Here is a 57,671-nt window from a genome sequence, read left to right as displayed (position 1 = left end):
AATGGCAGCCCAGCACCAGCAAAGACGTGGCATCCTACAACCTGGAGCGCGCGGCAGATACGGCATGGCTGACGCTGCAAAGTTTTAGCGTGAAGGAAACGGTCCGTCAATATGCGGATACCGCGGCGAGGCCCGGCGTGAGCTACCGTTACAGGATCGTAGCGGTGGACGAAAGCGGCCTGCGCGGGCAGAGCCAGGAAGTGACCGCCAGTGCGATCAATATGAGCGGTAATGTGGCGAAGCCGGTGGTGAAAGCTTCCATAGACCGTGACAACAAAACTATCGTGCTGAAATGGGGCGCCGGCAGGGAAGTGGCTAAAAGCTGGCTGTACCGCGCGGAAGAAGGCAAACCTTACCGCCTGTACAAAACCCTGCCTGGCAACACGGCGGCGTTTACGGACGATGAACTGCTGATCAATACCCAATACCGTTACAAGCTGAAAATATTCGATCAGAACAATAACAATGCGATGAGTGAAGAAGTGCGCGTGAATTATTAATACGTGTTTTATCCTATTCCTATGAAGAAGTTTTACTTAACCCTTCTTTTGAGTTGTTTGGGCCTGTTGGGCTGGCAGAGCCTTTCTGCACAGCAGTATATATTCCGGTACGAAGCATACGCGGGTATGTTCCCGTACTGGTACATGACGGATGAGAACGGTAACCAGTATATTGAAAACGGCACCAATTATCCCATTAATTCCTATGGCCTTCTTAGTTATACTTTCAGGGTGGACTTCATGGACGGCACCTCCCAGAATATAACCTTAACGCCCAATACTACAAGCGAATCGAAAGATAATCAGCAGACGTGGCGGAATGAACACATCTTCAACAAGATGCCCAAACAAGTGGTGTGGAAGGCGCAGGTGAAATATAACAACAACCCTACGCCTATTCCTACGGATTTTAACGAAGTGGTGTATACTTTCGGAACGGACAGTAAATGTTACCTGGTCTGCCACACATTCGGATCTTCCCGGAATACCAGCCAGGGATGGCTGAAAGGGTATGCCATGCAGTACATTATGATGTCATCCGCCGCGGATGATAAACCGGTAAATCAGTCCGGTACGGGTACTGTTTGTGGAAACGAAACGGTTACGTTACAGGCGCCGTGTTTTTTTTATGAATCATGGCAGCAAACCACGCAATGGGAAGTGAGTGAAGATGGCGGCGCTTCGTGGTGGCCTATCGCAAAAACGGCTTCCACGCTGATAGTGGATGAGAACGACTTTCACGATCCCGCAAAAAAATACGGAACGCCAAGGTATTACAGGGCAAAAAAAACCTGGTATGCCAGCCAGATCTCCGATCCCATTACTTTCAGGGTGCCTCCCGCAACGCCGCAGGTGATCGACCGGCAGCACCCGGGATGTTTTGGCACAAACGGCCGCATCGTGATATCCGATCTGCGATACCCGGACGGTTCGCCATATACCGGCGCGGAGACGATGAACTACAGCATCAGGCCGGTGAGCGGAGTGCCCGGGCCTAATACGCCTACCAATGCGGGTTCTTTTGCTTTTGAAAATCTCGCGCCCGGCGACTACGAGATAGCGATCACTTCCGCTTCCGGATGTTCGAAGATTGTGAACGCAACGATCAATCCGCCGCCCGCACAGCTGACGTCGAACGTTACCAACTCATGCAGCGGGGGATTACCGGCCATCACCATCAACGCAGGCGGAGGCACGGCTCCATACCAGTACTCTATTGACAACGGCGGCAGTTATGGCGGCGGCAACCTGTTCTCCGGTCTTCCCACCGGCACTACTTACAACATTTCTGTAAAAGACGATAAAGGCTGTACGGTGAACTACACCGCGGCTACACCCACGGCGGTAATCACGGGTCTGGCTGGTAAAGCCGACCCGACCGGCGCGGGCCTCAGCAATGGCAGCATCACGGTTGCGGGCTCGAATGGGGCCGGTGCGCCCTATGAATACAGTATAGACGGCGGCGGCAACTGGCAGGCCGGCGATGTATTCACTTCCCTTGCCGCGGGAACCTATAATATTATTCCCCGTGATAAGAACGGCTGCGTGGGTGCTACGCCGCTCACCGTTACATTGATACAGCCCACTCCGCTGGCGGCTACACCCACTTCTTTACCTGCTTCCTGTTTTAACAGCACCGATGGTAGCATCACCGGTGCCGGCACTGGTGGTGTGGGGCCTTATACTTATTCGCTCAACGGCGGCGCTTACCAGGGGGGCACTACCTTCATCGGGCTGGCACCGGGAGATTATTCCCTGTATATCAAAGATGCGAATGGCAATACGGACAATAAGGTAGTGAATGTAGGCCGCCCTGCAGATATCAGTATTTCCCTTGCAAGGCACATCGATGCGCCCTGTAAAGACCAGCCCGGTGGTGTGATAGAGATCACGGCAACAGGTGGTACACCTGGTTATACCTATTCCATCAACGGGTCAACTTTCCAGCCCTCGCCGGTATTTTCGGTGGGTGCGGGCACCTATCCCGTTTGGGTAAAAGACAGCAAAGGCTGCGACAAATCCTTTGGCAACGTTTCCATTTCCGAACCGGCCACTATCGTAACAGTCGCCGCAACGCCCGTTGGCACTGGCTGCAACGGCAGCACAAACGGGCAGATCACGCTCTCAGGCAGCAATGGCACGCCGCCTTATGAATACAATCTCAATAATGGAACCTGGCAGGGAAACGCGTTATTCACGGGCCTGGCGGCTGGTACCTATACCGGGTATATCAAAGATGGCAATGGTTGTGTAGTATCATTACCCAATATCGTAGTGACCACACCGCCCGTGATAACGCCCGCACTGGACGGCCAGACCGATGTTTCGTGTTTCGGCGGCAGCAACGGCACGGCCAGTGTATCCGCAACAGGGGGTACAGGCACCATCCGTTATTTCATCAATACGGCGCCAACTATCCCTAATGCTACCGGTACATTCACCAACCTGCCTGCAGGCAACTACGTGATCACTGCGCAGGACGACAATGGTTGTGCCGCTCCTGTGAATGTCACCATCCACCAGCCTTCGCAGTTAGCCGCAACTACCGGCGCAACAGATGTGCTTTGTTTTGGCGGCAACACCGGTACAATCACACTCACCGCCAATGGCGGCGTACCGCCTTATACCTATTCCCGCGATAATATTGGCTACGGTGCATCAAATACTTTTAGCGGTTACACCGCGGGCACTTACACCGTATACGTAAAAGATGCGAACGGTTGCGTAACGGGTGCAACACAAACCACCGGCCAGCCGGCTCAGCTGGACTTCACCGCTGTGGTGCAGGACGCGCTTTGTAATGGTGCATCAACAGGTTCCATTACGGTCACTGCTTCCGGCGGGCTGAATGGTTACCAGTATAGCCTTGATGGCGGAGCGTTCCAGGCGCAGCCATTGCTAACCGGGGTATCAGCCGGCAATCATCTTGTAAGCGTACAGGATGGAAACGGTTGCACGCTCAATAAAAACTTCACGGTAGGAGAGCCTGCTGTAGTACAGCTGTCGTTGGTGAATAAAACGGCGGTGAGCTGTAATACAGGCAACGATGGCTCGCTCGCCGTAGCGGCCACCGGCGGCACAGCGCCTTATACTTATTCTGTCAATGGGGGCGTTTTCCAGGCACAGCCTGTGTTTGCGTCACTGGTGGCTGGTAATTATACACTGACCGTACGGGACAGCAAAGGCTGTACTGCCGTCATTAATGAACAGATTACCGAGCCAGCGCCTATATCTATAACGGTAATGGCTAAACAGGATATTGTCTGCTCCGGTGATTCTAACGGTAGCCTTACATTACAGGCCGGGGGCGGTACCGCAGGCTACTGGTATAGTTTTAATGGCGGAGGGTTCCAAACGGTAGGCACTTTCACCAGCCTGCCAGCGGGCAATTATCCCGTCATCGTCCGTGACGCCAATAATTGTACAGCCAGCTTTAATGTACCGATCGTGGAGCTGCATTCACCTTTAACCGCCACGCTCACCGCCGTACATCCAGCTACCTGTGAAGACAGGGGCAGCATCACGGTAAGCGCGGTGAATGGCGGCCTGGCACCTTATCAATACAGCCTGGACAATACCAGCTTCACCGCCAATAATACATTCGGCAACCTGCTGAATGGTAATTATGCTGTGTACATCAAAGATGCGGAAGGCTGCGGTATTACCCGCGCCATCTCGCCATACGGCCCGGTGAGCTTACAGGCGGGCGTACAGGCGCGGGCTGCTACCTGTTTCGGTGCCAGCAACGGCGGCATTACCGTGCTGAATGTATCGGGAGGAAACAATAATTACGAATACTCCGTGAACGGCACCACCTGGCAGCCGTCCAATATCTTTAATAATCTCCCCGCCGGCGCTTACCAGGTGCAGGTAAGGGATGTGCCATACAGTTGCCAGGTAGTGGTAAGCACAACCATCACACAGCCGCCGCTGCTTACCATTGCGTTGGCGAGCAAAACGGATGTGAGTTGTTTTGGTAACAGCAACGGTGCAATCAGGGTGACGGCCGCGGGCGGCACAGGTGCATACCGTTTCTCGCTGAATAGTGGCACGCCCGCTACGGCGGCCCAGTTCACAGGCTTACCCGCCGGTACGCAGCAGGTAACTGTAACTGATGGAAACGGTTGCAGTGCAAACCTGCAGGTTGTCATCACACAGCCCGCATTGCTCACACTGGCCGTTGCCAGCGCCAGCGATGTGACCTGTAATGGTCTTGCCAATGGCATCATCAACCTGGCGGCAACAGGAGGCACCGCACCGTATACGTATTCTTCCAACGGCACGGATTACCGCAGCAATCCGCAGTTCACAGCATTACAGCCCGGTACTTATACTTTGTATGTGAAAGACCAGCAGGGCTGTACCGCGCAGCAAACCGCCGTGATCGCACAGCCGACACCGTTGCAATTACAACTCGCGAATAAAACGGATATTCTCTGCAATGGGAACTCCACCGGCATTATCAACCTGACCGCCAGCGGCGGAAACGGCAACTACGCTTTTGTGATGAACAGCCTGCCGCCCGCCACCACCAGCAGCTTCAGCAACCTTCCCGCAGGCGAATACGCCTTCAGGGTAACAGATGCCAAAGCCTGCGCCGCAAACCTTTCCGTACAGCTTACACAGCCGGCTGCATTGCAGATGAGCAAGCAAGTGTACCAGCCGGTTTGCCACTATGATCCCAGCGGGAAGATCACGCTCAGCGTGACCGGTGGCGCGGCGCCTTACACTTACAGCTGGAACGGCGCGGCATTCGGCGCTTCCAATGAAATAGCCACCACATCCACCAGCATATACACCGTGACTGTAAAAGACGCGAATGGCTGCACCATCCGGGACCAGACCAGTATGGTAAGCCCGGCGGTGCTCAGCGTACATGTGGGCTTTGAAGATACTGTGCTCTGCGTGGGCCAGGGAGTGCCAGTCACCGCAGGGAATCCGGGCTGTACCTACCGCTGGGAAGCGATCGGTTTCAGCAGCACGGAACAATCGGTATTGCTGGACCAGGGCGGCATTTACACTGTCACGGTTACAAATCCGGCAGGTTGCGTGGCGAAAGATACTTTCAGTGTGGTAACGTCGCTGACGGCGCTGAAAGCGGACTTCCTGATGTCCACCTACGGGACGGTAGGAGATACCACGGTGATCGTGGACGTATCCAAACCCAGGCCGGCCAACTTCACCTGGACCCTCCCCGCAGGCGCACGCGATGCGGGCACTTCAGCCGAAGGCACTGTACGCCAGCTCATCTTTGATCAAACGGGTACTTATACGATCCGCCTTACTACGGGCCTTGGCAGGTGCACGGACGTGATTGAAAAAACGATCACGATACGGGAAAAAGAAGTCCGCAGCGGTACGGATAGCCTGTTAGGCTACCGCCCGCCGCTGATCGTGAGCCTCACCGCCACGCCAAACCCCACCAGCGGGGCATTCAACGCGGCTATCAAACTCTCCCGCCAGTCCGATATCGAATTGCAGCTGATCAGTTTTACGAAAGGCGAGATACTATCCGTGAAAAAAGCGAACGGCGGCACCGATTACGAAATTCCGTTCAATGAATACGACCTGCCGCAGGGCATGTACCTCATTGCACTGAAAGCCGGCAGCGATTACAAGATGATCAGGATATTAAAACTCTAAAAGGTAATAGGGATACAAATACAGTAAGCCGTGGAGGCCGTCTCATGTTGGGGCGGCCTCCCTTTTTGATGTAAACAGGAATGGAATGATTTGTCAGGAATATATTTACGGGTGTTTACTAAAATGTCAATACAAGGGTGATACGAGGGAAATACAATGGTAGTCGAAGGATCGGTATAGGATAAACGGAGATGAGGCGGAGTTGAGTGGACTTGATCCGGATACAAAAACGTGCATTTTTCCATACCGGCCAAAAAAAGCCCGGACAATCGCCCGGGCTTACTCAAACATATCTCTAAAGTGGACTGATTATCTGAAGTGATAACGCACAAATGCTTCCATGGCTGCGTATTTCTGCAGGCCGAGACGGTCGAACAGTTCCGCCGTGTTTGCATTTCTTTCTTCGGCACGTTGCCAGAATTCGCGTGCGTCGGTGCCCTGGAAGGGAACCACGTCTTTCTGGCTCTGGTGGATGAAGATGCCGAGGCGTTTCTGCATTACCTGATCGGGGCTCATGGGCACGGCCATTTCGATCTCGTGGATGTCCCATTCCTGCCATGCACCTTTGTAGAGCCATACCCAGCAGTCTTTGGCCCACTCTTCGTCCTTCACGATGTCCAGTGCGGCAAAGATTACGTCCAGGCATACTTTGTGGGTGCCATGCGGGTCTGCGAGGTCGCCCGCGCAGTAGATCTGCTGGGGCTTCAGCTGGCGCAGCAGGTCCACGGTGAGCTGAACGTCTTCGGGGCCCATCGGTTTCTTTTCCACCAGGCCTGTTTCGTAGAAAGGCAGGTTCTGGAAGTGCGCGTTTTCATCACCAATACCTACGTAACGGCAGGTTGCCTTGGCTTCACAACGGCGGATGAGGCCTTTGATAGCGCGTATCTCGGGAGTATCTTTCTGGCTGGGCTTTTTGATCTGGATAAAAGCTTTCGCGTCTTCCAGGATCTGGGAGCTTTTGCTTCTGTCGATGTCGAACATTCCTTCAAAACCAACGGCGAAGTCGATGAAACGCAGCAGGAACTCATCCGTTACGGCGATGTTGCCGGAGGTCTGGTAAGCTACGTGTACGTCGTGGCCCTGCTCGTGCAGGCGGATGAAGGTGCCGCCCATGGAGATGATATCATCGTCCGGGTGGGGGGAGAAGATCAGCGCCCTTTTTTGTTCAGGTTGTGAACGTTCGGGGTGATTGGGGAGCTGTGTGCCGGGTTTGCCGCCGGGCCAGCCGGTAATGGTATCGCGGATGGCGTTGAATTCCTTGATGTTCAGCTCATATGCTGAGCCGTATTGTACGATCAGGTCGTTCAGGCCGTTGTTATTATAATCTTTGTCCGTAAGCATGAGGATGGGCTTGCCCAGCTTCAGCGCGAGATGGGTCACGGCTTTACGGGTGAGCTTGGGCGTCCATTCGCAATCACCGGTGAGCCATGGCTCTTTGTTGCGGGTAAGTTCGGCTGCGGCCTGCTCGTCTATCACGAATTTGCAGTTAGGATGCTGCTGGAGCAGGGAAGCGGGCACCTGGTCGGTGCTGTGGCCTTCTACTGAGCGGCATACGATCTTGGCTTTGTGGGAGCCCCAGGCCAGCAGGATCACTTTTTTGGCTTTCATGATGGTGCCGATGCCCATGGTAACAGCGAGGCGGGGCACCTGGCTCATGTTGGAGAACTCGTATGCATTGGCCAGGCGGGTGCTGTTGTCCAGCGTTACGAGGCGGGTGTGGGAGTTCACATTGGCGCCGGGCTCGTTGAAGCCGATGTGGCCGTTGTTGCCAATGCCGAGTATCTGGATATCGATACCGCCGGCTTCCTCGATCTTACGTTCATAAGCGGCCGCATACGCCTTGATCTGTTCTTTGGGTATGGTGCCGTCCGGCACGTGGTAATTACTTTCGGGGATGTCGATGTGGTTAAAAAGGTGTTCTTTCATGAAGCGGTTGTAGCTCTGTAAAGCATCCGGTTCAATAGGATAATACTCGTCAAGGTTAAATGTAACTACGTTTTTAAAGCTTAAACCCTCTTCCTTGTGCAGGCGTACCAGTTCTGCGTAGAGGTATTTTGGAGTGGAGCCGGTAGCGAGGCCCAGTACGGCAGGTTCTTTGGCAGCCTGCTTTTCGCGGATCAGAGTAGCAATTTCCTGTGCCACGGCTTTGGAGCCGTCTTTGGCTGTAGGGTGGATGTCCACGGAAATCTGTTCGAAACTGTCTATCAGCTCAATTTCCTGGTGATTGATGGTCATTGTTCAAGTTTTTTAAATGCGATCTTAAAAACGAGCCCGAAAATTAAATAAAATACAGGGATTGTTGCGAAAAATTTATGGTTTTACAATTTAAAGGGCCTTTGGACGCTTGTATGCTATTAAATTGTAATAATTTTCGGAGAAGCATTGAAAATCCAAATACCTGTACCAACCGTATCTATATGCATCTGTTACACAAAAACATCCGGATGAAAAAACTGTTACTGACTGTTTCGGCCGCCTGCCTTCTGCTGGCTGCCGGGATAAAAACCACTGTCGCCGAACCCTTTACCAGGCCCCAGCAACGCAACCAGGAACTGAACTGGGTGAAATCAAGGACAGGGGTATGGCTGGCGCTGGTAGACAATAAGATCAACTGGTTCAAGCTCGACAAAAACGCCAGGCTATGGGCCAGCGCGGACGGGAAAGAGTGGCTGGAGATCACGGACGGGATGTGGCTGGATAAAGATGGCCGGCAGCTGAAGATAGGAGAGGGGAAGCTGTGGTCCACCAGCGACGAGGGGAAAAATTTCATGGAAGTGCCTGAATGGAAATGGAAAGGCCCCAAAGGAGAATGGTACAAGTTTGACGCAAAGTGGACGCTTTGGGTCGTAAAATAACTCCCCCCTTGAAGCGGGGACGTAAGTATGAGTCACGAATAGTCCAAAGTTTAACTGCACCGGTGCTTTCGCGCACCGGTTTTTGCATAAAGAAAAAGCCGGATCATTGACCCGGCTTTTTTATTTCTGACAATATGTTTTACTGCACAATGATCTCGTCCACAAACAGCCAGGCAGGGCTGCCTTCTCCGGGTGCTCCTTCAGGAATCTTGTTCACCGCCTGCGCCACCACTTTCACATACCGTGCTTTCACCATTTCTTTCAGGCGCTCGCGCACCCTGATGATGCCTTTGCCGTCTATCTCTTTCTGCTGGCCTGCTTCAGTGAAGTGTTTGCCATCTTTGGAGAGGTAGAACGTAACCTGTTTGGGCGGATAGATCCACTGGTCTTTATTGCCCAGCGTATTCAGCCCCAGCACATTGATCTCCGTGGAATCGCCGAGGTCTATCAGCGCCTCCATGGTGCCGCCGCTGTAGCCGGTCCATTGGTTGTCGTTAAATTCTTTGACGCCTTCAATGCCATTCACGAGGGCAAACGGGCTGCCCGGATTATAGTTCTGATGCGGCGGTTTGGCCAGGGTAACGATTTTACCTACTGCTTTATGAAACACAAATGCCTGCTGGAAACCGTTGCCATACTGCTGGTCTCCCTGGAATACAGCCGCTCTTACCACGCCGGTCTGTGTAACCGGGATGGGAGTAGTATAGGCCGGGGATTGGGCCGTGGGAGCGCTGCTGTCCGTAGTATAGGTGATCTTCCCGCCGTCCAGTTTGCTGTCCAGCTTTACCTGCACGCCGCCTTTGTTGTCGTTTTGTATTTCGCCGCGTACTTCAAACACGTGTTTGGCGTAGTTCACGCCTTTCTTTTCCAGGCGCGGGAGGTCTGTTTTCAGTCTTTCCAGGAAGCCGTCGTAGTTCTTTTTTTCTTTCGGCGTCCACAGTACTTCCGCCAGCGCGATGGCGCGGGGATATACCATGTATTCCACGTGCTCTGAGTTTTTCATGTATTCCGTCCAGACGTTGCCCTGCGCGCCTTTGATGTAACGGGCTTCTTCGGCGCTCAGTCCTTCGGGCACCGGCTCATAGGAATATACTTTGCTCACGGGGGTAAACCCGCCGATAGCGATCGGTTCGTTTTTGCCCTGGCTCTGGTAGTGATCCAGGTATACATAACCGCCCGGTGTCATGATCACGTCGTGGTGCTGTTTGGCGGCCGCAATACCGCCTTCTATGCCGCGCCAGCTCATCACGGTGGCATTCGGGGCGAGGCCGCCTTCCAGTATCTCATCCCAGCCGATGATCTGGCGGTCTTTGCTGTTGAGGTATTTTTCGATGCGCTGGATGAACCAGCTTTGTAAGGCGTGTTCGTCTTTGAGGCCTTCCGTTTTCATACGGGCCTGGCATTTGGGGCATTTCTCCCAACGTACTTTCGGGCTTTCATCTCCGCCGATGTGAATGTATTTGCTTGGGAAAAGTATCATCACTTCATCCAGCACATCCTGTAAAAAAGTGAACACGGAATCATTGCCCGCGCAATACACGTCATCGTACACGCCCCATTTGGTGCCTACCTGGTAAGGGCCGCCGGTGCAGCCCAGGTGAGGATACGCAGTGAGCGCGGCCAATGAGTGGCCCGGCAGTTCTATCTCTGGTATCACGGTTACGTGGTGGGCCGTTGCATAAGCGACCACATCCTTGATCTGCTCCTGTGTATAAAAACCGCCGTAGGGTTTGCCGTCAAATTTCTGATCGTTGTAATGTCCTTCCATGGTCTCTTTCCTGCGGGAAGCCACTTCCTGGAGGCGCGGGTATTTTTTGATTTCGATACGCCAGCCCTGGTCTTCCGTAAGATGCCAGTGGAAAGTATTCATTTTATGCATCGCCATCAGGTCGATGTATTTTTTGATAAAATCCACGGGGAAGAAGTGACGGCCCACGTCCAGGTGAAGGCCGCGGTAGGAAAAGCGCGGCTGGTCAAATATATCGACGCCCGCAATCCAGTAGCTGGAAGCCTTTTGCAGGGGCAGCAGTTGGATGAGGGTTTGCATACCATAAAAAGTGCCGGCCGCATCATCGCCCTGGATGGTTACCTGGTCTTTGTCTACTTTGAGGCGGTAAGTTTCTGGCAAGCCTTTGTCCGCGGCAGACATGCTGGCAAACACGATCATGTTGTGCGCGGCGCTGTCCTGTACTTTCAGTTCAAACCCGCTGACGCTTTTAAAATATTCGTTGAAAAGTGCCGCCGTCTGTTTGTCTGCCTCGGAAGCTGCCACCAGCACAGTTTGTTTGTCAAGCAAAAAAGAATCCGGTGTTTCCGTGAGGCGCGCGGGCAGGGGAATGAGGCTCACGCTGGCCTTGGGCGCCGTGGAGGAAGAGCCGCCATCGGAGCAGGAGGCAAAGCTGAGGATGGCGCAGCCCGCCGCAAGTTGGAATAGTTTTTTGATGGTCATGTCTGATGTGTTAGCTACCGGAAAATACTATTCTATAATGATTTCATCCGCAAAAATGTGACAGGGCTCGCCTTTGCCGGGATGCCAGTCCGGGATAATGCCGTGGTTGGCGGCCACTACTTTCACAAAACGCGCTTTCAGGTCCACGGGCAGGCTCAGCACTTGTGTGAAGCTGCCGTACTCGCGGTCTGAGAAGGTATTTTTTACCACTCCTGCGGAGGTAAAGGTTTTGCCGTCGTTGGAGGTAAGGAACTCCACCTGGGTGGGGTACCAGATCCAGACGCCGAGATCCTGCAGCACGCTAAGGCCCAGCTTGTGCAGGGCGCGCGGGGCTTTCAAATCCACGATGGCTTTCAGGTTACCGGGGTAATGGCTTTGCCATGCGCCCAGCCTGAAATCTTCCTGCCCGCGGATACCGTCTATCAGCGCATCCGGCCCGCCCGCGTCAAACTGCGGGTGGATCTTAGACAATACCCTGATGGTTTTGTCCGTGGGGATCAGGAAAAACGGTGTGGATACAATGTGGCTGTATTGCCCGTTTTTGAAACCTACTGCTTTTAATGTAGACGTTTTGCTGATATTAAAAGGTGCGGTGTATCGGGTGGATCTTGTAGTAGGGTCTGAGCCATCCAGCGTATAATAGATCACGGTGCCGGGCTCCACTGCTTTCAGGGATACCTGGGTGGAATGTTTGAACCTGTCCGAAGGCGCTACCACGTAAGGAACCGCCACGATCAGGTCTTCTTTGATCTCGTTTACCGGCGAACCATCAGCAGATGCCCAGGTTTGTGTAGGAGCATTGGTCATATCAAATTCCATTACGCCGCCGTTCATGATCAGCTCATGCGGAACGGAAGAGGAGGGCAGGTTCATGGAAACAGATGTGGTCTGGCTGGTGTGATCCGTGGCAGTAAATTTTGTGTGGGACACGCTTACGTTTTTCACGTAAAAGTTTTTGCTGCTCAGGTTCTTCGCGCGGATCACGAAAGTATTGCCATTCTCCAGGTGGATCGTCACTTCGTCAAATGTAGGCGTGCCGATAGCATAACGGCCATCGCCGGGCCTTACGGGGTAAATGCCCATGGCGCTCATCACATACCATGCGCTCATCTGTCCGCAGTCTTCGTTGCCGCTGAGGCCGTCCGGCGCGTTGTGGTACATAGTGTTCATCACCTGGTGTATGAGCTGCTGCGTTTTCCAGGGCTGGCCAACGTAGTTGAACAGGTAGGCGATGTGATGGCTGGGCTCGTTGCCGTGCGCATACTGGCCAATGAGGCCTGTAATGTCGGACTGGTGGCGGCCGCTCAGTTTATCTTCGGTAGTGAATAACCTGTTCAGTTTCTGTGTGAATTTTTCCTTACCGCCGTTCAGTTTTATCAGGCCGCTTACGTCCTGCGGAACGTAGAAGCTGTACTGCCAGCTATTAGCTTCTGTGAAGTAGTTGTTCACTTCCGTGGGGTCGAAGGGGCTCATCCAGCGGCCGCCTATTTTGCCGCGCATAAAGCCGGTGGAGGCGTCGTAAAGGTTTTTGTAAGACTGTGCGCGTTTCATATAACGATTGTACACCGCGGTGTCACCGAGCATTTTGCCCATCTGGGCAATACACCAGTCGTCATAAGAATATTCCAGCGTGCGGGATACGGATTCCGGCTGCGTGTCCATGCTCAGGTAACCCTGGCGGATGTAATGCTGCATGCCGAAACGTTCGCCTTCCGCATAGCTGCGCATAGCTTCCAGCGCGTATTTGGCATCGTAGCCACGGATGCCTTTCTGGTAGGCGTCCACGATCACGGGCACGGAATGGTAACCGATCATACAAAAAGTTTCATTACCGCTCAGTTCCCATACAGGCAGCATGCCACCGTATTTGTATTGTGCCAGGAAGGTGTTGATCCAGTCGTTTGTTTTCTGCTGGTTGATGATGGTCATCAGCGGGTGCAGGGCGCGGTGTGTGTCCCAGAGGGAAAACACGCTGTAATTTTCAAACCCTTCCGCTTTATGGATCTTCAGGTCTGTGCCGCGGTATTGCCCGTCCACGTCCATGTAGAGGTTGGGGTTCAGGCAGGCGTGGTACAGCGCGCTGTAGAACATTACCTGCTGATCGTTGGTGCCGCCTTTTACTTCAATTTTGCCCAGCTCTTTATTCCAGGCTGCTTTGGCATTGGCAAGCGCGCCATCAAAGTCGAAGCCCGGCATTTCCGCATCCAGGTTCTTTAACGCACCTTCTTCGCTGACACCGGAGATGGCTACTTTTACATACAGCGGTTGCTCCACATCAAAAGTGAAGTATGCTTTGATGTTTCGGCCTTCCGCGTTTGCCAACGCGCCTTTGGAAGTATCGCCCAGCGCTACGTTATGCGATTTTGCGGGGCGGGAGAATTTCATGGCGAAGAACAGTATCTGTTCTTTGGCCCATGAGGTGGAGCGGCGCATACCCGTCACGGTGCTGTCGTTCACGATTTTGAGACTGGAATTGATCACGATATCGCGGTGATAAAGGTCAAGCAGTACATGGCCTTCGGTGGCGTTCTTCGGGAATTCGTACTTATGAAGCCCTACCCTTTTGGTAGCCGTGAGGGAAGCGAGGATGTCGTATTTGTCAAGTTTTACACTGTAAAAACCGGCGGATGCTTTTTCATTTTTGTGGGAAAAAGGAGAGGCGTATTCATCATTTTTCCAGGAGGGTTTGCCTGTAACCGGCATCAGCAGCACATCGCAATAATCTTCGATGCCGGTGCCGCTGAGGTGGGTGTGAGAAAAACCATACATGATGGAATCTGTGTAATGATAGCCGGAGCAGCCGTCCCAGCCTTTGAGGCGTGTGTCAGGACTGAGCTGTACCATTCCGAAAGGCATGCTGGGCCCGGGATAAGTATGACCGTGACCGCCGGTACCGATAAAGGGATTTACTTTAGATGCATAATCCGTTTGCTGCGCACTAGCAGCAGACGCCAGCCCGAGGGCCAGCACAACCAACCAATTTTTCATTCACTGTTTTTTAAGTTCCTGCCCGGATGGCCGCAGGGGATAGGAGCTGCGGCTGCCGGAAAGAGCTAAAATAAGGAAAATGATTCGCTAAAACGTTTTAGTGAGGAGGAAATTTGATAAATAGAGGAGGAAGAAAAGATATTTATCCTTGTAAATCGAACATTTAATGTTATAATTGCAAGGATGATTAAACGCGATGCCGAAAGATATGTTGTACAATTACTGGAAGAGTTTCCGGCAGTCGGTGTATTGGGTCCCCGGCAGGTGGGAAAGACAACGTTAGCGGAAGAGATTGCCGCCGGCTTCAAACCTGACCCGATATACCTTGACCTCGAAAGCCCTACCGACCTTTCAAAGTTGGCCGAGCCGGAACAATATTTTGAACTGCATAAAGGAAAATTGATCATTCTTGATGAGATCCAGCGGGTTCCGGAATTGTTTCAAATACTGCGGGGTGTTATCGATAGGCATAGAAGACAGGGATTCAGAACCGGCCAGTTCCTCATATTGGGTTCGGCCTCCCTGGATTTACTGCAACAATCCTCCGAGTCGCTGGCAGGCCGGATTGCATACAGGGAATTGTCTGGCCTGACTGTAAATGAAATAAACAAGGGAAAGAAAACTAACCAGGAACAGTTATGGCTGAGAGGTGGCTTTCCCGACAGTTATCTTGCCAAGAATGATGCGGCAAGTATGAGATGGCGGATGAATTTTATCAGTACTTATCTGGAAAGAGATGTGCCGCAGTTTGGGCCCAGAATGGCGGCATCTTCCTTGCGGCTGTTGTGGACCATGCTTGCGCATAACCAGGGAGGACAGCTGAATATCGCTCAGTTAGGGGCTAATCTTGGCGTTGCACCTCCCACTGCGAAAAGATATATCGACTTACTGGAGGACCTGTTGCTGATCCGTTCGCTGCGGCCCTGGTCCGGCAATGTTGGCAAACGTCTGGTCAAGGCCCCCAAGGTGTATATACGCGATAGTGGGCTGACGCATGCGTTATTGAGTATCAATACGCTCGACGATCTTCTGGGGCATCCCGTAGTAGGTGCAAGCTGGGAAGGTTTTGTAATTGAAAACCTGTTGTCTTGTCTTCCGGTAGGCGCTACCCCCTGGTTTTACCGTACCTCCGCCGGTGCTGAAATTGATCTTGTAATAGAGCTGGGCAGGCAGGAGCGTTATGCAATAGAGATCAAACGTTCAATGTCACCGGCTGTCACTAAAGGGTTTCATCTTGGCTGTGAGGATATTAAGGCTACCCGGCGTTTTATTGTTTATCCCGGTAATGAACGTTTTCCCGCCTCCGGCGATGCTTCGGTGATCCCGCTTATCGATCTGATGAAAGAGCTAGGAAACCTTTCTTCGGAATAAACTGCCCTGTATCATTCATATACTGCACACCCCACAGCTGCCCGGATAACAGAGGGTGGAATCATAGATAAAACAGGATAATTGTAACGATACTAATACAGGCAAAAAAAAGACTGCCCGTAAAGAGCAATCTTCAGAATGTTTTATCCTTATTTCATTTCAGTAACACTTCTGCGATCACCGGCCGGTGATCCGAAGCCACGGTTTCTTCCACTACCTGCGCGCTCATGACGTGCCATTGTGTTTTATTATAAAGGAACACATAATCGAGCTTATGGGACGGTTTGTCTGAAGGCCAGGTAGGGCCCAGCTTTTCGGTGGCGTCCGCGAATGTTTGTTTAAACAGGCCGATCTCTTTTGATGCGGGCAGGGCGTTCATATCCCCGGCTATGATCAGCGGCAGCGAGGGCTGAGCCATCACATGCTGCATGAGGATGTTTACCTGGCTGAGGCGGTCTGCCGGATCGTCCAGGTGGTCCAGGTGGGTGCTGATGAAACGGAGAAGGCTGTCGCCCGGGAGTTTCACCGTTACCATAGCGGCGTTGCGAGGTTCACTGCCGGCGCCTTTGGCGGGAAGGGCGATGCTCTGGCTTTTTTCGATCGGGTAGCGGCTGAGAATGCCGTTGCCAAAGCCGCCGCCTTCGTAGTCCATTGCTTTACCAAAATAAATATACATGCCTGTTACAGCTGCCAGCTCTTTCAGCAGGTCCTGTTTATTGACGCGGGAAGTGGCGCTGTCCACTTCCTGGAGGGCTACCAGGTCCGGGTTGGTGGCGAGTATGACAGTCGCAATCCCCTGGATGTCCAGCTTGCCCTGCGTATTCTCACCGTGATGAATATTGTAGCTGAGCACCTTGATCACCTGCCCCTGCACCTGTGCGGGTGCCGGATAAGAAGCAGAGAGGGTTAGCACAAAAAGAAAAACGATTCGGTACATAATTATTCAGATTAAGAATTTCCGGATGATATCGAGCCATGTTTTCATTCTTCCCGGCAGGTACAACTATCATGCCCGCATATCCATCCGGAAATCAAAACTATTTGCCGAAGATGTCCTTCACCGGTCTTCCTACCCATTCCTGGGGCGTTTTCAGCCCAAAGATCCAGGCAATGGTGGCCGCCGTATCGTATGTCATCACACTTTCCTTCACCTCATGGTCTTTTTTGATCCCTTTGCCGGTAAATACCCAGGGTATCTGCATCTCCACCATGGTTTTGCCGCCATGGCCCTTATTGATGCCCCCGTGGTCCGAACTGAGGATCAGTACGCTGTTTTCCCATATGCCGGCGTCTTTCACCGCCTGCACGATCCTGCCTAATAAAACATCATTCTTATGCACTTGTTCATAGTATTCGGGAATGTTGTGCCCGATGCCATGGCCCACCCCGTCCGGCTGATCGAAATGTATAAAGAGGAAGTCAGGTTTTTTTTCTTTGATATAGGCAACAGCCGCATCCGTAGTGGCTGTATCGTTCGGGCAGGGCTGATCTTTGTTCACTGCTTTTTTGGGGAACAGGTAACCGATGCCTCCCCAGCTATAGATCACCCCCATTTCCGCGTTTGGTTTTTCATTGCGCAACAGGGTAAATACGGAGGGGAAAAGGCCGTACTGGTCGACTGTACGCGGCTCCACCTCGGGCGTTTTGCTGCCCCATTCGGTGAACCCGTGCAGTTCCGGCCCCGCGCCCATGATCATGCTCGCCCAGTTTACCGCGCTGGAAGAAGGGAGCACGCTGCGCGCCTTCAACGTCCAGCTGCCGTCTTTCATCATTTGTTTCATCACCGGGTTGTCCGCCTTTTCCATCGCGTAGGCGCCAAGCCCGTCCATACCGATGAGGATAACGTGTTTTACACCTTTTACCTGTGCCTGTACGGCCAATCCGCAACACAATACTAAAGCTAAGAAACCTGCTTTTTTCATGTCTAGACTAATTTAAAATTTATTTAATATAACAACAATAAAGAAGTATGCACATTCAATGGATGTGGATAAAAGTAGTAAATGTATACTATACTTTGTTTAGTATTGATAAATATAATAAAGAAATAACCCGGAAGGAGGATAACAAAAACGGGCCTGTGGAATGGCAAGACCAGGGACGATCATGAAGCCTGCATTACAAATTATTCAGCGCCTTTTCCGCCTCTTCGCGGATACGCCGTACAACAGCTGCCCTGGTAACGGCAATCCCATATTCAGGCACCCCGGGAATGCCGCCCATACTTACATTGGGGTTGCGGTATATCATGCGGCTGTCTTCATATTCTTTGGCGGTAGTATGGAATTCCCTGGCCTGCGTAGCGGATGCCAGCGCTGCCGCATTATGATCGCGAAGCCCGGAGCCTGCCATGATGCGGATGCGGCCGGCGGCTTTACCGGCCAGTGTTGCGATCAGCTCCGCGCCTTCCAGCGCGGTGTTCCGCTGGCCGGAAGTGAGGATACGTTCGCAGCCCGTGCTAATGATATCTTCCAGCGCCTGCAAGGGATCTTCGGTCATGTCAAATGCGCGGTGGAAAGTAACACCCATGGGTTTTGCCAGTTCCACCAGTTCACCGGTGCGCGTTTTGTCCACTTTGCCCTCCGCCGTCAGCAGCCCGATCACTACGCCATCGCAACCCAGTTCCTTGCACACCCTGATATCTTCTTTCATGATGGCGAACTCCTCTTCGTCGTACAGGAAATCTCCCCCCCGGGGACGGATGATAGGGTAGAGGGCGATGCTCACGGTTTCGCGCGCCAGTTTGATCATAGCGTAACTGGGTGTGGTGCCGCCTTCCAGCAGGTTGTCACAAAGTTCTATCCGGTCCGCGCCGCCTTCCTGCGCCGCTTTGCAGGATGCCAGAGAAGTGGCGCATATTTCGAGGGTGATCTTTTCCATGTTTGCAAAAATAAGGATCGGCTGCCAGTATGTCCGGCAGCCGATCAAAAATGATAAGTGCGATTAAGATCAGAAATAGTGTTTGCCCTTGATCAGCTCTTCTTTATCGTCGCCGGTGGTGACGGCGTAGCTGAAACCTTCATGCAGGCAATAAGCCCCGTGCTCGCCTTTTTTGTTGAGCGCCAGGAAACCGATCTGGATACCTTTTGCGCGGTCAGGGTTCTTTTTCACGATGCGCATCACGGCTTCCTTGCAGGCCGCTTCGGGAGAATATCCCTGGCGCATCAGCTCCACTACGAGGAAGCTGCCCACCACGCGGATCACTTCTTCGCCCACGCCGGTGGCGGTGGCTGCGCCCACTTCATTGTCCACGTACAAACCCGCGCCAATGATCGGTGAATCGCCCACGCGGCCGCGCAGCTTAAATGCCATGCCGCTCGTGGTGCAGGCGCCGGAAAGGTTACTCTGTGCGTCCAGCGCCACCATACCGATCGTATCGTGATTGTATACGTTGCCCGGTAGTTTCAGCGGGCTGAACGCGGTGGTATTTTCGTCTTCGGCGCCCTGGTTAAAAGCACTGGTGCCTTTACCCTGGTAGCGCTGGTTTTCGATATTCATCACCGGCTTGTACTCCGATTTTTTCAGCCATTCTTTCCAGGCTTTTTCGGATTCAGGCGTGAGGAGATTTTCTTTTTTGAAACCGTTTTCCAGCGCGAACTGTAAAGCGCCTTCCCCTACGAGCATCACGTGCGGTGTTTTTTCCATCACCTTGCGCGCCACTGAAATAGGATGCACGATATGTTCCAGCGCGGCTACGGAACCGCAATTGCCCAGTTCATCCATGATGCAGGCATCCAGCGTTACGTGGCCGTCCCTGTCCGGGAAGCCGCCGTAGCCTACGGTGTGATTGTCAGGGTCGGATTCCGGCACATGCACGCCGGCTTCTACAGCGTCCAGCGCACGGCCGCCCGATTTGAGCACCTGCCATGCGGCTTTGTTCGCCGCGATACCGAAGTCCCAGGTGGATACCACGATGGGTTTTGGCGCTTTGGTTTTACCCTTGCGGGATTGCGCCGCGGCAGGCAGGCCGTCTATGGAGAGGGCTGCCGCGCCTAATGCCGCTGTTTTGAAAAAATTCCTTCTGCTGTTCATACCGCACAATGTTAAGAAAATTAATCTTTCATTTCCCAGGCCATCGCACTTGCGCCAAGGATGGCGGCGTCGCTTTCTTTCAGTTCTGAGAACAGGAGTTTTACTTTGTCCTGGAAGATCGGCAGCAGGTTCTTTTCCATGTGCTCGCGCACGGGGCGCATGATGAGGTCGCCGGCCTGTGTGAGGCCGCCGAACAGCACGATGGCTTCAGGGCTGGAGAACATCACGAAGTTCGCGAGTGCTTCACCCAATACCTTGCCGGTGTATTCATAGATCTCGATAGCCAGCTTATCGCCTTTGATAGCGGCTTCGTAGATCATTTTTGAATCGATCTCTTCCGCGGTGTGGTTGCGCAGCACGCTTTCCTGGTCCGGCCTTGATGCCAGCAGTTCCAGTGCCGTGTTGGTAACGCCGGTGGCGGATGCATAAGATTCCAGGGAACCGTGTGCGCCGGTGCCCGGGTGCAGGCGTCCGCCGGGGATCACGATCACGTGGCCCAGTTCTCCCGCGAACCCGTCATGACCGTAAATAAGCTGGCCATTGGCCACGATGCCGCTTCCTACGCCGGTGCCCAGCGTGATGGTGATAAAGTCCTTCATGCCACGCGCTGTGCCGTAGGTCATTTCACCGAGCGCCGCCGCATTGGCGTCGTTCGTGAGTACCGTGGGCAAACCGAATAATTCTTCGAGCATCTGCGCTAAAGGCACAATGCCTTTCCAGCGCAGGTTAGGAGCATATTCAATATTTCCTGTGTAATAATTACCATTCGGCGCACCTACGCCGATGCCTTTGATGTTTTCAATACCGCCAACCTGCTCTATCAGCTTTGTTAAGCGCTGATGCAGTTCGGCCAGGAACATGGTAACTTCTTCGTGAGCTTTGGTTGACATACGATCCTGGCACAAAATGTTGCCACGACGGTCTACTATTCCAAACTTTGTATTAGTACCTCCAATATCAATGCCCACCGCTAGTTGCTGACTCATAGTCTATACCTTGGGATTTTAAAATTGTTTTAACACGGAATGCGAAAAATGCGAGATAAGCGAAGCAGATCACCGGTACAATATACGACATATGAATGCCGATTGCCGGGATATCTGAAAACCCACCCTGTAAAGGCGGAACGAGCGCGCCGCCCAGGATCATCATGATCAGGAAGGAGGAGCCCTGGCCTGTATATTTCCCGAGACCAGCAATGGACAGGGAGAAAATGCACGGCCACATTACGGAGCAGAACAAGCCGCCGCTAATGAAAGCGAACAGTGCTACGGGCCCGGTAGTGAACAGGCCGATCACCATAGCCACAACGCCCATGATACCAAAGGTAAGCAGTGTTTTAGCCGGTTTATCCTGGCCATAAAAGAAACCTATGATCTGGATCACGATGCAGATCGCGAAAGGATACAGCTTGGTGATGTCGTTGCCTTTTAATGCGTTCACGCCAAGGATGACGCCGTATGCTACAAAAGGTACTATCACGGATAATATCTGGCGGGTGGTTTTAGTTACGTTAAATACGCTGATAGCGCCTGTCCAGCGGCCGATCATCAGGCCTCCCCAGAAAATGGCGATATAAGGACTGATCTCGGATTCATGCAAGCCTTCCGGCGTGAGGAATCCGGGCTTTTTCAGCAGTTCGCCGAGGTTGGAAGAAGTGCTTACTTCCACGCCAACGTATACGAAAATGGCGATCATACCCATGATCAGCTGCGGGTATTTCATTGCGCCCCATCCTTCCCCATTGCCGCGGGAGGTGAACTGGGCGTAGAACAGGATAAAAAGTATGCCGATGATGCCCGCGATAAAATAAGGCAGCGGTTTCGTGGTTACAACGATGCCGATGGCAATGACGATGAACATTGCCGTGATGCCGAGCAGGGTACGGGTAGCTTTGGGAGAGGACTCAAAATGATCGTCTTCCGTGCCCTTGGGCATTTTGGTAGCGGCAAAAATGCCGGCCGCCACCAGGAACAACGCCACGAGGGTAATATATAATACGTTGATCTTACTGATGTCTGTATCACCGGATGTACCCGCTACTTTGGCGGAGCCAAACAGCAGGATGCTCACAACGAGGGGCCCGATGGTGGTGCCAAAGGAGTTCACGCCGCCCGCAAAGTTGAGACGGTGGGATCCTTTTGCCGGGTCGCCAAGAAGGATGGCGAAGGGATTGGCGGCGGTCTGCTGCAGGGAGAAGCCGAGCGCCACTATGAAATAAGCTCCGAGGATGAGATAAAAAGCGGTGGTCTTGTTCTCCATGCCAAGGCCCAGGTTCACCGCGCCGATGGTGGCGGCGGCGCCCACGCCGGAGATGATCAGGCCATATATAATGCCTTTTTTGAACCCGATCCGGTTAAGGATGTCCACACCTTTCATTGCAGACAGCAGGTAAAGGACGAGCGAACCGACAAAATAGGCGCCATAGAAGGCGAAGTCGACCAGCTGGGATTGGATCTGCGTCAGATTAAAATGGGCTTTGCAGAACGGGATAAGAATACTGTTAGATGCCGCAACAAACCCCCAGAAGAAAAATACCAGAATGAGTACGAAAAACGAGGGATGCGTACCTTGTTTATTTTGCGTGGACATATACCTGATTATATTTTGGTAAAATATGGCTCTAAATGTATAATTATTTTTTTGAGAAAAGACCAAAATACGGCATAAAACCCGTAATTTTTTTAATTGCTCAAACGTTTTAGCTAATATATTTATGAAATATGGGAATTGTTAGGTATGTTCGTAAATTCTTGAACAATCAACCTTAGCTACTCATGAGTGATAAAACCGCTACAGTGGCCGCTCCTCGCGGTAATTACAAACAAGCAATGTTTATCATTGCAACACTGTTCTTTATTTTCGGCTTCGTTACCTGGCTGAACTCCGTACTGATCCCTTTTTTGAAACAGGCATGTGAACTGACAGACGTAGTAGCCTACCTGGTTGCCTTCGCATTTTATGTTTCTTATGTGGTGATGGCTATTCCTTCTTCCATGATCCTGAAGAAGATAGGCTTTCCCAAAGGTATGTCCCTCGGCCTCTTCATTATCGCCGTGGGCTCTGTGATCTTCATTCCCGCCGCGCAGATGAGGTCTTATCCCTTGTTCCTGCTGGGCCTTTTTACCCAGGGTACCGGTCTTGCCCTGTTGCAAACCGCTTCCAATCCTTACGTTACCATTCTCGGCCCCATCGAAAGCGCTGCCAAACGCATCAGTATCATGGGGATATGTAATAAACTGGCCGGCATCATCGGCATCTTCGTACTTGCTAAACTTTTATTCAGCGATACAGAAGCCGTTTCCGCCAAGATCGACACCCTCACCGGCGCAGCCCGCGAAGCGGAGCTGGACCTCCTGGCTTCCCGCCTCATCATGCCTTACGCCATCATGGCCGTAGTACTGGTGCTGCTCGCGGTATTTGTGCGTAAAGCACACCTGCCGGAAATAGACCAGGAAGATGAAACTCCCGTACAGGCCGCCGCCACCGGCGCTGACCAATATGGCCGCACTTCTGTGTTCGGTATTCCTTACCTCATGCTGGGCGTACTGAGCCTGTTCCTCTACGTAGGCGTGGAAGTACTGGCCATCGATACACTCGCATTGTATGGTGAATATACCGGGCTTGCTAAAAACGTGGCGGCAAACCTGGCTATCTACTGCCTTTTTGCTTTCGGCGTAGGATACCTGCTGGGCGTGGCCCTCGTGCCTAAAGTGCTCAACCAGAAAACCGCGCTGATGATCTGTGCTATCCTGGGCCTCGTGTTCACCGCAGGCGCACTGCTCACCTCCGGCAATATCTCCATCGCGTTTATCATCCTGCTGAGTTTTGCCCATTCCCTGATGTGGCCCGGCATCTGGCCGCTGGCTATCAACAAACTGGGCAAATTCACCAAAACCGGCTCCGCCCTGCTTATCATGGGCATCGGCGGCGGCGCCATCCTGCCACTGATCTATGGTGCGTTTGTGGATGCTATCGGTGGAAACCGCCAGCTGCCTTATGTCATCATGATCCCCTGTTACCTGGTGATCTTCTATTTCGCCTGGAAAGGCCATAAGAAAGGTCTGCCGGCTTAACCTAGTAAACAACAATACCCGAAAAATGCTTCTGCCCGCCTGGCTAAAACCGGTCCCGCAGAAGCATTTTTCTTTTCTGCTGGGAAAGACGGGGCTTTTTTATATTTTTAGGTGTCAAAAGTACCCTTCTAAATGATATCGCAAGCAATAGAACAGTTTAAAAAACAATTCCACAAAGAACCACTCATCGTTTCTTCTCCCGGCCGTATTAATCTCATCGGCGAGCATACGGATTATAACGAAGGTTTTGTGTTGCCCGCAGCCATCGATAAAAAGATCATCTATGCCATCGCGCTCAACGATACGGATACCTGCAACGCCTATGCTCTTTTCAACGGCGAAAAGGCCTCCTTTTCACTGAAAGACATCAAACCCGGCGGCGGCTGGATCAATTACCTGAAAGGCGTCGTATACCAGCTGCAGCAACGAGGTCTGGAGGTAAAAGGTTTCGATTGCGTGATCACCGGCGATATTCCCATCGGCGCGGGCATGAGCAGCTCCGCCGCCGTGGAAGGAGGGCTGAACGTTGCGCTGAATCACCTGTTGGACTTCAAACTAGGCCGTATGGATATGGCTAAGGTAGGTCAGCTGGCGGAGCACACTTTCCCCGGGGTGAAATGCGGCATCATGGACCAGTTCGCCAACCTGCACGGCCAGAAAGACCGCGTGATGCTGCTGGACTGCCGCAGCCTTGAATTCACTTATTTCCCTTTCGAATTTTCCAAAGAATATAAAATCGTGCTGGTGAACTCCATGGTCCACCATTCCCTTGCTTCTTCAGAATACAACGTACGCCGCGCGCAATGCGAAGAAGGCGTAAAGATCCTCCGGGAGTTTTTCCCGGACATCAGCAGCCTGCGGAACCTCACTTCCGCGCAGGTGGAGCAGTACAAAGACAAACTGCCGCCCAAGGTATACGACCGCTGCCGCTACGTGACCCAGGAAAACGAACGGGTTGAAAAAGCCTGCGCGCATCTGCAACGCAACGAACTGAAAGAATTCGGAGAACTGATGTACGCCTCTCATGAAGGCCTCAGCAAACTTTATGAAGTATCGTGCCCCGAGCTGGACTTCCTCGCGGACCTCGCAAAGACCCGCTCCGAAGTAGCCGGCGCAAGGATGATGGGCGGAGGTTTTGGCGGATGTACGATCAATCTCGTTCAAACGGAGAGAGTGGAAGAATTCACCGCATTTATGCAGGAACAATTCCAGCAGCATTTCGGTATAATCCCCGAGGTGTATGTAACCTCCATCCAGGAAGGTGCAAACGTATTGCAACCCACTGTGGCCATTGCCTGATATAATTACCGATATAAAAAAAGCGGCCGGTTCAATATAGGACCGGCCGTTTTTTATAGGCAACCAGGAGGTGTTACTTCAAAGTTTGTCTTAAATGGAACCCTTACTGTCAGGGCTTGTGATAGCATATTAACCGCGCTAACTCCGGATCAAGTCCGCCTCATCTCCACCTCAAGTCCGCTTTGCCTATATCTCTCGTATATCTACCATGGCTCTTCCCGGGTTATCTCACACAGATGGCCCGCTTGTTCCAGAGGGGTAGGTAAAATACTATCAGATGGTGGGCTATAGTGCGTCTGGTTGGGCCTTTCCGGCAATCGACTATATGGAAAAACAGCTCAAAACAAGGTACAAATGGCGGATAATGTTTGATGCTGAATAGAAGAAGGCTGCACCTGGCAGCCTTCTGTTTTTACTATTGGTGAAAAGAGGTATTACATTCCTTCTTCCGCCTGGGGAAGCGGTAACTGGGTCCATACGTCATCATTAGCCCGGTCGATGGGCAGCGTGCCAAGACGGTTGTAGCGGCGCAGGTCTATCCAGCGATGGCCTTCGCCCCAGAGGGAGAAACGGCGCTGTACCAGCAGCTCGTCAATCACTTCATCCTTCGTGTCAAGCGCTGCGGCTGGTTTGGCGGCAAGCCCGTGACGGGTACGGATCAGGTTGAGCGCTCCGGCAGCCAGGGGGAAATTGTTTAGTTGCGCCTGCGCCTCCGCATAGATCAGGATCAGTTCCTCGTTGCGGAGGATAGGCATGGGCGTGGTCAGTGTGGGATAAATGGCAAAATCGCGGTTGCTGGCGGGCAGGCCGTCCACACTCCGGGCTGTGGCACGCGCGGTGGATTTGTTGATCCGGTCGTCTCCCGCTTCTATGTCTCTCATATAGGACGGGTGGGCAAGCCGGGTGTTGGCGCCGGACAATGGTACGTTCACCGGGTTTTCCCGGTCGCCCGAAGCGGATGTGAAAACGTGTTGGGGCCCCGCATCCAGGTCGGCGGCCGGGGCCTGGTCCAGGTAAGTGTCTCCCAGGAGGTCCAGCGTTTCTGCCCATCGTTCCTGGTAAAGCGCCACACGAGCGGCTACCGCGCGGTTGAACTTTGCAAAATCCTCAGGCGTGCTGAAATCTTCAAAGCCGGAGGATAACTGGAAAATGAATTCAATATCACCTCCCAGCATAACATAAGCATCGTCCAGTAATTTTGCAATGCCTTCCAGCGCCTGCGCCCTGGTCACGATAGGGCCGGGGTGGTTTGGGTCGGTCACTTCCAGGCGGATGCCGTTGTCGTATGTAACATTCAGCGCCAGCAGCATCTGGTGCGCCATAATGGTCTTTGCAAAAGCAATGTACCCGTTCTTTTGCCCGGCATTTTCAACGAATTTGGAATTGTTGGTTCCTTCTATCAGCAGGTTGCAGGTTTTTACGCAGTTGTATTTGCCCAGCCAGATATTGCTGATGTAAAAAGCATTGCCGCTGAGCTGTTCGGTGCCTTTGCCGAGCAACTGCGTGGTATAGCGCGGTTCGGAACTGTTATGACGGAAAAACTCCCGGCCTATTACGCCGGTAACGTCTACATAAAATCCCATGCCCGCACGCATCGAACCTTCCACACCGGTAGCCAGGTTGTTCAATTCCCCTACGGTCGGGTTCTTGATGATTTCTTCCATCGTAGGGGCGTTCGGGTTAGTGATCGGCTCATTTTTACAAGCCGCCAGCCACACCAGGCTGGCGATAAGGATCGGAGCATATATTTTTTTCTGGATCATCATATCATCTTTAATTGTTTAGAAATTGAGGGACAGGTGAAACTGCAGCCTTTTGGAGGCAGGGTATGGGTTTACGTCCACACCTGTGCCGAAGGTGGAGCCGAAGTTGGACACTTCGGGATCGTAACCGTCATAGTTGGTGGAGATGAAATAATTGTTTGCGGAAACGCCCACCTGTATGTTTTCGATGGTTTTGGATTTGATGGGGAGGCGGTAGAACAATGCTACTTCACGCAGGCGGAGATAGCTGGCATCCTGGATCAGTGTGCGGTGGTCATCCGCGCGGCTCACGCCGGTGCGTTCACCTTTATCGTCCCGGTTGTCCCAGTCGCGTGAAACGCCGCCCCAGTCCCTGAGCAGCTGGGTCAGGTTAATATTGTCGCCGCCTTTTTTATAATGCAGCAGCGCGCGGAAAGTGAAGTCGCGGAACAGGGTCACTTCGTTGAACCAGTTCAGCTGGAAGTCCGGTTCAGAATTGCCTATAGGCATCAGCACGCCGGGCTCATGTTCTATGAGTATCTGCGTGGCCGATCTGCCCTGTTCGATATAAAAAGCGCCGTAGGAGGAGCCGAAGCCATCGCCCATGTCAAACATCGGCACGTCCAGCGTGAGCACTTTGGAGCGGTTCAGCCAGAAATTGACATTGGAGTTCCAGCGGATATTGCGGTTGTTCACCGGTACGGTACGCAGGGAGAGCTCCAGGCCGCGGTTACGCAGGGAGCCGCCGTTGATCCATTTGGAAGAAAAACCGGTGGAGATAGGCCAGTCCGCGGCTACCAGCAGATCTTTGATCACTTTGTTATACACGGTGGCTTCCAGGCTTAAGCGGCCGTTGAAGAAAGAAATGTCCACACCGCCTTCCAGTTCTGTCTGGCGTTCGGGCCCGATGTCCGGGTTGCCAAGTGTGATGCCGGTACCGGTGCCAGGTATGCCTTCCACGTTTTCACTGGGCATGGTGGTGAAGCGGCTGCTGAAAGTGGGGAAGCCGCTGCTCTCGCCATAGGCAACGCGTAGTTTCAGGTCACCCAGGATGCTGCTGTTCCAGTCGGCCATCCTCGTGATGTTCCAGGATGCGTTCACTTTGGGGTAGATGTTATATTTTTTGTAATCGCCGTTGTTGGTGGATTTGTCAAAACGCACGCCCGCGGTCAGGTTCAGGAATTCATTGTAGGCAAATTCTTCCTGGAAAAAGATGCCGTCGTTCCTGAAAGATTGGCGGCTTTGCTGGGCGCGCAGGCTGCTGGCCTGCCCCTGGCTGGTCTGTGAACCTACGAGGTTCTGCGCAATGGTCATCAGCTGGTCGAAGGAACCGAATTCATGCGTGAGGCCCAGCGTGGTGGTAAATGAACTGCGGCCGGCCCCGGGCGTGAGTGTGTTCACGAGAAATGCCGCCCAGCTGGTATTGAGGTCGTAAGTGCTCCCCTGGTTGTTGCGGCCGTTTGTACCTGCCGCCTGTTCAAAATGAAGCCGTCCGGGAAAGAGGGCCTGTGTTTTACCATGATAGAAGTCCACGCCCGCGCGGCCGGAGAAACGCGTAACGGATACGTTTGACTGCTGCAGGATGGCTTCCATATTAGCCCCGGTGATCACGCGGTTGATCTTTTCGCTGTTGGTCATCAATGCAATAGTCTCCAGTACGTTGTTGCCCCCCAGCGGATCGGGGTACACACCGTCTGCATTCGGATGGAGGTCGTAGAACGGGCGGAGGGCGGTGAGTGCGCCGGTTACGGATACGCCGGTGTTGTCGTTGTTGAAGATGCCACGGTCCGCGGCAGTATTCATATAGGCGGTGGACAGGCCGAACTTCAGCCGGTCGGAAGCCCTGTGATTGAGGTTCAGGCGGATGTTGTGGTTCTCATAACCTGTATTCCTGACAATGCCTTCTTCTTTTTTGGTACCGGCGGAAATATGAAAAGTGGTCTTTTCATTCCCGCCGCTGACGCTGAGGTTCGTGTTGCGGATAAAACCCTTGTTGCCGAACATTTCTTTTTCATAATCGTACAGTTTTCCTGCTCTCCTTGCATTTTCATACTCCAGTGAATCCGCGGATGACCAGCCGCGCGCGTCTATATCGTCACCCGTCAGTTCCAGTTTGGTGCCCATCAGCCGCGATACGGAAGCAAAGCCGGCATCCTGGTTGAATTGAAAACGCGTTTTACCGGCGCGCCCTTTTTTGGTAGTGATGATCACCACGCCGGCGGATGCCTGTGAACCGTAGATGGCGGATGCGGAAGCGCCTTTCAGGATCTCCACATTTTCGATATCAGCGGGGTTGATGTCCGCAATACGGGATGCGGAGTTGTCCTGCGCGGAAGTGGCGCTGCCGCCGCTGCTGGCTTCCGTGAAGGTATTGAGGCCGGTAGAAACAGAACGGTTGCTTACGATCACTCCATCTATCACAAACAGCGGCTGGATGGTACCGTAAATAGACGATACCCCGCGCAATTTAAACGAAAGACCGCCGCCCGGCGCGCCTGAGCTGGCGGTGATATTGGCGCCGGTCACCTTGCCGCTCAGTGCGGCGTCCAGCGTTTGCGCGGGCGCGGTGCCGGACAGTTCTTTCGCGGAAACGGTGGCCACCGAGTTGGCGGCATTCCTTCTTTTTACGGAGGTGGCGAGGCCGGTGACAATGATCTCATCCAGCTTCGCAATGTCTTCCTCCAGCACTACCTGCAGCGGGGCCGCGGGATCGGCTGTGAGGGTCCGGGACCTGTACCCGGTGAAGTTGATGGTGAGTTTTGTGCCGGATGGAACGGACAGTTCAAAAAAACCTTCCGCATTGGTCACAGTGCCCTGGCGGCCTTTTTGCACCACTACGCTGGCGCCGGGCAGAGGCTGGCCGGCCACGTCCGTGACCTTTCCCCTGACGGTTTGATTTTGTGCCTGGATGACAAGCGGAAGTAGCAGGCATATACATGACAGGATGCCTTTCAGAAATTTTCTCATTTGTTTGATTTTAGATTGAAGCGATGAATCGTCGTGCATGATCCGTTGATCGCGTGTCTTATATAGGGAGCACGGTTTATTACTTTGGCTGATATTTATCTTCAGGGCACATTATTGGTTGTAAAAGTAAAGGCATCCCCGCCTACGGCGGTTCTCACAGGTATTGATGTGTACGAAGAACCGGCTGAAGCGGCTGATTTGATAGCTGAATGGCTGGAGCGTGTTCCCGGTTTTGCCGGGCGTATCGCAGAAGAAGGCGGGGCGATGGAAAGAAAGGTAATTGAGTATCGCCGGGGTACGGAAGTGGGGTCGGAATGAGGCATAAAAAAAAGCCCCGGCACATGGCCGGAGCTGTAGTATAATATACCGGAGGGACTAGTATTCCCCGTCCAGTGCGAAGTTTGGTTTGCGGTTCATCCAGCGGCCTCTTGAAAAGTCCGGGATGTATTGAACGGAGCCGCCTTCGAGGATGGATTGTTCGCTCAGCGGCGTGATGGCGTACCAGGTAGCCAGGTCGTAAACGTCCATTTGGTAGTCGGTGCCGCGTTTGATGCTCTCAACAAATGAATTGAGCACGAACCAGTCCATACCGCCATGGCCTGCGCCTGATGCGTCGGCAGCGTATTTTTTCCAGAGCGGGTGATCGTATTTGCCCATGTAACTTTCAGCGTCCTTCGGGTCACCGGTTTTATCCCAGGCATGCGGTTTGGTTTTGCCTTCGATGTGAATACTGTCGAAGTCGTCCATCCACAAGCCATTCGTACCCTGCACGCGGAAGTTCAGCGAGTAGGGGCGGGGCAGGTTGGTGTCGTGGCTCAGCATGATGGTCTCGCCGTTGTTGGTTTTGATCAGTGTGCTCACGATATCGCCCAGTTTAAATTCCACTTTGGCATTCGGGTGGTTCGGGCCGCCTTTCGGATGCTCTACGATGTATTTATGCAGGCCGCGGGATTTGGTAGCCACTGAGGTGAGTGACACTAAACGATTGCCGCGGTTGATGTTGATCATATTGTTAATGGGGCCGAGGCCGTGCGAAGGATAAAGGTCCGCGTTGCGGTGAACGGAATGGTTCGTACGCCATTTGGCTTCGGAGATCGCTTTTTCGCCAAACTCAACGCCGCCGCCATAGATCTGCTTGCCGTCGTTAAATTTCACTTCGCGGAGATCGTGCTGATAGCCGCCCTGCAGGTGCAGCAGCTCTCCAAAGAGGCCCTGGCGTACCATGTTCAGGATAGCCAGTACGTCGCGGCGGTAGTTCACATTCTCCATACCAAATACGGGGATGCCGGTGTTTTCTGAAGTATTTACCAACTCCCAGCATTCCTGGATGTCTGCCGCGCCGCAAACTTCCACTGCGGGGGTAACGCCTGCGCGCATAGCGTCTATCGCCATGATAGAATGCCATTCCCAGGGAGTGGCGATCAGTACCGCGTCTATATCGCCGCGTTTGAGGAGATTTTTGTAATCCTGCGGGCCTTTGGTGTATTCCGCTACTTTCCGTTTAGCGCCATAGTGCTCGCTGATCATCTTGCGTGCCTTGGGTACGGTGAACTCCGTGTCCGGATCGGCGAAAGCCACCAAATCCACATCACTGCGTCGGAGGCAGAGGTCCAGGTGGCTCAGGCCGCGCGCTCCCACGCCAATCAACCCTATTCTTACTTTTTCTTTCTTTTCAGCGGCGAAGATCCGTGCTGGCGAATTCAGGAGGGAAAGCCCTACGCCTGCCGCCACGCTGTTCCTGATGAACTTTCTGCGATGCAAGTGCTTATTCATAAACTTATAAAATGTGTTGTATTAACAAGAGTAACATGTCCGTTTAACAGCTTTAAATGTATAGCTTTAACATTATCATGTGCAATGCCTGTTTATGAATTGTGACATTCCTGTGATAGATGGCAAATCTGCGGTTTTTCCGGCTAATTTCCTCATTACCAGCCACAGTGTGGGATGCAAACGGTTGTTAGCGTACTATTTTAACTTTCTCTGTCAGGATATTACCAAACTTCCCGAAATGAACCCTGGGATATTATTTTTATGAAACACACGTCAGCAATTACAGTACTATGAGAAAAGCGGTCTTCTTTATTTTATTGATCCTGTCCGGCAAAGCCTGGGCGCAACCTGAGATCAAACCTTACGGCGCCCTGCCTTCCAACGCACAGGTGAAATGGCAGCAGCTGGAATATTACATGTTCATTCACTTTGGTCCGAATACTTTTACGGACAAGGAATGGGGACATGGGGACGAAGATCCGAAAGTGTTCAACCCCACCGAACTGGATGCCCGCCAATGGGCCCGCACAGCGAAGCTGGCCGGCATGAAAGGCATCATTATCACCGCCAAACACCACGACGGCTTCTGCCTCTGGCCCAGCGAATACAGCAAACACACCGTTCGTGAGAGCGCCTGGAAAAACGGCAAAGGCGATGTGCTCGCCGAGCTGTCCGCGGCCTGCAAGGAATACGGTCTGCTCTTCGGGGTATATCTTTCCCCCTGGGACCGCAACCACCCGGCCTACGGCACCCCTGAATACAACCAGGTATTCGCCAACCAGCTGCGCGAAGTACATACCAAATACGGCCACGTGTTCGAACAGTGGTTCGACGGCGCGAATGGCGAAGGCCCGAACGGTAAAAAACAGGTGTACGACTGGGACCTGTTTGAAGGTACCGTAAAAAAATACCACCCGGAAGTGATCTTCTTCAGCGATGCGGGCCCCGGCTGCCGCTGGATCGGTAATGAGAATGGCTTTGCGGGCACTACGAACTGGAGCACGATCAACCGCAAAGAATTTGCGCCGGGCATGCACGGCATCCAGGATAAACTGAACACGGGCCAGGAAGGCGCCACGGACTGGGTTCCGGGCGAAGCGGACGTATCCATTCGTCCGGGATGGTTCTTCAGCCCCGCTACAAACGACAAGGTAAAAACGCTTCCCTGGCTGCTGGATATCTACTACGGCTCCGTTGGCCGCAATGCCAACCTGCTGCTGAATGTACCGGTAGACCGCCGCGGCCGCATTCATGAAAATGATTCTATCCGCCTGATGGAGCTGAAAAAGACGCTGGACGCCGATTTTAAATCCAACCTGGCTGCGCGCGCAAGGACCACGGTGACGAACAACCGCCCCGGAAGCCCGCTCACCAGCGCCATCCATCTCACAGACAATAACTACAACACCTACTGGGCTACCGAAGATGGCAAGCTCACGGCGGACATTAATCTCTCTTTCGAAAAAGAGATCACTTTCAACAGGCTCGCCATCCAGGAGTATATCCCGCTGGGGCAGCGTGTGAAAGCCTTTACGGTAAGCGTGCTGGAAGGGAAACAATACCGCGAGATCGCGCGGGAGACCACCATCGGCTACAAACGCATCCTGCGCCTGCCGAATACCACCACCAAAAGCGTGAAGATCACCCTGCTGGACGCACTGGCAAGCCCGGTGATCAGCGAAGTGAAACTTTACAAAGCGCCCGAACTGCTGGCGGACCCGGTGATCAAACGCAGCAAATCCGGAGAAGTGACCATCGCCATCCAGTCGGCGGACCCGGTGGTGTATTATACCACAAACGGCAGCGAACCTACGACGGCCTCCGCGAAATACAGCAGCGGCTTCTCCTTCAAGGGCAGCGGCACCATCAAGGCCAAAGCATTCATTAACAACGGTAAAACGCCCGGCGCCACAGTGACCCAAACCTTCGACCTGGCGCCTGAAAGCTGGAACGCCGTGACGGCAGGCGCTAAAAACGCCGTAGACGGCAACCCCGGCACTACCTTCCGCAACGCCCAGATGAAATATCCCGCCGAACTGGTCGTGGACATGGGCATTCCCACCACGGTAAACGGCTTTACGTACACGCCCGACATGCGCGGTGGCATCGTGTACCAGTATGCCTTTTATGTGAGCAACGACGGGAAGGAGTGGGGAGAGCCGGTGGCGAAAGGCAGCTTTGCCAATATCCTGAACAGCCCGGTAAAACAAAGTATAAAACTCTCAAAACCAGTACAATGCCGCTATTTTAAGATGGTGGCGCTGGCACCGGCGGACGAGAAGGACCAGGTACCCGCATTTGCTGAAACAGGCGTATTCTAGCAGCTAAGGCAAGTTCGCTGCTACTTCCGGGGGCGTGCCGGGAACCCGGCACGCGCCACCCCGAAAAGCCCTCATTCAGCCCCCCGCCGGACATACCGGCAAAAAGAACGGAAACGCAGGCAGGGCCACGTTTCCGTTCTTGCTTATTTTAACAAAAAAAATCGGTTGCATATTTAAATATGTTATAACTTTGCGGATACTTTAATAACTAAAGACGAATTTTTATAACAATTTAATGTCGAACTGAAGTTGGAATACATCTCAACCCATACCAACATCTCTGCTTACCACCCTTCTTTCGAAGGGGGTGTCTACGCTATTGGGTTTCCTGTCTTTAGATATCTCTCCCGACGACCTCGTATTTGATAGCGCCGTTAACCACACCCGCTATCGCACCATGATCCCCCTCATGGGTTTCTCCGGAAACGGAACATTCACATCAATTTATTGAATCACAATTTTCAATTTTAACAAGTTGGAAAATAAAGATATCATCGTTCGGGCAGCTTCTGCCGACGATAAGCATTATGCCAAAACCGTCACCGACGAGATGGAGGCTTCTGCTAAAGCCCGTGGAACCGGCATCGCCAAACGTTCTCCTGAATACGTGCAGTTGAAAATGGACGAAGGCAAGGCAGTTATCGCGCTTACCGCCGCCGGCGAATGGGTAGGCTTTTGTTATATCGAAGCATGGGGTCATGAGAAGTTTGTGGCCAACTCCGGCCTGATCGTCAACCCGGCCTTCAGGGGCCATGGCGTTGCCAAAGCCATCAAGGAGAAGATCTTCGAGCTGAGCAGGAAAAAATACCCCGAAGCCAAGATATTCGGTCTTACCACCGGCCTCGCTGTGATGAAAATTAACTCAGATCTTGGTTATGAGCCCGTAACTTACAGCGAGCTTACCGACGATGAGGAATTCTGGAAGGGCTGCCGCAGCTGTGTGAATTTTGATGTACTGACGGCCAAGAACAGGAAAAACTGTCTTTGCACCGCCATGCTGTACGATCCTGTAGAAAAAGCGAAGGAAGCGGAAGAAAAGGCTGCGGCCGAAAAGAACAAACTCGTGATCACCACCGAGGGTAATATGCAGGAGGAAAGGAAGAAGCGGAAATTCAAAGGCAATTTCTCCCTTTTTGAAAGGTGGGTGCGGTACAAAAAATACGTACTGCTGAAAGCAGCCAGGAAAGGCGGCGGCAGCGGAGCGGCGGGTTCCAGCAAGAAGAGGTTTTTCTTTGGCTGGCTTTAATGGGATAACTGAGGTTTAAAGATAAAAGACAAATAAGAACTGATGAAACGGGCATTACGCCTGTTCCATTTGGCCGATAAAAAGACAAATAAGATCAGATGAAACCAGCACGAGCTGGTTCCATCAGGCAATTAAAAAGACAAATAAGAACAAATGAAACCGGCGCCAGCCGGTTACATCTGGCAACTAAAAAGACAAATAATAGCAGATGAAAAAAGTTGTACTGGGATTCAGCGGAGGACTTGATACATCGTACTGTGTAAAATACCTGTCCGAAGAAAAAGGTTATGAAGTGCACTCCGTAATCGTGAATACGGGCGGTTTTACTGCGGAAGAATTGCAGGAGATCGAGAAACGCGCCTACAGTCTGGGTGTGAAAAGTCACAAGACAGTAGATGCGGTTCGCTCTTATTACGATAAAGTGATCCGGTACCTGGTATTTGGCAACGTACTGAAAAATAATACCTATCCCCTGAGCGTAAGCGCGGAACGTATGAGCCAGGCCCTCGCCATCGCTGAATACGTGAAAGAAGTAGGCGCGGACGCTGTAGCGCACGGCTCCACCGGCGCAGGCAACGACCAGGTGCGGTTCGACATGATCTTTCACATCATGATCCCCGGCGTGGAGATCATCACTCCCATCCGCGACCTCAAACTGAGCCGCGAAGAAGAGATCGCATACCTCCAGAAAAAAGGCGTGCAGGTGAACTTCGAAAAAGCCATGTACTCCATCAACAAAGGCATCTGGGGCACCTCTGTAGGCGGTAAGGAAACCCTCACCTCCAACGGTATGCTGCCCGAGCAGGCATGGCCCACCCAACTGACAAAAAATGAACCCGAGCAGGTAGAGCTTACTTTCGAGAAAGGCGAACTGCTGGGCGTAAACGATAAAAAATTCACGCATCCCACCGAGGCGATCATTTACCTGCAGAGCATTGCAGGTGCGTTCGCTATCGGCCGCGACATTCACGTAGGGGACACCATCATCGGTATCAAAGGCCGTGTGGGCTTCGAGGCAGCCGCTCCCATGGTGATCCTGAAAGCACACCACGCACTGGAAAAACACGTGCTCACCAAATGGCAGCTGAGCTGGAAAGACCAGCTGGCACAGTTCTACGGCAACTGGATGCACGAAGGCCAGATCCTCGACCCGGTTATGCGCGACATCGAAGCTTTCCTGCAACACAGCCAGGAAAACGTAAGCGGCAAAGTATCCGTAACCCTGATGCCTTACCGCTTCCAGGTGACCGGTATCACTTCCTCCTACGATCTTATGAGCAGCAAATTCGGCAAATACGGGGAAATGAACTCCGGCTGGAGCGGCGAAGACGTCAGAGGTTTCAGCAAGATATTTGGCAACCAGACCATGATCTGGCACCAGGTGAATGAAGACAACAAAAAGTAAAAGACAATGGCAAAAAGAGCAGGCATTATTGGCGGGGCGGGTTATACGGGCGGCGAAGCCATCAGGCTTCTGCTGAACCATCCTGATGTGGAACTGGCGTTTGTACACAGCCGCAGCAACGCGGGCAATCCGCTGCACGCGGTGCACGCCGATCTGCTGGGTGATACGGACCTCCTGTTCACCAGTGAGATAGACAACAGCGTGGATGTGATCTTCCTCTGCCTGGGTCATGGCGAAGCTAAAAAGTTCCTCGAAACCACCGATATAGCGGACAGCGTGCATATCATCGACCTCAGCCAGGATTTCAGGCTGGGCGAGAGCGTGAAAGGCCGCGAGTTTGTATACGGCCTGCCTGAAGCAAACCGGGACGCTATCAAAAAGGCGCACAACGTGGCTAACCCCGGTTGTTTTGCGACTGCCATCCAGCTGGGCCTGCTGCCACTGGCAAAAGCCGGCCTGCTCAATGAAGTACATACCACCGGCGTAACCGGCTCCACCGGTGCGGGGCAGAGCCTTTCGGCTACATCCCACTTCACCTGGAGAGCAAATAATATTTCAACTTATAAAGTGCTCACGCACCAGCATCTGAAAGAGATACGACGAACCTTGCAGGGCCTCCAGCCTGCGTACTCAGGAGCGCTCAACTTCGTGCCCGTACGCGGTGATTTTCCGCGCGGCATCTGGATCACTTCGTATCTCAACTGTGACTTATCACTCGAAGAAGCATATGAATTGTACACGTCGTTTTACGAAGGCCATCCCTTCACGCACGTGAGCAAAAAACAGATCGATCTCAAACAGGTCGTGAATACCAACAAGGTCCTGATCCAGCTGGAAAAGGTGGAAGGCAAACTGGTGATTCACTCCATAGAAGACAATCTGGTAAAAGGCGCATCCGGACAAGCCGTGCAGAATATGAACCTGGTACTGGGGCTGGAGGAAACAGCGGGGTTGAAGCTCAAGTCCATCGTGTTTTAATTATTTCCTTCAGAAACGGCCGGTACTTCCGGTCACAAAACAATAGCAATGATCTTATTCGACGTATATCCGGTAAACGACATCACCATTACAAAGGCCGAAGGCTCTACCGTCTGGGACGATAAAGGACAGGAATATCTTGACCTCTACGGCGGCCATGCCGTGATCTCTATCGGTCACACGCATCCGCATTACGTACAGCGGCTCACGGACCAGCTGGGCAAGGTTGGTTTTTATTCCAACTCGATCCACATCCCGCTGCAGCAGCAGCTGGCGGAGAAGCTGGGCAAAATATCCGGTAAGGAAGATTACCAGCTGTTCCTTTGCAACTCCGGCGCGGAAGCGAACGAAAACGCACTCAAACTCGCCTCTTTTCATAACGGCAAAAAGAAGATCGTCGCTTTCAAAAAAGCGTTCCATGGCCGTACTTCACTGGCGGTAGCCGCTACAGACAACCCGAAGATCGTGGCCCCTGTGAACGAAACGGACAACGTGGTATTCCTGCCCTGGGAAGACCAGGCAGCACTGGAAGCCGCTTTTAAACAACATGAAGTATCCTCCGTGATTATCGAAGGCATCCAGGGCGTGGGCGGTATCAATGTGGCTTCTCCTGCTTTCCTGCAAAAGATCAGGACGCTTTGCGACGAGCACAACGCCGCTTTTATCGCGGATTCCGTACAGTGCGGTTACGGCAGGAGCGGTAAGTTCTTCAGCCACGACCATGCCGGTGTGAATGCGGACATCTACTCCATGGCAAAAGGCATGGGCAACGGTTTCCCTATCGGCGGCATCATCATTTCCCCGAAGTTCAAACCCGTATACGGTATGCTGGGCACCACCTTTGGCGGTAATCACCTGGCTTGCGCGGCTGCCCTGGCGGTACTGGAAGTGATCGAAAAAGAATCGCTGATAGAAAACGCCGGCGTGGTGGGCAGCTACCTCATGGAAGAACTGCGGAAGATCCCGCAGGTGAAAGAAGTAAGAGGCCGGGGCCTGATGATCGGCATCGAGCTGCCCGAAGAGCTGGCGCATGTAAGAAAAGAATTGTTATTCAAACATAAGATCTTCACCGGTGAAGCAAAACCGAATGTGATCCGCTTGCTGCCCTCGCTGGCATTGACCAAAGCGCAGGCAGACCACTTTTTAACCGCATTTAAAGCAGAATTAAACTAATGGTGCTCCTCCTTCGGAGGAACCAAATGTAAAACAACGATGAAACAATTTATTTCCGTGGACGACGTACCCGGTGTGCCGCAAATAGCGGCTACAGCACTGGATTACAAAAAGAACCCTTTTAAGGACAAAGGGCTGGGTGAGAACAAAACTCTGGGGATGATATTCCTGAACCCGAGTTTGCGTACACGCCTGAGCACACAGGTTGCCGCCCGTAACCTGGGCATGGAGGTAGTGGTGTTCAACATTGATAAAGAAGGATGGGCCCTCGAAATGAACGACGGCGTTGTGATGAACGGGAACACTACCGAACATGTGAAGGAAGCCGCCGCGGTGATGGGCCAGTACTTCGATATACTGTCCATCCGCACCTTTCCCGGTCTGAAAAATAAAGAGGAAGACTACACGGAAAAATATATGAACCAGTTCATCAAATACGCCGGCAAACCAGTGGTAAGCCTGGAAAGCGCTACCCTGCACCCTTTGCAGAGCCTTACAGACGTGATCACGATCAGGGAACGCTGGACACAGCCGCGCAAACCGAAGGTCGTAATGACCTGGGCGCCGCATGTGAAAGCGCTGCCGCAGGCCGTGCCGAACTCCTTCGCGCAGTGGATGAACGCATGGGATGAAGTGGACTTCGTGATCACGCATCCCGAAGGTTACGAGCTGGACCCAAAGTTCGCGGGCAAAGCGCCGGTGATCCACAACCAGCACGAAGCGCTGGAAGGAGCGGATTTTGTGTATGTGAAGAACTGGTCCAGTTACAAAGATTACGGCAAGATCACCTGCACGGACGAAAGTTGGATGGTGACGAATGAGACACTGAAGAACACCAATGACGCGAAAGTGATGCATTGCCTGCCCGTAAGAAGGAACGTGGTGATAGCGGACGAAGTGCTGGACGGCCCCAGCTCCATCGTGATCCCCGAAGCCGGCAACCGTGTATGGGCGGCGCAGGCGGTATTAAGTGAAATTTTAAAGAACAGATAATGTCATCTCCCGGTACGGTATATATCATCAAAGTGGGCGGTAATGTGATAGACAATCCCGGTTTCCTGGACAGCTTCCTGGCAGATTTTGCGGCAGTGCCCGCACTGAAGGTGCTGATCCACGGCGGTGGCAAAATAGCCACCCGCATCGGGGACAAGCTGGGCATTGCAGCCAATTACGTGAACGGCCGCCGCATCACCGATGCGGAGACCATAGACGTAGTGACGATGGTATACGGTGGGCTGGTGAATAAACAGGTAGTGGCTAAGTTGCAGGCACACGGCTGCAATGCCATCGGCCTTACCGGCGCGGATGCAAACATCATTCCCGCAGTGAAGCGCCCTGTAAAAGAAATTGACTACGGTTTTGTAGGAGATATTCCCACCGGCGCTGTGCGGACGGCGCCGGTGAAACTGTTGCTGGACGCCGGTCTTACCCCCGTATTTTCCCCGCTCACACACGACGGCAAAGGACAGATACTGAACACCAACGCGGATACCATTGCATCTTCCCTTGCGGTGGCCCTTTCCGAACATTACACGGTGCGCCTGGTATATTGTTTTGAGAAAAAAGGTGTGTTGCGGAACGCGGCGGACGACGATTCGGTGATCAACCTGATCAACCGCGAAGTTTATCAGCAGCTGCTTGCTGAAGGCGTATTGTCCGACGGCATCCTGCCGAAACTGGACAACGCATTTGCTGCTATCGAAAGCGGTGTGAAAGAAGTGCTCATCGGCCACGCCGGTGACCTGAAAAGGAACACGACCGGTTCGGTAGCGGGTACCTTAATTTGCTAACTATGTGGAACCAACAACGCTACGAAGATGCAGTGGGGCTTTTAAAAGAACTGATCGCCACACCGTCCTTCAGCAGGGAAGAAGACGCTACCGCCGCTATATTGGTACGTTTTCTTGAAGAACACGGCGTGAAACCCAACCGCCACCTGAACAACGTGTGGGCGGTGAACAGGCACTTCGATCCCGCCAAACCCAGCATTCTGCTCAATTCCCATCACGATACCGTAAAGCCTAACCCGCAATACACCCGCGATCCCTTTGCGCCGGTTGTGGAAGACGGCAAACTCTTCGGCCTCGGCAGCAACGACGCCGGCGGCTGCCTCGTAAGCCTTATCGCCACCTTCCTGCACTTTTATGAAGTGGAAGGCCTGCCCTACAATATCGTATTTGCAGCCTCTGCCGAAGAAGAGATCAGCGGGGTGAACGGTATTGAAGCCATCCTTTCCCAACTGCCCGCCATAGATTTTGCCATCGTAGGCGAGCCTACCAAAACAGACCTCGCTGTAGCCGAAAAAGGCCTGATGGTGCTGGATTGCGTGGCGCATGGCAAAGCCGGTCACGCCGCGCGCGACGAAGGCGAAAATGCGCTCTACAAAGCCATGGACGATATCAGCTGGTTCCGCAACTACCGGTTCCCGAAAGTGTCCGACACACTGGGGCCGGTAAAGATGAGCGTGACCGTTATACAGACATCCAATAAAGCCCACAACGTAGTGCCCGCGGAATGTTCTTTCGTGGTGGACGTGCGGGCTACTGACCAATATACCCTCGAGGAAATGCTGGAGATCATCCGCGCAAACGTACAGTGCGACGTAACGCCGCGCAGCATGCGGATGAGGCCGTCCTTTATTCCCGAGAGCCACGCGCTGGTACAGGCCGGCCTGGGCCTGGGCAAACAGCTTTACGGCTCGCCCACCACATCGGACCAGGCGCTGATACCCGCCACCTCCGTAAAGATCGGCCCCGGCGATTCAGCCAGGAGCCACACCGCCGACGAATTTATTTACCTCGACGAGATACGCCAGGGCATCGATACATATATCCGGCTGCTGTCCGTCGTGAATGGCGTAAATTAGCAGGATATGGAACAGCCGGTACTTGAAAACAAACGCGTATTGCTCCGCCCCCTGCAACCTTCAGATGCGGATGCACTGATGGAAGTGGCGCTGGAGCCTTCCCTCTGGGAAGTGGGCCTTACCCGCGTCAGCAACCGTGAGGAGCTGGAGCGGTATATGCAGATCGCTTTTACGGACAGGGAACAGGGAACATCCCTGCCTTACCTGATCATAGACAAGGCCACCGGCAAAGTAGCCGGCAGCACCCGTTTTTGCGGCATCGTGCTGCAACATAAAAGAACGGAGATAGGTTATACCTGGATACACCCGGACTTTCAGCGCTCCGGCCTCAACCGCGCGATGAAATTTGCCATGCTGCAATATGCATTTGAAGTATGGGGCATGAACCGCGTGGAACTGAAAACAGACGAACGTAACGAAAAATCACGCAATGCCATGCTGGGCATCGGCTGCAAACAGGAAGGCATCCTGCGCCACCACATGATCACCTGGACGGGGCACCTGCGCAACAGCGTGTTTTTTTCAATACTGAAAGAAGAATGGCCGGAGATCAAAGAGAGGATCTTCGGGAAGTATGATTTTTAAAACCGGGAAGGCGTGTTCAAACAGCCTCCCAACCGGCATATCAGCGTTTAAACAGAAGCAGTATGAAACTTTGGCAAAAGGATAAAGCGGCCCTCGCCGCAGTAGAGCAGTTCACCGTAGGCCGCGACCGCGAAATGGACGCATACCTCGCACCTTTCGACGTGCAGGGCTCCCTCGCGCATATCGCCATGCTCGAGTCCATCGGGCTGCTTTCCAAAGAAGACCTTGCCGTGCTGCAAAAAGAACTGAAACAGATCTACGCGGAAATAGCGGCGGGCAACTTTACCCTGGAAGAAGGGGTGGAAGATATTCACTCGCAGGTGGAACTGCTGCTCACCAGAAGGGTGGGAGAGTCCGGGAAAAAGATACACAGCGGCCGTTCCCGCAATGACCAGGTGCTGGTGGACCTCAAACTGTTCCTCCGCCACGAACTGGAAACCATCGTTCACGAAACCAGGTCATTGTTCGACCTGCTGCAAACACAGAGCGAAGCATACAAACAACACCTGATGCCCGGCTATACGCATTTGCAGATAGCCATGCCTTCATCTTTCGGCTTATGGTTCGGCGCCTATGCGGAAAGCCTGGTAGACGATCTCACGATGCTGCAGGGCGCGTACAAGGTGGTGAACAAAAACCCGCTCGGCTCCGCCGCCGGCTACGGCTCCAGCTTCCCGCTGAACCGCACCATGACCACCCAACTGCTGGGCTTTGATTCGCTTAACTACAACGTCGTATATGCACAAATGGGCCGCGGTAAAACGGAAAAACTGGTAGCCTTCGCCCTTGCGGGCATTGCCGCCACGCTTTCCAAAATGGCGATGGACGCATGCCTGTTCATGAACCAGAACTTCGGTTTTATCAGTTTCCCTGATGAGCTGACGACCGGTTCCAGCATCATGCCGCATAAGAAGAACCCCGATGTATGGGAACTGATACGCTCGCACTGTAACAAACTGCAGGCATTGCCGAACGAGATCGCCATGATGACGGTGAACCTGCCATCAGGCTACCACCGCGATTTGCAGCTCCTGAAGGAAAACCTGTTCCCTGCGTTCACCACGCTGCGCAACTGTTTGCAGATGAGCAAACTCATGCTGGAAAACATCCGCGTCAAAGAAGACATTCTCAAAGATGACAAATACCAGTACCTGTTCAGCGTGGAAGTAGTGAACCGCCTGGTGCTGGAAGGCACACCTTTCCGCGAAGCTTATAAACAGGTAGGCCTGGATATCGAAAAAGGCAATTTTAAGCCCGATAAAGACATTCATCACACACATGAGGGTAGTATTGGCAATCTCGAAAATGAAGCGATTAAAACGCAAATGGATGCTGTTTTAAAGGGTTTTCCTTTTGAGCAGGTACATGCGGCGATTGAGGCGCTTGTAAAATAGTCCGTTAAAATAATACCGGGGGCTGGTCCGAAAGTAAAACGATACTTTCAGATCAGCCCCCGTTCTTTTTCCCGCAAACCGAAAGGGCGTATTTTTTAAATGCTTGAAAATCAATATCAAATTACCCGGCCGGATAGGCCATCCTACAAGTAAATACCTGCAATCCTCCGACCATCCTCCGACCGTGTTCGGTCTTAGCAAGGGTTTGAGGTACTTTGGTCGGAGGGTCGCCGGAGGATGGTCGGAGGATGACCGAAGGATCGTAGAAGATTTTGGCGTCTGAAGTGATGGTATTTTAGCAAAAGAAAAGGGGCCGATCAAAAGCGCCTTTTACTTTTAGATCGGCCCCATACGGAGGTAAAAACAGATGATGATCTATTCACCCAACAAATCCCTGAGTTTTCCGTCCAGTTCCTTATCGCCTTCTTCTCCCGCGCCCACCAGTTTAAAAACGATCTTTCCTTCTTTATCCAGCAGGAACTTCGTCGGGAATCCGGCAACGCCGTATACCTGCACCAGGTCCTGTGTTTCTTTGCCGTAGTTGTTCATTACGTGCACCCATTGGATGCCATCGGTCTGTATCGCTTTTTTCCAGTTGTTTTCGTTCGTGGTCATGTCCGGGGACTTTTCTTCAGACACGCCTACTATCTCCAGGCCTTTGGATTTATACTTTTCATACAACGCTTTCATGTGCGGGTGGCTGCTCCTGCAGGGGCCGCACCAGCTGCCCCAGAAGTCCACCAGCACATACTGCCCCTTCAGGCTGGAAAGTGTGAACGGCTGGCCGTTTGTATCCTTCTTGGTGAAATCGGGCGCTACACGGCCCAATGCGGTCGCTTTGGCGCTTTCGATCTTCGCGGCTGCGTACTTTCCGTAAAACGTGTTTTTGTAAGTAGCGGCGAGTTTGCCAAATGCCTGTTCGAACTGCTGTGGCGTGTAACTTTCGTACATAGTGCCCAGCAGGTATACGCTCACAAAAGAACCGGGGTGTTTTGTGATATACGATTTGCGGAGGTTTTCTTTCTCAGTCTGTAGTGCATCACCTTCTTTCCGCAACCGGGCAGACAGGGTGGTGTCACCGCTGCGGTAAGCCTGTGCGCCGCTTTTGGTGAGTTCCCATTTCTTTTTCACCAGCGGGTTCTCTTTGGTTTTCAGTTGTGAAAGCTCCGCATTCATCGGCCCGCCTTTTACAGTGGCCAGGTAAGAATCCGCGGAAGTGCCGGTAGCTTTGATGGTACCGGGCTCCAACACCAGTTCCAGCAGCGGCCCGGGAATGAACATACCGCCGCTGCTCATCTGGAAGCGGGTGGTGGGATTGCTGTTAAACAGCACGGCCACTACCGGTTCTTCGATAGTGCCGGTGAAGCGAAGTGTGCCATCGGGCAACAGCCGGGCGGTATCGCTCTTGCGCCGCCCGTGCTGCACATAACTGAGATTAAGTTTGTAGCCGGCCTGGCCTTCGAGTTTTACATCCAGCGTATAACCCTGCTGGGCGTACAGCGGTACGCCCAGTGCCAGGATTATGAGGGTTACAATTGTTCTTTTCATGGTGGTGTATGATTTTACATGCTCATTGCCTGCATTACTTTTCTTTCGCCGGCGGGTTTGGCTGCCACGCCTTTGTCTACTGCTTCTTTAATGCCTGCTTCCGCTTCAGGGCTGTAACCGGTGTATTTGGTCACGATCTTTCCTTCACGGTCCAGCAGGTAGAGCGTGGGGATGCCGCTGAACTGGAAGTCTTCCATGGTCTTGTCTTTGTTGTCGCTCAGCATTTGTTCCCAGGGCATCTTTTCGTCCGCCATGGCTCTTGCCCAGGCTTTTTTGTCGGTATCGATGCTGATGCTGACTACTTCAAGGCCTTTGTCTTTATACTGCGCATACAGCTCTTTTACTTTCGGGATGGCCTGGCGGCAGGGGCCGCACCAGCTTGCCCAGAAGTCGATCAGTACATATTTGCCTTTGTATTTTTCGAGGTTCTGCAACTTGCCCATATCGTCAGGGTAGCTGATGGAAGGGGCCATCTGGCCGGGCTTCAGTTTCATGGCCTGCAGGCGGTTGTTTGTGATCGTTGTCTTCAGGTTCTTTGCTTCGGTGAGCCAGGGGTACAGTTTCAGCAGGCGGTCCAGCTGGGCCAGGGTGCTGTTGTAGGCGGATGTGTCATCAGGGCTGCCGGCATAACGCAGGGCGTAGATCAGCACGGGGCGGTCCTTATACATCTTCATCAGCAGGTCACGGCGCTGCTGCGCATCGTCACTGCCTTTGTTGTAGCGGGGGCGGGTGTTCAGGTAAGTGATCCACGCGCTGTCGCCGGTTTTTTGTTTATGCTCTTTTGCATAATATTCCTGGTTGTAATCTTCCACGCTGCGCAGGTAGCCGTTGGTGCTGTTCAGCTCCATCTGGTTGATGAAGTCGTTGTCACGGGAGCCCTGTACGTAGTAGAAGTGCGGGATCTTTATTTTCATTTTCGCAGTGTCGTAACCGCGGCTGCTCACGCTTACGTCCGCATCACTCCAGAAAGTGATGTGGTCCCAATACATGATGTTCAGCTTGTAAATGCCGGGATGGTCCTGCTTGATACGGAAGCTGTAGGTAAGGTCCTGGCCCATTTCCACGGAGTCCACCACCTGCGGTTTGCCGGTACCGTTTTCGCGGCTCAGCCATACTTTACGCGGGTTGCCGGCGGGTACGTCGAACTTTACTTTTCCTTTCACAGTGATCTGCTTCGGCATGGGCGTCTGCTGGGCCTTTACCATCAACGGGCTGAGGCCCGCCGCGATCATGACTGCTGTCAACATTGCTTTCTTCATCGGGTTATGTAGTTTTTGTTTTTGTTTAATAATCTGCATTCTGTTTCACGTTGGGGTTAAGCACAAGGATGCGTTCCGGCACGGGCATCAGCACATGCCCTTCGGGCTGGCGCAGGCCAGAAAGCCAGGGCGTTGCTTTCCCGAAGCGGCGCATGTCGCTCCAGCGCATCCGTTCGCCTACAAATTCACGTCTCCTTTCCATTTCAATTTCATTCAGAAAGGCCGGAGCATCCGCGTAATCGCTGTTGTTCTTCAGGCTGGCGCCGCGTTTGGCGCGCAGTTCATTAAAGCGGGTAACGTCCACCGTGCCGGCGCGGGCTTTCGCTTCCGCCGCTACCAGGTACGCTTCGCTGTACCGGCAGATGGGATAGGCCGGGGTGGCTTCCATCGGGAACTTGGTGAGGAAATACACTTCGATGGTAATGGAAGTGCCTGTTTTCTTCAGGTAATACGCCTTGCGTGTATCGGTGTCTTCGTAGGTTTTCACCATCGTGCTGTCTATCCAGGTATTGCCGCTGCCTGCTATGGAGGTGCCGTCCGGGTTTTTCCCGCCCGGGCCGTAGATACTGGGAAGGCCGTAGTTGACATTGTTGCCGGTGGAAGTTTCGCCGATAGCGTATATCATTTCCTTCGATGCGGTGTTGTATTTGAAGATGTCGCCGAACTTATCCGGCTGAAGGGCGAACTTCCCGGAACTGATCACCAGTTCTGCAAGGCGCAGCGCCTCCGCATAGTTGCCTTCGTTGAGATAAAAACGGGCAAGCAGCAGCTGTGCGGCCTGTTTGCTTGCTTTTAAGGTCTGTCCGGCGTGATCGGGCAATAGCTCTGCCGCCTTTTTCAGATCATTCTCTATAAAGGCTTTTACGTCCGCCTCGGTATTGCGCTCCGGCAAAGTCAGCGGGTCTTCGCCGCCTTTCATCAGGGCTACTTTTCCGAACTGTTCGTGCAGGATCGTGTATGCAAAAGCACGCAGCAGGCAGGCTTCGCCCACTGTCGCGTTTAATGCGGTCTCGGAGGCATGTGCTTCGCCGTAATTGATCACCGCGTTGGCGTTGCCGATGCACTGGTAAGGATAACGGTAGGCGAAGGTGAGGGAGTTGTCGTTTACAGGGATGTTGCAGTTTTCATACCCGGCCAGGCTGAGGCCCTGCACGTCGTCGCTCATGTAATCGGAGAGGGCGAAATACCCGTAAAAAGCGTTGTTGGTAAGACCCAGTTTGGCGCCGTTCAGCACCAGCGGCAGGTTCTGGCTGTTCACCTGCGAGGGCGCCACAAGGTTGTCGGGCCTTACGTCCAGCTTGTTGGCGCAGGCTGAAAAGGCGAGTATGGCGGAGAAGGAGAGTAATAGGTTGCGTGTCATGGCTGGCTGGTTTTAAAATGATACGTCTATGCCCAACACCATGGCGCGGGCGTTTGGCAGGTTGCTGGATACGATGCCGCTGTTGTTGGCCGCTTCCGGGTCAAACCCGATGTACTTTGTGATGGTGAACAGGTTCTGCGCGGAGCAATACACTTTGCAGCGGCTGATAGACGCCTTGCTGAGCAGGCGCTGCGGCAGGTCGTACGATACCATCAGGTTGCGCAGGCGCAGGTAGCTGGCGTTGTAGACGAACTGTGTGGAAGGGCGGTAGTTCCAGTCTGTGGTTTTACCGGCTCCATGCTGGCCCAACACCGCGCGCGGCACGTCGGTAATGTCGCCGGGCTTGCGCCAGCGGCTGTTCACGATGTCGAACTTGTTGGGCATCACCCCGAAGAAGTCCATGTCGTAGTTGCGCAGGGACTGTTCGTAATAATCGTAGATGCTGGTGCCTACCACGTAGTTGAACAACGCTTCCACCGTTACACCTTTGTAACCCGCGGTGAGCGTGGTGCCGCCGGTGAACTTCGGCAGTGCGATGGGCACGTAGATCATGTCTTTGATATTGATCAGCCCGTCTTTATTCCGGTCTTCGTACACCATATCGCCCGTCTGCGGATCTACGCCGAGGGAGTTATACACCTGTACGCTGCCTACGGACTGGCCTATTTTCACATTGCTTTGCGGGCCGCCGAAGATGAACGTACCATAGTTGATCACGGAATCCGCCAGGGAGAGTACTTTGTTCCGGTTGAGGTTCATGTTCGTTTCCACGCGCCACATCACTTTTGAAGTGGGTGCGCTGCTCAGGCTCAGCTCCAGGTCCATGCCGTAGTTGCGGATGCTGCCTACGTTGTAGGGGATGCTTTGCGCGCCGAATTCCCAGGGGATAAAGCGGCTGCTCAGCAGGCCGTCCGTTGTTTTGTTGTAATAATCCACGGTGACGTTCAGGCGCTGCTGGAAGAGGCCGAGGTCGATACCCGCATCTACCTGTTTGGTCTGTTCCCAGCGTACGGATGGGTTGCCGATCAGGTCGCGGATCTTCAGGGCGGCCTCGCCGAGATAGGTGGTGCCGGTCATCAGGTCTTCCGTCGCGAAATTGGCCAGCGGGCGGATGTTGCCGCTGATGCCGTAGCTGGCGCGCAGTTTCAGGAAACTGATGGCCTTCTGGCGCAGCATGAAATTTTCTTTGGCTATATCCCAGCCGGCAGATACTGCGGGGAACCAGCTGTAACGGTTATCCGGGTTCAGTTTGCTGGAGCCGTCCGTACGAAGGCTGGCGCCCAGCAGGTATTTCTGGTTCCAGTCCAGGTTCACGCGGCCAAACCATGCTTCACTGGTTTCCAGCGAAGAGCCGTTGAGCGAACTGATGGAAGCCACGCTGCCATATGCCGCGGCCGCGCTGCCACCGGTGATGCCCGCTACGGCGGGGAAACCGTTCAGCTCATATCCCGAGCTGTTCTGCTCCACGCTGTAAAAGGTATAACCCGCCACAGCGTTCACGCCCAGCTGTTTGAAACGGTTGGTATAAGTAAGGTAGTTGTCGAAATTATAATTGAAGTTGTCGATGCCGTTCACCTTCAGGTAACCCTTGTTGAACTTGCCCAGGTATCCCAGCGGGGACTGGTAATCGTTGCTGCTGACGTTGTATTTGTTGGCGGAGAATACGGAGCGGAATTGCAGGGTGCGGTGCAGCTTTACATCTGCGCTGAGATTACCGAACCAGGTTTGTGTTCTCCGTTTGTTTTTATTTTCCAGCATTTCCCCTAAGGGGTGATTCTGTTGGCCGATATAATAATCCAGCTGGCCGTTGGGCAGTCGGATAGGCTCTTCCGGCGTGTCCGGCCTGGCGTTGAAGGCGCTTACAAGCGGGTAGGCATTGTTTTTATTGACGCCCTGGGACAGGTTAATGTTGCCGTTCAGCTTCAGCCAGCTGCCCACCTGCTGGGTGATGTCGATCTTGCCGGTGTAGCGTTCGAACTGGCCGGTACCGATGGAGGCTACTTCGGAATAACGGCCGATGGACATGTAATAACTGTTCTTTTCGCCGCCGCCGGTCATGCTGGCCTGTATGTTGTTCACGGGCGCCTGTTTGTTCTTTACCCGGTCTATCCAGTCGGTGCTGCGGTCCGCCATCTTCAGTGCGTTCACCTGGCTGGTGAGGCGGGTACGTTCGGACTGTAGCTGCGAGATCTGGGTGGGCGTAAGCGCAGGGTCCGTCAGTTGTTTTTCGATATCCCCCAGCCGGTTGTTGCGCGCGTCTTTAAAGGCGGCTTCATATTCCGGTGTGGAGAGCATCCGGCGGGTGGAGGGTACGTTGTTGAAGCCGGTATAGGCATTGACGGAAAATGTTGGTTTGGCGCCCTGCCGTCCTTTTTTGGTGGTGATGATGATCACGCCGGTGCTGCCGCGGGCGCCGTAAATGGCTGCGGAAGCTGCATCTTTCAGTACATCGATCGTTTCGATATCCTGGGGGTTGATGCTGTTCAGCGAGATGCCGCTGCCTTCCATCACGAGGCCGTCTATAACGATTAGCGGGTTGGCGTCCGACGCGCGGGCGCTTTGTACGCCGCGTATCTGGATGTTAGGCGTACCGCCAGGCGTGCCGGAGGTATTGGCTACAAATACACCGGCTATGCGGCCCTGGAGGGCTTTGCCTACATCGCTCACGATATTGTTCTCCGGCGCCAGCTTTTTGGCATTGAGTGAGGAAATGCTGGTGGTGAGAAGGGGGCGCTGCTGGGTGCCGTAACCGACTACTACGGGGGCGTTCAGCAAGAGCGCGGTGGTGGTGAGCATAATGGGCCGCATGACCGCCGTAGCCGGGATGAGCACAGGCTCAAAACCGATGGAGGAAATACGCAGCTGCGCGTTGGCTGGCACACGCAGTTCAAATTCGCCCTTTTCATTGGCGGTGACCCCGCCGCTGCCATTCACCACTTTGATGGTGGCGCCGGGGATAGGGGCCTTGGTAAGCGAATCGCGTACCGTGCCCCTGATTACCTGCTGGGCCATAGCGCCCACGCTCATCATACAGGCTAGAGATAACAGATAGATTTGCTTCATAGCTGTTGTTTTGTTTGATAGGTTGGTTGATTCTGGCTGGTCTGATTGGTTTTTGACTCACGGAAATCGAGTGTCCCCGTACGCCACAATGTAAGCCGGCCGGGGAATACGGCAGGTAAAAACTGTACGTACAGCCTTTCCGCAGGTACGATCCGGCAGTTTGCAGGGACGAAAATAAATCATCTCAAATGCCCTGTTATAGCGTATCTTAGCCCGTATATGAACAATATTGGCAAATACCGGTACTTCATTCACCTCGTCATCTGGATGGCGCTGGTGGGGCTGTATATTTTCCCATTATTGCGGGTGAACTGGAACAGCCCGTTCGGCTTCCGGTATATGGTTGTCAGGTATTTTGTATATGGGTTCATCAACTTCAACCTGTTTTACCTGCTGGTTTTTTACGTGCTGCCGCTGCATGGCACAAAAAAATACCTGCGCGCGGCAGGCGTTACCCTTGGGGTGTTGGTGGCTTTTTGCGGGATTAAATATGGGGTTGCCAGCGTGTGGCCGGATGAAGTATTGCAGGGCACCATTGCAATGATCGGGTTCAAGAAAACGTATATGTCTTTCTGGACCTATTTCCGCATCAGCCTGGGTACCGGCATTGCCGTGACCTTTGCCGCTTACGCTTATTATATCTTCCTGCTGTGGCGCACGGGCGACAAAACCAGCCGCCGCCTGGAACTGGCCGCTGCCGCCGCTCACCGGCAATATACACGGATGCAGTTTTCATCCCAGCTGCTGCTGCGCAAACTCAAAGCACTGGAAGCAGTGCTGGCGGACGAGTACCGCCGGGACGGGGAAGGGGCCGAAGCTGTTCTCCAGCTGTCCGAATTGTTGCGTTATATGCTGTACGACAAAGCGGTGCGGCTGGACAAAGCCCCGCTGGAAAAGGAATTACATTATTTTAATATCTACCTGAAGCTGCACAACCGTCTCTGCCCCGGGCAGCCGGTGAGCCTCCAGATGAACGGGCCGGCCTCAGGCCGTTACGTGACGCCGCTGCAATTGCAGTCCGCCGCTGAACAGCTGCTGGCACACCAGTCCTCAGAAGCGCCCGTTGTGCTCCGCCTGGATATCGGTACGGATACCCTGGCGCTTTCCTCCGCGCCCGCCGTAGGCTGGGGGCACCGCCTCACCGCCTGGCTGCGCCGTTATCAGCATATGGATCATTTCAAAATGCCTGTATATGCCGCTCCGGCCTGAGACGCTCCGCAGATGGAAAGAGCTGGCTATCCTGCTGCCAGCCTGGATGCTGCTGATGTACGGGCTGAATATGCTCAGCCTGAACGGCGCGCTGAATCCCGCCCGCTGGCGTTACCTGCATATTCACCAGGGTGTATTCGGCCTGCTCAACTTTATTTTGTTCTACGCCGCCATCCGCTGGCCCTTCCCGCAGTTCCTCCGCGACCGTAAAGTGCTGCCGCTGCTTGCCTGGCTGGTATTGCTGCTGGCGGGCATTACCCTTCTCAAGTATTTCATTGCCGATAATTTCTTTCGTGAAGATGTGCTGTACATGGGCTACCGGGACAATCACGTGAAACTGTATAAAACCTTCCAGGCATATGCCAGGTCCTCATCCTGGACCAGTGCCTGGGTGCTTTGCGCGGCCCTGGCCTATGTGCTGTTCCGCGCCTGGCTGGAGGCGGATAAACGCCGTCAGCAGCTCAGCCGCCAGCAGCAGGAAGCGGAACTGGGTATCCTGAAAACGCAGCTGAACGTACATTTCCTGATGAACAGCCTCAACAGTATTTATTCCCTGGCGCTGGTGCGCAGCCCGCAGGTGATAGACGCCACGCGCACGCTGTCGCACATCCTGGAGTATATGACAGAGCAGCCGCCCGCCGCCGAATACCGCAGCCAGCTCAGCGACGAAGTGCGGTACCTGGAGGATTTTATCGCCATGCACCGCCTGCGCACGGGTTGTGATGACTGCGTGCTGGTGCATATAGAAGGCGATCCTGCGTTGTACCGCATTGCGCCCATGCTGCTGGTGCCGTTCGTGGAAAACGCTTTTAAACACGGGGTGGCAAACCAGCCGGCAAAACCGGTTACCATCCGCCTGCAATGCAGCCCGCAGCAATTTGTATTCAACGTGCATAATTATAAAACACCCCGCCGCAAAGACAAGTCCGGGGGAATAGGGCTGGATAACGTGCGCAGGCGCCTGGAACTGCTGTATCCCGGGCAATATGAGCTGCGGATCAACAATACGGAACACGCATATGAAAGTACCTTACAAATAAGCTGGTGACATGGCCTTACAATGTATAGTAGTAGATGATGAGCCGCTGGCGGTACAGGTGATCACGGAGTTTATCCGCAAGATGCCGGAACTGTCTCTGGCAGGAACATTCAACAATCCGCTGGAAGCGCTTACATTCCTGCAGCAGCACCCTGAAGTAAAACTGGTGTTCCTGGACATACAGATGCCCGAGCTTACCGGTGTGGAATTTATGCAGCTGCGGCGGAGCGGCACCGATGTTATTATCGTATCCGCTTATGATGAATACGCGATCGAAGGGTTCCGCTACGATGCGGTGGATTACCTGCTCAAACCCGTGCCCTTCGGTAATTTTGTGAAGGCGGTGCAGAAAGTTACCCAGCGCCAGCCGGCCATGGCAGCCCCTGCTGCCCCGCCAGCGGATTATATCTTCATCCGTACAGACAAACGTATTATCCGCGTGAATCTTAACGAAATACTGTACGTGGAGGCATTGCGTAATTACGTAGCCATACAAACAGTCTCCCAGAAAATACTCACCCTGCAAAACCTCCGCAGCTTCGAAGAAGCGCTGCCGCCGCAGCAATTCATCCGCGTGCACAAATCGTTTATCATCGCTATCAGTAAAGTGGACAGTGTGGAGAAACAGCGGATCTTTATGGGCCCTCACCTGGTGCCGGTGGGGGATACTTACATGCGGCAGTTTTATGAAACCATGAAGCTGGGGTAGATGAAATAAAAAAGAGGCCGTCTCATTGCCGGGACGGCCTCTTTTATTATCGTAAACGGGGGACTAAAAAGCAATCTTCACACCCGTCATAAAGTTAAATGTTGCCATCGGCAGGTAACCGTTTGAAGCCTTCTGCACGCCTTCTTCGATATAGGCGTAAGTAAATCCGTTCGGCACATACTTCACATCAAAAATGTTGTTCAGCATCAGTTGCAGGCTCAGTTCCCTGAAGAAGGTCTGCGGCACGGTGTAATTGAACCGGAGGTCGTTCACCAGGTACGCTTTCAGGCTGCGCGCCAGGTCGGAGGTATTGTCCAGGTACTGGCGGCTTACGTATTTGCCCAGCCAGTCAATACTCAGGCCTTTTATGGGCCTGGCGGTAATGGTGTAACCCAATACCAGTTCGGGGGAGAAGGAGATGTCGCGGTCTTTGTAAGAGACTACTTTCTGCCCACCGTTGTCCCAGTCGTCCACGAACTCTGAGAAATCGGGGATGCGGTTACGGCTCAGCGCCGCATTGCCCGCGAGGGTGAGCTGGGGGCACAGGTTGTAATACCCTTCCAGCTCAAGTCCCAGGCGGTAGCTTTCCGGGATATTGGTTCTGGCGTATGCGCCTACATCGTTGATCCTGCCGGTAAGTACCAGCTGGTTTTTGTAGTTCATGTAATAAACGTTTGCCTGAAGCCCCGCGCGCTGTGCGTGCAGCACGTAACCGGCTTCAAGGTTGCGCAGCGTTTCATGTTTGGGCGTTTCGGCGGCCACTACTTCAAAGTCGTCCCGGTTCGGCTCTTTGTTGCCGATCGCGTAAGAAGCGTACACATGTTGCTGGTCGTTCAGCTGGAAAGTGAGGCCGCCTTTGGGGTTGAAGAAATTGTATTTCTCATGCACCATCAGGCCGGGGTTCTTACGGAAGCCGTTCAGCTCGTAATTTACGCGGCGGTACTGGGCGTCCACGAAGACGCGGAGTTTTTGGGTAATGGCAATTTCTCCTTTCCAGTAGATATTAAAATCCTTTTTGTGTGCGGTGAGGTCGTACCAGCGGTAATCTTTATCAAAGCCGCCGTTTTCCGCCCAGATCACTTTGCCGTAATGTTTGCCGTCATAACGGTTCCATCCGCCACCGCCGCTCCAGTTGAAGCGGTTGAATTCCTGGCGGAAGGAAAAGATGCCGCCGTAAAAATGATTATCCAGCCACAGCTGGCGGATAAGATCGGTGGTGGTAATGGGCGTGCCGTTTACGATGGGCGCCTGCACGCCGTAGTCGGTATAATTTTCACCGTTGAGATAGTTCTCGTAATAACCGCGGCCACGGGTATAATGCAGCGCGATGTTGAAGTTCAGGTCCGGGCGTAAAGCCTGGTTGAAGAACAACTGGTAATGGTCCTGCTGGTAATTGTCCGTTTCGTTGTCGTAGAACTGGCCGGGTTTTGATTCGATGGCACCGCTGGGATTGTAGGTGCGGTCGGTATCCAGGTGGTTCTGGTCGATGCCGTTCCAGGCCTGGTAGGTTTTTTCCTTACCGGAGAAAACATTCAGGCGTACCGCGGTCTTTTTGGAGATATAAGCGGCGGAAGTGTAGAAAGATTTCAGGTCGGAAGAAGCCCTGTCCACATACCCGTTCGAAGATATCTTAGACAGCCTGGCATCGAAGGTGAAATGATTGTTGATAAGCCCGGAACCTGCTTTTACCGTGGTTTTCCAGGTATCGAAGGAGCCGTATCCGGCGTTCACTTCGCCGTATGCTTTTTCGTTGTATTCGTTGGTGGACAGGTTGAGCGTGGCCCCGAAAGCGCCGGCGCCGTTAGTGGAAGTACCTACGCCGCGTTGCAGCTGGATGCTGTTCACAGAAGAGGCGAAGTCCGGCATGTTCACAAAGAAGGTGCCTTGCGATTCCGCGTCGTTCACGGGGATGCCGTTCACCGTTACGTTGATGCGCGTGATATCGCTGCCGCGTACGCGGAGGCCGGTGTAGCCCACGCCCGCGCCCGCATCGGAACTGGTCACCACGGAGGGCAGCTGGTTCAGCAGCAGGGGGAGGTCCTGGCCGAGGTTCTGTTTGGCGATGTCTTCTTTGCTGAGATCGCTTTTGGTAAAGGGGGCGTTCCTGCCGGCGCGGAGGCTGGCTATTTCAACAGCTTTTACGAAAAGGCCGGTTTCCTGTAAAGAGAAATCCGCGCTGGTGGCGCCGGGTTGTAGTGTGTCGCGTTGGGAGCTGAAGCCTAAAAAGCTGGCCTGCAAAATGGCCGTGGCCTGTGAAGGAATGGTGATGCGGTATTGGCCTTTTGCGTTGGTAAAGGTACTGGGGCCGTTCAGCACGGCTACGGTGGCGCCTTCAAGCGGTTTGCCGGTATTCCGGTCCGTTACGGTGCCTGAAACCCTGGTTTGAGCCTGCGCAAAGCCGGTAAGGCTCAGGAGCGCAAGCAGGATCATTGTTTTCATTTTCATCCTGTTTATACACATGTTTATGTTCATGGCCGGTCACAGCGCATGCCGGGCATCCGCTGTCAACTATCGAAAAATAACAGGTAAGGAAACGTCGCTTACCTTTCCTAACCAGCATTACCTGGTCCAGGTTCAACGGGTTTGATCTCAGCCTGATAGTAAGGCACCCCGAGGTGAAAAGGGATCAGAAAGAATGAGTTACGATCCGGTTTCTGCTGCAAAGTTAGACACACTAAAGGAATTTGCCGGATTTATTTTTCCGTTCAGGTTTTTTTCTTAATTTCAGAATGTTAGCCGACATACAACCTGTGCCAAATCCCCTGCATCTGTATTTTTTATTTATTGTTAACCTTTAACCATCATTATCAGATGATCAAGCTTTCGTTAATCGGGCATCTGGGACAAGATGCCATCCTGAACACCGTCAACGACAAAAAAGTGCTCAACTTTAGTGTAGCGCACAACGAGCGTTTTAAAAATGCCGCGGGTGAAGTGCAGGAACGCACCATCTGGGCAAACTGCGCATTATGGGCGCCCAATGCCGTTGGCCCCTATTTGCTGCAAGGCACCTATGTGTACGTGGAGGGTACGCCTTACATCGAAATGTACACGGACAAAAAGGGCCAGCCCGCCGTCTCTCTCAAGCTCCGCGTGACGAACGTGCAGCTGCTGGCCAGCAGCCAGCGCTCCGCCGATAAGGCCGGGGATGGAAAAGAAACGACGGAGCCGGATCAGCCGATCGATGATCTGCCGTTTTAGCAAAAAGGGGAGGAGGTGTTTTGCATCTCCTTCTGCTTTTAAAAAAATGTTAAAACAGGCGGAACCAGGCTTTTGACCGGTTTCCGGCAAAAAGGTGGAAATATACCGGCAGGAAACGGCTTTGAAATAGCGCCACTGTGTGCGGTAAGAAAACAGGCTTTCCTGGAAACATGGCAGCACGGTTTCGTCCGATTGCATAAGGTGAAATATGCCGCCGGGAATCGCGCGGAAACAGATGTATTGTATTTGATAAAACAGCAGATATCCGGCGAATTATTACAACAAATCAGCATTCACTTTATAGCAGTTTGTTTTTACTTCCGCTTTGACCGCTTTCGGGGAGTTAAAAATTTAATTGGCTATAACCCGCCGTGGTGCCTGATTTTCAACGCATCGTCAAAATCTTTTTTCTTCACGGAGCGAAAAATATTTGGTGGCGAAGAAAATTCTCTTACCTTTGCACCCACATTGCGAGGTAGAGCAGAGGTAGCTCGTCGGGCTCATAACCCGAAGGTCAGAGGTTCGAATCCTCTCCTCGCTACAAAAAAGGTAAAGGTCCCGCTCAAGGAGCGGGATTTTTTATTTACGGGAAACCGGTATACAAGGGCCTGTTTTTATAC

At 53.1% G+C, this 57,671-nt stretch carries 38 protein-coding genes, 1 tRNA gene and 1 riboswitch (1 of these 40 cut by a window edge); of the genes, 22 read left to right on the top strand and 17 right to left on the bottom strand.

The genetic code is table 11. The features are described 5' to 3' along the window. On the top strand, nucleotides 1–500 hold the final stretch of the coding sequence (locus EG028_RS04555; protein WP_120515391.1) for a fibronectin type III domain-containing protein. It extends 1,606 nt beyond the left edge of the window; the window shows 500 of its 2,106 coding nt (coding positions 1,607–2,106); its start codon lies beyond the left edge, outside the window; it ends in the stop codon at nucleotides 498–500. A gap of 21 nt (nucleotides 501–521) precedes the next feature. Further along, nucleotides 522–6,143 (top strand): SprB repeat-containing protein, encoded by a 5,622-nt coding sequence (locus tag EG028_RS04550; protein WP_120515392.1) that lies wholly within the window; start codon nucleotides 522–524, stop codon nucleotides 6,141–6,143. Nucleotides 6,144–6,452: 309 nt separating this feature from the next. Here the strand turns inward: EG028_RS04550 and nagB are convergent, their stop codons facing one another. Next, entirely contained in the window at nucleotides 6,453–8,378 is a 1,926-nt protein-coding gene (nagB, locus tag EG028_RS04545; RefSeq protein ID WP_120515393.1) for a glucosamine-6-phosphate deaminase, read from the bottom strand. A gap of 209 nt (nucleotides 8,379–8,587) precedes the next feature. Between nagB and EG028_RS04540 the strand changes: the two genes are divergently transcribed. Next, the gene (locus EG028_RS04540) at nucleotides 8,588–8,998 is read left to right on the top strand and encodes a hypothetical protein (RefSeq protein ID WP_120515671.1); all 411 of its coding nucleotides are present in this window, start codon (nucleotides 8,588–8,590) and stop codon (nucleotides 8,996–8,998) included. Between the two features lie 139 nt (nucleotides 8,999–9,137). Here EG028_RS04540 and EG028_RS04535 read toward each other — a convergent pair whose 3' ends face one another. Both EG028_RS04535 and EG028_RS04530 read right to left on the bottom strand, forming a co-directional pair. Beyond that, nucleotides 9,138–11,447 carry a glycoside hydrolase family 20 protein gene (locus EG028_RS04535; protein ID WP_120515394.1) on the bottom strand — a complete coding sequence of 770 codons (2,310 nt, stop codon included), beginning with the start codon at nucleotides 11,445–11,447 and terminating at the stop codon, nucleotides 9,138–9,140. A 27-nt stretch (nucleotides 11,448–11,474) separates the two neighbouring features. Continuing rightward, the gene (locus EG028_RS04530; protein WP_120515395.1) at nucleotides 11,475–14,435 is read right to left on the bottom strand and encodes a GH92 family glycosyl hydrolase; all 2,961 of its coding nucleotides are present in this window, start codon (nucleotides 14,433–14,435) and stop codon (nucleotides 11,475–11,477) included. A gap of 183 nt (nucleotides 14,436–14,618) precedes the next feature. Here EG028_RS04530 and EG028_RS04525 point away from each other — a divergent pair, with 183 nt between their 5' ends. After that, on the top strand, nucleotides 14,619–15,806 hold the full coding sequence (locus EG028_RS04525) for an ATP-binding protein (protein ID WP_120515396.1): 1,188 nt from the start codon (nucleotides 14,619–14,621) through the stop codon (nucleotides 15,804–15,806). A 154-nt stretch (nucleotides 15,807–15,960) separates the two neighbouring features. Here EG028_RS04525 and EG028_RS04520 read toward each other — a convergent pair whose 3' ends face one another. The 6 genes from EG028_RS04520 to EG028_RS04495 form a co-directional block, all read right to left on the bottom strand. Next, entirely contained in the window at nucleotides 15,961–16,743 is a 783-nt protein-coding gene (locus tag EG028_RS04520; protein WP_120515397.1) for an endonuclease/exonuclease/phosphatase family protein, read from the bottom strand. Between the two features lie 100 nt (nucleotides 16,744–16,843). Further along, a complete protein-coding gene (locus tag EG028_RS04515) occupies nucleotides 16,844–17,728 on the bottom strand; it encodes an alkaline phosphatase (RefSeq protein WP_120515398.1) in 885 nt (294 codons plus the stop codon). Nucleotides 17,729–17,924: 196 nt separating this feature from the next. Further along, the gene (locus EG028_RS04510; protein WP_120515672.1) at nucleotides 17,925–18,686 is read right to left on the bottom strand and encodes a copper homeostasis protein CutC; all 762 of its coding nucleotides are present in this window, start codon (nucleotides 18,684–18,686) and stop codon (nucleotides 17,925–17,927) included. A gap of 69 nt (nucleotides 18,687–18,755) precedes the next feature. Continuing rightward, nucleotides 18,756–19,838: a N(4)-(beta-N-acetylglucosaminyl)-L-asparaginase gene (locus tag EG028_RS04505; RefSeq protein ID WP_120515399.1), complete on the bottom strand. Its 1,083-nt coding sequence runs from the start codon at nucleotides 19,836–19,838 to the stop codon at nucleotides 18,756–18,758. Between the two features lie 20 nt (nucleotides 19,839–19,858). Beyond that, on the bottom strand, nucleotides 19,859–20,824 hold the full coding sequence (locus EG028_RS04500) for an ROK family protein (protein WP_120515400.1): 966 nt from the start codon (nucleotides 20,822–20,824) through the stop codon (nucleotides 19,859–19,861). Continuing rightward, on the bottom strand, nucleotides 20,796–22,430 hold the full coding sequence (locus EG028_RS04495) for an MFS transporter (RefSeq protein WP_120515401.1): 1,635 nt from the start codon (nucleotides 22,428–22,430) through the stop codon (nucleotides 20,796–20,798). The genes EG028_RS04500 and EG028_RS04495 overlap by 29 nt, the downstream gene beginning before the upstream one ends. A gap of 185 nt (nucleotides 22,431–22,615) precedes the next feature. Here EG028_RS04495 and EG028_RS04490 point away from each other — a divergent pair, with 185 nt between their 5' ends. After that, nucleotides 22,616–23,914: a sugar MFS transporter gene (locus EG028_RS04490; protein WP_120515402.1), complete on the top strand. Its 1,299-nt coding sequence runs from the start codon at nucleotides 22,616–22,618 to the stop codon at nucleotides 23,912–23,914. A gap of 132 nt (nucleotides 23,915–24,046) precedes the next feature. Beyond that, entirely contained in the window at nucleotides 24,047–25,213 is a 1,167-nt protein-coding gene (gene galK, locus EG028_RS04485) for a galactokinase (protein WP_120515403.1), read from the top strand. A 434-nt stretch (nucleotides 25,214–25,647) separates the two neighbouring features. On the opposite strand, the gene EG028_RS04480 is transcribed toward galK, so the two are convergent. Together EG028_RS04480 and EG028_RS04475 are read right to left on the bottom strand one after the other, a co-directional pair. Then, a complete protein-coding gene (locus EG028_RS04480) occupies nucleotides 25,648–26,979 on the bottom strand; it encodes a RagB/SusD family nutrient uptake outer membrane protein (protein ID WP_120515404.1) in 1,332 nt (443 codons plus the stop codon). A 15-nt stretch (nucleotides 26,980–26,994) separates the two neighbouring features. Next, the gene (locus EG028_RS04475) at nucleotides 26,995–29,922 is read right to left on the bottom strand and encodes a SusC/RagA family TonB-linked outer membrane protein (RefSeq protein WP_120515405.1); all 2,928 of its coding nucleotides are present in this window, start codon (nucleotides 29,920–29,922) and stop codon (nucleotides 26,995–26,997) included. A gap of 84 nt (nucleotides 29,923–30,006) precedes the next feature. On the opposite strand from EG028_RS04475, the gene EG028_RS04470 reads away from it, so the two are divergent. Beyond that, nucleotides 30,007–30,240, top strand: coding sequence for a hypothetical protein (locus EG028_RS04470; RefSeq protein WP_120515406.1), 234 nt, complete (start codon nucleotides 30,007–30,009; stop codon nucleotides 30,238–30,240). A 57-nt stretch (nucleotides 30,241–30,297) separates the two neighbouring features. Here EG028_RS04470 and EG028_RS04465 read toward each other — a convergent pair whose 3' ends face one another. Further along, nucleotides 30,298–31,695, bottom strand: coding sequence for a Gfo/Idh/MocA family protein (locus tag EG028_RS04465; protein WP_120515407.1), 1,398 nt, complete (start codon nucleotides 31,693–31,695; stop codon nucleotides 30,298–30,300). Nucleotides 31,696–31,985: 290 nt separating this feature from the next. On the opposite strand from EG028_RS04465, the gene EG028_RS04460 reads away from it, so the two are divergent. The 10 genes from EG028_RS04460 to argH all read left to right on the top strand — a co-directional run bounded on the left by EG028_RS04460 (nucleotide 31,986) and on the right by argH (nucleotide 43,663). Then, nucleotides 31,986–34,016 (top strand): alpha-L-fucosidase, encoded by a 2,031-nt coding sequence (locus EG028_RS04460; protein ID WP_120515408.1) that lies wholly within the window; start codon nucleotides 31,986–31,988, stop codon nucleotides 34,014–34,016. 475 nt (nucleotides 34,017–34,491) lie between these two features. Further along, entirely contained in the window at nucleotides 34,492–35,262 is a 771-nt protein-coding gene (locus tag EG028_RS04455; protein ID WP_120515409.1) for a GNAT family N-acetyltransferase, read from the top strand. A 208-nt stretch (nucleotides 35,263–35,470) separates the two neighbouring features. Next, on the top strand, nucleotides 35,471–36,667 hold the full coding sequence (gene argG, locus EG028_RS04450; RefSeq protein WP_120515410.1) for an argininosuccinate synthase: 1,197 nt from the start codon (nucleotides 35,471–35,473) through the stop codon (nucleotides 36,665–36,667). Between the two features lie 6 nt (nucleotides 36,668–36,673). Continuing rightward, nucleotides 36,674–37,645 (top strand): N-acetyl-gamma-glutamyl-phosphate reductase, encoded by a 972-nt coding sequence (gene argC, locus EG028_RS04445; RefSeq protein ID WP_120515411.1) that lies wholly within the window; start codon nucleotides 36,674–36,676, stop codon nucleotides 37,643–37,645. Nucleotides 37,646–37,693: 48 nt separating this feature from the next. Next, nucleotides 37,694–38,818, top strand: a complete 1,125-nt coding sequence (locus EG028_RS04440; protein WP_120515412.1) for an aspartate aminotransferase family protein — start codon at nucleotides 37,694–37,696, stop codon at nucleotides 38,816–38,818. Between the two features lie 39 nt (nucleotides 38,819–38,857). Continuing rightward, complete coding sequence (locus tag EG028_RS04435) at nucleotides 38,858–39,811, top strand: Rossmann-fold NAD(P)-binding domain-containing protein (protein WP_120515413.1); 954 nt, start codon at nucleotides 38,858–38,860, stop codon at nucleotides 39,809–39,811. Beyond that, nucleotides 39,811–40,608, top strand: a complete 798-nt coding sequence (gene argB / locus EG028_RS04430) for an acetylglutamate kinase (protein ID WP_120515414.1) — start codon at nucleotides 39,811–39,813, stop codon at nucleotides 40,606–40,608. Before EG028_RS04435 ends, argB begins: the two co-directional genes overlap by 1 nt. 2 nt (nucleotides 40,609–40,610) lie before the next feature. Beyond that, nucleotides 40,611–41,684, top strand: coding sequence for a M20 family metallo-hydrolase (locus tag EG028_RS04425; protein WP_120515415.1), 1,074 nt, complete (start codon nucleotides 40,611–40,613; stop codon nucleotides 41,682–41,684). 6 nt (nucleotides 41,685–41,690) lie between these two features. Further along, the gene (locus EG028_RS04420) at nucleotides 41,691–42,269 is read left to right on the top strand and encodes a GNAT family N-acetyltransferase (protein ID WP_120515416.1); all 579 of its coding nucleotides are present in this window, start codon (nucleotides 41,691–41,693) and stop codon (nucleotides 42,267–42,269) included. 62 nt (nucleotides 42,270–42,331) lie between these two features. Further along, on the top strand, nucleotides 42,332–43,663 hold the full coding sequence (argH, locus tag EG028_RS04415) for an argininosuccinate lyase (RefSeq protein ID WP_120515417.1): 1,332 nt from the start codon (nucleotides 42,332–42,334) through the stop codon (nucleotides 43,661–43,663). Between the two features lie 375 nt (nucleotides 43,664–44,038). Here argH and EG028_RS04410 read toward each other — a convergent pair whose 3' ends face one another. Genes EG028_RS04410 through EG028_RS04395 form a run of 4 tightly spaced genes read right to left on the bottom strand, consistent with a single transcriptional unit; the run spans nucleotide 44,039 to nucleotide 50,893 of the window. After that, the gene (locus EG028_RS04410) at nucleotides 44,039–45,211 is read right to left on the bottom strand and encodes a TlpA disulfide reductase family protein (protein ID WP_120515418.1); all 1,173 of its coding nucleotides are present in this window, start codon (nucleotides 45,209–45,211) and stop codon (nucleotides 44,039–44,041) included. Nucleotides 45,212–45,225: 14 nt separating this feature from the next. Further along, entirely contained in the window at nucleotides 45,226–46,470 is a 1,245-nt protein-coding gene (locus EG028_RS04405; RefSeq protein WP_162946303.1) for a TlpA family protein disulfide reductase, read from the bottom strand. Between the two features lie 25 nt (nucleotides 46,471–46,495). Further along, nucleotides 46,496–47,830: a RagB/SusD family nutrient uptake outer membrane protein gene (locus tag EG028_RS04400; protein ID WP_120515420.1), complete on the bottom strand. Its 1,335-nt coding sequence runs from the start codon at nucleotides 47,828–47,830 to the stop codon at nucleotides 46,496–46,498. Nucleotides 47,831–47,842: 12 nt separating this feature from the next. Further along, complete coding sequence (locus EG028_RS04395) at nucleotides 47,843–50,893, bottom strand: SusC/RagA family TonB-linked outer membrane protein (RefSeq protein ID WP_120515421.1); 3,051 nt, start codon at nucleotides 50,891–50,893, stop codon at nucleotides 47,843–47,845. Between the two features lie 219 nt (nucleotides 50,894–51,112). Here EG028_RS04395 and EG028_RS04390 point away from each other — a divergent pair, with 219 nt between their 5' ends. From EG028_RS04390 to EG028_RS04380, 3 genes are read left to right on the top strand one after another with little or no spacing between them, the layout of a single operon-like run. Further along, nucleotides 51,113–52,102 carry a LytS family sensor histidine kinase gene (locus EG028_RS04390; RefSeq protein ID WP_120515422.1) on the top strand — a complete coding sequence of 330 codons (990 nt, stop codon included), beginning with the start codon at nucleotides 51,113–51,115 and terminating at the stop codon, nucleotides 52,100–52,102. Further along, the gene (locus EG028_RS04385; RefSeq protein WP_120515423.1) at nucleotides 52,086–53,150 is read left to right on the top strand and encodes a sensor histidine kinase; all 1,065 of its coding nucleotides are present in this window, start codon (nucleotides 52,086–52,088) and stop codon (nucleotides 53,148–53,150) included. Before EG028_RS04390 ends, EG028_RS04385 begins: the two co-directional genes overlap by 17 nt. Nucleotide 53,151: 1 nt before the next feature. Beyond that, the gene (locus tag EG028_RS04380) at nucleotides 53,152–53,850 is read left to right on the top strand and encodes a LytR/AlgR family response regulator transcription factor (protein WP_120515424.1); all 699 of its coding nucleotides are present in this window, start codon (nucleotides 53,152–53,154) and stop codon (nucleotides 53,848–53,850) included. Between the two features lie 63 nt (nucleotides 53,851–53,913). On the opposite strand, the gene EG028_RS04375 is transcribed toward EG028_RS04380, so the two are convergent. Further along, on the bottom strand, nucleotides 53,914–56,289 hold the full coding sequence (locus tag EG028_RS04375) for a TonB-dependent receptor (protein ID WP_120515673.1): 2,376 nt from the start codon (nucleotides 56,287–56,289) through the stop codon (nucleotides 53,914–53,916). A gap of 90 nt (nucleotides 56,290–56,379) precedes the next feature. Then, a riboswitch (TPP riboswitch) is annotated at nucleotides 56,380–56,473 on the bottom strand. Between the two features lie 188 nt (nucleotides 56,474–56,661). On the opposite strand from EG028_RS04375, the gene EG028_RS04370 reads away from it, so the two are divergent. Both EG028_RS04370 and EG028_RS04365 read left to right on the top strand, forming a co-directional pair. After that, complete coding sequence (locus EG028_RS04370) at nucleotides 56,662–57,051, top strand: single-stranded DNA-binding protein (RefSeq protein WP_120515425.1); 390 nt, start codon at nucleotides 56,662–56,664, stop codon at nucleotides 57,049–57,051. 469 nt (nucleotides 57,052–57,520) lie between these two features. Continuing rightward, a tRNA-Met gene (locus tag EG028_RS04365) sits at nucleotides 57,521–57,592 on the top strand. The last annotated feature ends 79 nt before the right edge of the window (nucleotides 57,593–57,671 follow it).

Origin of the sequence: Chitinophaga barathri, assembly GCF_003807585.1 — a bacterium.
GTDB classification, from domain to species: domain Bacteria; phylum Bacteroidota; class Bacteroidia; order Chitinophagales; family Chitinophagaceae; genus Chitinophaga; species Chitinophaga barathri.
Note: the sequence above shows the minus strand (reverse complement) of the source record. Positions and strands in the feature narration are given on the sequence as shown.

What these genes read in the sequence shown, in the direction of transcription:
- EG028_RS04550 (WP_120515392.1), top strand. Translation starts at nt 522, where the DNA reads ATGAAGAAGTTTTACTTAACCCTTCTTTTGAGTTGTTTGGGCCTGTTG.
- nagB (WP_120515393.1), bottom strand. Translation starts at nt 8,378, where the DNA reads ATGACCATCAATCACCAGGAAATTGAGCTGATAGACAGTTTCGAACAG.
- EG028_RS04540 (WP_120515671.1), top strand. Translation starts at nt 8,588, where the DNA reads ATGAAAAAACTGTTACTGACTGTTTCGGCCGCCTGCCTTCTGCTGGCT.
- EG028_RS04535 (WP_120515394.1), bottom strand. Translation starts at nt 11,447, where the DNA reads ATGACCATCAAAAAACTATTCCAACTTGCGGCGGGCTGCGCCATCCTC.
- EG028_RS04530 (WP_120515395.1), bottom strand. Translation starts at nt 14,435, where the DNA reads ATGAAAAATTGGTTGGTTGTGCTGGCCCTCGGGCTGGCGTCTGCTGCT.
- EG028_RS04525 (WP_120515396.1), top strand. Translation starts at nt 14,619, where the DNA reads ATGATTAAACGCGATGCCGAAAGATATGTTGTACAATTACTGGAAGAG.
- EG028_RS04520 (WP_120515397.1), bottom strand. Translation starts at nt 16,743, where the DNA reads ATGTACCGAATCGTTTTTCTTTTTGTGCTAACCCTCTCTGCTTCTTAT.
- EG028_RS04515 (WP_120515398.1), bottom strand. Translation starts at nt 17,728, where the DNA reads ATGAAAAAAGCAGGTTTCTTAGCTTTAGTATTGTGTTGCGGATTGGCC.
- EG028_RS04510 (WP_120515672.1), bottom strand. Translation starts at nt 18,686, where the DNA reads ATGGAAAAGATCACCCTCGAAATATGCGCCACTTCTCTGGCATCCTGC.
- EG028_RS04505 (WP_120515399.1), bottom strand. Translation starts at nt 19,838, where the DNA reads ATGAACAGCAGAAGGAATTTTTTCAAAACAGCGGCATTAGGCGCGGCA.
- EG028_RS04500 (WP_120515400.1), bottom strand. Translation starts at nt 20,824, where the DNA reads ATGAGTCAGCAACTAGCGGTGGGCATTGATATTGGAGGTACTAATACA.
- EG028_RS04495 (WP_120515401.1), bottom strand. Translation starts at nt 22,430, where the DNA reads ATGTCCACGCAAAATAAACAAGGTACGCATCCCTCGTTTTTCGTACTC.
- EG028_RS04490 (WP_120515402.1), top strand. Translation starts at nt 22,616, where the DNA reads ATGAGTGATAAAACCGCTACAGTGGCCGCTCCTCGCGGTAATTACAAA.
- galK (WP_120515403.1), top strand. Translation starts at nt 24,047, where the DNA reads ATGATATCGCAAGCAATAGAACAGTTTAAAAAACAATTCCACAAAGAA.
- EG028_RS04480 (WP_120515404.1), bottom strand. Translation starts at nt 26,979, where the DNA reads ATGATGATCCAGAAAAAAATATATGCTCCGATCCTTATCGCCAGCCTG.
- EG028_RS04475 (WP_120515405.1), bottom strand. Translation starts at nt 29,922, where the DNA reads ATGAGAAAATTTCTGAAAGGCATCCTGTCATGTATATGCCTGCTACTT.
- EG028_RS04465 (WP_120515407.1), bottom strand. Translation starts at nt 31,695, where the DNA reads ATGAATAAGCACTTGCATCGCAGAAAGTTCATCAGGAACAGCGTGGCG.
- EG028_RS04460 (WP_120515408.1), top strand. Translation starts at nt 31,986, where the DNA reads ATGAGAAAAGCGGTCTTCTTTATTTTATTGATCCTGTCCGGCAAAGCC.
- argG (WP_120515410.1), top strand. Translation starts at nt 35,471, where the DNA reads ATGAAAAAAGTTGTACTGGGATTCAGCGGAGGACTTGATACATCGTAC.
- argC (WP_120515411.1), top strand. Translation starts at nt 36,674, where the DNA reads ATGGCAAAAAGAGCAGGCATTATTGGCGGGGCGGGTTATACGGGCGGC.
- EG028_RS04440 (WP_120515412.1), top strand. Translation starts at nt 37,694, where the DNA reads ATGATCTTATTCGACGTATATCCGGTAAACGACATCACCATTACAAAG.
- EG028_RS04435 (WP_120515413.1), top strand. Translation starts at nt 38,858, where the DNA reads ATGAAACAATTTATTTCCGTGGACGACGTACCCGGTGTGCCGCAAATA.
- argB (WP_120515414.1), top strand. Translation starts at nt 39,811, where the DNA reads ATGTCATCTCCCGGTACGGTATATATCATCAAAGTGGGCGGTAATGTG.
- EG028_RS04425 (WP_120515415.1), top strand. Translation starts at nt 40,611, where the DNA reads ATGTGGAACCAACAACGCTACGAAGATGCAGTGGGGCTTTTAAAAGAA.
- EG028_RS04420 (WP_120515416.1), top strand. Translation starts at nt 41,691, where the DNA reads ATGGAACAGCCGGTACTTGAAAACAAACGCGTATTGCTCCGCCCCCTG.
- argH (WP_120515417.1), top strand. Translation starts at nt 42,332, where the DNA reads ATGAAACTTTGGCAAAAGGATAAAGCGGCCCTCGCCGCAGTAGAGCAG.
- EG028_RS04410 (WP_120515418.1), bottom strand. Translation starts at nt 45,211, where the DNA reads ATGAAAAGAACAATTGTAACCCTCATAATCCTGGCACTGGGCGTACCG.
- EG028_RS04405 (WP_162946303.1), bottom strand. Translation starts at nt 46,470, where the DNA reads ATGAAGAAAGCAATGTTGACAGCAGTCATGATCGCGGCGGGCCTCAGC.
- EG028_RS04400 (WP_120515420.1), bottom strand. Translation starts at nt 47,830, where the DNA reads ATGACACGCAACCTATTACTCTCCTTCTCCGCCATACTCGCCTTTTCA.
- EG028_RS04395 (WP_120515421.1), bottom strand. Translation starts at nt 50,893, where the DNA reads ATGAAGCAAATCTATCTGTTATCTCTAGCCTGTATGATGAGCGTGGGC.
- EG028_RS04390 (WP_120515422.1), top strand. Translation starts at nt 51,113, where the DNA reads ATGAACAATATTGGCAAATACCGGTACTTCATTCACCTCGTCATCTGG.
- EG028_RS04385 (WP_120515423.1), top strand. Translation starts at nt 52,086, where the DNA reads ATGCCGCTCCGGCCTGAGACGCTCCGCAGATGGAAAGAGCTGGCTATC.
- EG028_RS04380 (WP_120515424.1), top strand. Translation starts at nt 53,152, where the DNA reads ATGGCCTTACAATGTATAGTAGTAGATGATGAGCCGCTGGCGGTACAG.
- EG028_RS04375 (WP_120515673.1), bottom strand. Translation starts at nt 56,289, where the DNA reads ATGAAAACAATGATCCTGCTTGCGCTCCTGAGCCTTACCGGCTTTGCG.
- EG028_RS04370 (WP_120515425.1), top strand. Translation starts at nt 56,662, where the DNA reads ATGATCAAGCTTTCGTTAATCGGGCATCTGGGACAAGATGCCATCCTG.